The 57,671-nt window shown below is 47.2% G+C and carries 56 protein-coding genes (1 of these 56 running past the window's edge); 37 read left to right on the plus strand and 19 right to left on the minus strand.

Translation table 11 applies throughout. The annotated features are described in order from the left end of the window. Positions 1-649: 649 nt before the first annotated feature. From Y697_RS12305 to Y697_RS12315, 3 genes are read right to left on the minus strand one after another with little or no spacing between them, the layout of a single operon-like run. Entirely contained in the window at positions 650-2,056 is a 1,407-nt protein-coding gene (locus Y697_RS12305) for an FAD-binding oxidoreductase (RefSeq protein WP_121551988.1), read from the minus strand. Next, positions 2,053-3,051 (minus strand): electron transfer flavoprotein subunit alpha/FixB family protein, encoded by a 999-nt coding sequence (locus Y697_RS12310; RefSeq protein WP_121551990.1) that lies wholly within the window; start codon positions 3,049-3,051, stop codon positions 2,053-2,055. The genes Y697_RS12305 and Y697_RS12310 overlap by 4 nt, the downstream gene beginning before the upstream one ends. Continuing rightward, positions 3,044-3,841, minus strand: a complete 798-nt coding sequence (locus Y697_RS12315) for an electron transfer flavoprotein subunit beta/FixA family protein (protein ID WP_121551992.1) — start codon at positions 3,839-3,841, stop codon at positions 3,044-3,046. The genes Y697_RS12310 and Y697_RS12315 overlap by 8 nt, the downstream gene beginning before the upstream one ends. A 384-nt stretch (positions 3,842-4,225) precedes the next feature. Here Y697_RS12315 and Y697_RS12320 point away from each other — a divergent pair, with 384 nt between their 5' ends. The 14 genes from Y697_RS12320 to Y697_RS12385 all read left to right on the plus strand — a co-directional run bounded on the left by Y697_RS12320 (position 4,226) and on the right by Y697_RS12385 (position 17,885). Then, on the plus strand, positions 4,226-6,082 hold the full coding sequence (locus Y697_RS12320) for a diguanylate cyclase (protein ID WP_121551994.1): 1,857 nt from the start codon (positions 4,226-4,228) through the stop codon (positions 6,080-6,082). Positions 6,083-6,253: 171 nt separating this feature from the next. After that, positions 6,254-7,222 carry an ABC transporter substrate-binding protein gene (locus Y697_RS12325; RefSeq protein ID WP_121551996.1) on the plus strand — a complete coding sequence of 323 codons (969 nt, stop codon included), beginning with the start codon at positions 6,254-6,256 and terminating at the stop codon, positions 7,220-7,222. A 77-nt stretch (positions 7,223-7,299) separates the two neighbouring features. Beyond that, on the plus strand, positions 7,300-7,995 hold the full coding sequence (gene deoC / locus Y697_RS12330; RefSeq protein WP_121551998.1) for a deoxyribose-phosphate aldolase: 696 nt from the start codon (positions 7,300-7,302) through the stop codon (positions 7,993-7,995). A gap of 14 nt (positions 7,996-8,009) precedes the next feature. Continuing rightward, on the plus strand, positions 8,010-9,533 hold the full coding sequence (locus Y697_RS12335) for a sugar ABC transporter ATP-binding protein (protein WP_121551999.1): 1,524 nt from the start codon (positions 8,010-8,012) through the stop codon (positions 9,531-9,533). Between the two features lies 1 nt (position 9,534). After that, on the plus strand, positions 9,535-10,527 hold the full coding sequence (locus Y697_RS12340) for an ABC transporter permease (protein ID WP_121552001.1): 993 nt from the start codon (positions 9,535-9,537) through the stop codon (positions 10,525-10,527). Positions 10,528-10,533: 6 nt separating this feature from the next. Continuing rightward, on the plus strand, positions 10,534-10,938 hold the full coding sequence (locus Y697_RS12345; protein ID WP_121552003.1) for a VOC family protein: 405 nt from the start codon (positions 10,534-10,536) through the stop codon (positions 10,936-10,938). Between the two features lie 27 nt (positions 10,939-10,965). Beyond that, positions 10,966-11,898, plus strand: a complete 933-nt coding sequence (locus Y697_RS12350) for a ribokinase (RefSeq protein ID WP_121552005.1) — start codon at positions 10,966-10,968, stop codon at positions 11,896-11,898. After that, positions 11,895-13,424, plus strand: coding sequence for a xylulokinase (gene xylB / locus Y697_RS12355; RefSeq protein ID WP_121552007.1), 1,530 nt, complete (start codon positions 11,895-11,897; stop codon positions 13,422-13,424). Before Y697_RS12350 ends, xylB begins: the two co-directional genes overlap by 4 nt. A 44-nt stretch (positions 13,425-13,468) precedes the next feature. Next, positions 13,469-14,218 (plus strand): GntR family transcriptional regulator, encoded by a 750-nt coding sequence (locus Y697_RS12360; protein WP_121552009.1) that lies wholly within the window; start codon positions 13,469-13,471, stop codon positions 14,216-14,218. A gap of 14 nt (positions 14,219-14,232) precedes the next feature. After that, positions 14,233-14,634, plus strand: a complete 402-nt coding sequence (gene rbsD, locus Y697_RS12365) for a D-ribose pyranase (protein WP_121552011.1) — start codon at positions 14,233-14,235, stop codon at positions 14,632-14,634. Then, entirely contained in the window at positions 14,634-15,287 is a 654-nt protein-coding gene (locus Y697_RS12370; RefSeq protein WP_259462560.1) for an orotidine 5'-phosphate decarboxylase / HUMPS family protein, read from the plus strand. Before rbsD ends, Y697_RS12370 begins: the two co-directional genes overlap by 1 nt. Beyond that, positions 15,284-15,844, plus strand: a complete 561-nt coding sequence (hxlB, locus tag Y697_RS12375; protein WP_121552015.1) for a 6-phospho-3-hexuloisomerase — start codon at positions 15,284-15,286, stop codon at positions 15,842-15,844. The genes Y697_RS12370 and hxlB overlap by 4 nt, the downstream gene beginning before the upstream one ends. A gap of 14 nt (positions 15,845-15,858) precedes the next feature. Beyond that, positions 15,859-16,845 carry an aldo/keto reductase gene (locus tag Y697_RS12380; RefSeq protein ID WP_121552017.1) on the plus strand — a complete coding sequence of 329 codons (987 nt, stop codon included), beginning with the start codon at positions 15,859-15,861 and terminating at the stop codon, positions 16,843-16,845. An 11-nt stretch (positions 16,846-16,856) separates the two neighbouring features. Next, positions 16,857-17,885, plus strand: coding sequence for a zinc-binding dehydrogenase (locus Y697_RS12385; RefSeq protein WP_121552019.1), 1,029 nt, complete (start codon positions 16,857-16,859; stop codon positions 17,883-17,885). A 225-nt stretch (positions 17,886-18,110) separates the two neighbouring features. Here the strand turns inward: Y697_RS12385 and Y697_RS15030 are convergent, their stop codons facing one another. The 8 genes from Y697_RS15030 to Y697_RS12420 all read right to left on the minus strand — a co-directional run bounded on the left by Y697_RS15030 (position 18,111) and on the right by Y697_RS12420 (position 26,497). After that, complete coding sequence (locus tag Y697_RS15030) at positions 18,111-18,239, minus strand: hypothetical protein (protein ID WP_259462554.1); 129 nt, start codon at positions 18,237-18,239, stop codon at positions 18,111-18,113. A gap of 241 nt (positions 18,240-18,480) precedes the next feature. Then, positions 18,481-19,491 (minus strand): ABC transporter ATP-binding protein, encoded by a 1,011-nt coding sequence (locus tag Y697_RS12390; protein ID WP_121552020.1) that lies wholly within the window; start codon positions 19,489-19,491, stop codon positions 18,481-18,483. Beyond that, positions 19,488-20,465 (minus strand): ABC transporter ATP-binding protein, encoded by a 978-nt coding sequence (locus tag Y697_RS12395; protein WP_121552021.1) that lies wholly within the window; start codon positions 20,463-20,465, stop codon positions 19,488-19,490. The genes Y697_RS12390 and Y697_RS12395 overlap by 4 nt, the downstream gene beginning before the upstream one ends. Further along, positions 20,462-21,553, minus strand: coding sequence for an ABC transporter permease (locus Y697_RS12400; protein WP_121552023.1), 1,092 nt, complete (start codon positions 21,551-21,553; stop codon positions 20,462-20,464). Before Y697_RS12400 ends, Y697_RS12395 begins: the two co-directional genes overlap by 4 nt. Before the next feature lies 1 nt (position 21,554). Further along, on the minus strand, positions 21,555-22,523 hold the full coding sequence (locus tag Y697_RS12405; protein ID WP_121552024.1) for an ABC transporter permease: 969 nt from the start codon (positions 22,521-22,523) through the stop codon (positions 21,555-21,557). 56 nt (positions 22,524-22,579) lie between these two features. Beyond that, positions 22,580-24,325 (minus strand): ABC transporter substrate-binding protein, encoded by a 1,746-nt coding sequence (locus Y697_RS12410; RefSeq protein WP_121552026.1) that lies wholly within the window; start codon positions 24,323-24,325, stop codon positions 22,580-22,582. 40 nt (positions 24,326-24,365) lie between these two features. After that, positions 24,366-25,421: an anhydro-N-acetylmuramic acid kinase gene (locus Y697_RS12415; RefSeq protein WP_259462555.1), complete on the minus strand. Its 1,056-nt coding sequence runs from the start codon at positions 25,419-25,421 to the stop codon at positions 24,366-24,368. A gap of 56 nt (positions 25,422-25,477) precedes the next feature. Then, positions 25,478-26,497, minus strand: a complete 1,020-nt coding sequence (locus Y697_RS12420) for a serine hydrolase (RefSeq protein WP_121552030.1) — start codon at positions 26,495-26,497, stop codon at positions 25,478-25,480. A 1,386-nt stretch (positions 26,498-27,883) separates the two neighbouring features. On the opposite strand from Y697_RS12420, the gene nagZ reads away from it, so the two are divergent. Genes nagZ through Y697_RS12440 form a run of 4 tightly spaced genes read left to right on the plus strand, consistent with a single transcriptional unit; the run spans position 27,884 to position 31,917 of the window. Next, on the plus strand, positions 27,884-29,422 hold the full coding sequence (gene nagZ, locus Y697_RS12425; protein ID WP_121552032.1) for a beta-N-acetylhexosaminidase: 1,539 nt from the start codon (positions 27,884-27,886) through the stop codon (positions 29,420-29,422). A 1-nt stretch (position 29,423) separates the two neighbouring features. Beyond that, positions 29,424-30,332: an N-acetylmuramic acid 6-phosphate etherase gene (gene murQ, locus Y697_RS12430; protein WP_121552034.1), complete on the plus strand. Its 909-nt coding sequence runs from the start codon at positions 29,424-29,426 to the stop codon at positions 30,330-30,332. Continuing rightward, a complete protein-coding gene (locus Y697_RS12435) occupies positions 30,329-31,054 on the plus strand; it encodes a GntR family transcriptional regulator (RefSeq protein WP_121552036.1) in 726 nt (241 codons plus the stop codon). Before murQ ends, Y697_RS12435 begins: the two co-directional genes overlap by 4 nt. Beyond that, positions 31,051-31,917: a BadF/BadG/BcrA/BcrD ATPase family protein gene (locus Y697_RS12440; protein ID WP_121552038.1), complete on the plus strand. Its 867-nt coding sequence runs from the start codon at positions 31,051-31,053 to the stop codon at positions 31,915-31,917. The genes Y697_RS12435 and Y697_RS12440 overlap by 4 nt, the downstream gene beginning before the upstream one ends. On the opposite strand, the gene Y697_RS12445 is transcribed toward Y697_RS12440, so the two are convergent. The 4 genes from Y697_RS12445 to Y697_RS12460 form a co-directional block, all read right to left on the minus strand. Then, entirely contained in the window at positions 31,904-33,079 is a 1,176-nt protein-coding gene (locus Y697_RS12445; RefSeq protein WP_121552040.1) for an exo-beta-N-acetylmuramidase NamZ domain-containing protein, read from the minus strand. The genes Y697_RS12440 and Y697_RS12445 overlap by 14 nt on opposite strands. A gap of 10 nt (positions 33,080-33,089) precedes the next feature. Further along, on the minus strand, positions 33,090-33,917 hold the full coding sequence (locus Y697_RS12450) for a carbohydrate ABC transporter permease (RefSeq protein WP_121552041.1): 828 nt from the start codon (positions 33,915-33,917) through the stop codon (positions 33,090-33,092). Between the two features lie 3 nt (positions 33,918-33,920). After that, entirely contained in the window at positions 33,921-34,823 is a 903-nt protein-coding gene (locus tag Y697_RS12455) for a carbohydrate ABC transporter permease (protein ID WP_121552043.1), read from the minus strand. Between the two features lie 61 nt (positions 34,824-34,884). Next, complete coding sequence (locus tag Y697_RS12460) at positions 34,885-36,123, minus strand: ABC transporter substrate-binding protein (protein ID WP_121552045.1); 1,239 nt, start codon at positions 36,121-36,123, stop codon at positions 34,885-34,887. Positions 36,124-36,648: 525 nt separating this feature from the next. On the opposite strand from Y697_RS12460, the gene Y697_RS12465 reads away from it, so the two are divergent. From Y697_RS12465 to Y697_RS12515, 11 genes are all read left to right on the plus strand, one after another. Continuing rightward, positions 36,649-36,954, plus strand: a complete 306-nt coding sequence (locus Y697_RS12465; protein WP_121552047.1) for a cytoplasmic protein — start codon at positions 36,649-36,651, stop codon at positions 36,952-36,954. A 37-nt stretch (positions 36,955-36,991) separates the two neighbouring features. Next, on the plus strand, positions 36,992-38,026 hold the full coding sequence (pdxA, locus tag Y697_RS12470; RefSeq protein WP_121552049.1) for a 4-hydroxythreonine-4-phosphate dehydrogenase PdxA: 1,035 nt from the start codon (positions 36,992-36,994) through the stop codon (positions 38,024-38,026). A gap of 139 nt (positions 38,027-38,165) precedes the next feature. Next, positions 38,166-38,858, plus strand: coding sequence for a PAQR family membrane homeostasis protein TrhA (gene trhA, locus Y697_RS12475; RefSeq protein ID WP_121552051.1), 693 nt, complete (start codon positions 38,166-38,168; stop codon positions 38,856-38,858). Between the two features lie 322 nt (positions 38,859-39,180). Continuing rightward, on the plus strand, positions 39,181-39,555 hold the full coding sequence (locus Y697_RS12480; protein ID WP_121552053.1) for a DUF2089 domain-containing protein: 375 nt from the start codon (positions 39,181-39,183) through the stop codon (positions 39,553-39,555). Positions 39,556-39,565: 10 nt separating this feature from the next. Continuing rightward, positions 39,566-39,928 (plus strand): SHOCT-like domain-containing protein, encoded by a 363-nt coding sequence (locus Y697_RS12485; protein WP_121552054.1) that lies wholly within the window; start codon positions 39,566-39,568, stop codon positions 39,926-39,928. A 6-nt stretch (positions 39,929-39,934) separates the two neighbouring features. Continuing rightward, complete coding sequence (locus Y697_RS12490; protein WP_121552056.1) at positions 39,935-41,035, plus strand: DUF4097 family beta strand repeat-containing protein; 1,101 nt, start codon at positions 39,935-39,937, stop codon at positions 41,033-41,035. Positions 41,036-41,058: 23 nt separating this feature from the next. Continuing rightward, positions 41,059-42,024 (plus strand): hypothetical protein, encoded by a 966-nt coding sequence (locus Y697_RS12495; protein ID WP_121552057.1) that lies wholly within the window; start codon positions 41,059-41,061, stop codon positions 42,022-42,024. Between the two features lie 225 nt (positions 42,025-42,249). Further along, on the plus strand, positions 42,250-43,515 hold the full coding sequence (locus tag Y697_RS12500) for a nicotinate phosphoribosyltransferase (RefSeq protein ID WP_183083816.1): 1,266 nt from the start codon (positions 42,250-42,252) through the stop codon (positions 43,513-43,515). Between the two features lie 2 nt (positions 43,516-43,517). Then, a complete protein-coding gene (pdxS, locus tag Y697_RS12505) occupies positions 43,518-44,396 on the plus strand; it encodes a pyridoxal 5'-phosphate synthase lyase subunit PdxS (RefSeq protein ID WP_121552060.1) in 879 nt (292 codons plus the stop codon). Positions 44,397-44,399: 3 nt separating this feature from the next. Beyond that, the gene (gene pdxT / locus Y697_RS12510; RefSeq protein WP_121552062.1) at positions 44,400-45,002 is read left to right on the plus strand and encodes a pyridoxal 5'-phosphate synthase glutaminase subunit PdxT; all 603 of its coding nucleotides are present in this window, start codon (positions 44,400-44,402) and stop codon (positions 45,000-45,002) included. Then, positions 44,990-45,646, plus strand: a complete 657-nt coding sequence (locus tag Y697_RS12515; RefSeq protein ID WP_121552063.1) for a class II glutamine amidotransferase — start codon at positions 44,990-44,992, stop codon at positions 45,644-45,646. The genes pdxT and Y697_RS12515 overlap by 13 nt, the downstream gene beginning before the upstream one ends. Before the next feature lie 75 nt (positions 45,647-45,721). On the opposite strand, the gene Y697_RS12520 is transcribed toward Y697_RS12515, so the two are convergent. Then, positions 45,722-46,543: a hypothetical protein gene (locus Y697_RS12520; RefSeq protein WP_121552064.1), complete on the minus strand. Its 822-nt coding sequence runs from the start codon at positions 46,541-46,543 to the stop codon at positions 45,722-45,724. A gap of 52 nt (positions 46,544-46,595) precedes the next feature. Here Y697_RS12520 and Y697_RS12525 point away from each other — a divergent pair, with 52 nt between their 5' ends. The 4 genes from Y697_RS12525 (at position 46,596) to Y697_RS12540 (ending at position 50,190) form a co-directional block, all read left to right on the plus strand. Then, positions 46,596-47,429, plus strand: a complete 834-nt coding sequence (locus Y697_RS12525; RefSeq protein WP_259462556.1) for a nucleoside phosphorylase — start codon at positions 46,596-46,598, stop codon at positions 47,427-47,429. A 57-nt stretch (positions 47,430-47,486) separates the two neighbouring features. Then, complete coding sequence (locus tag Y697_RS12530; RefSeq protein ID WP_121552068.1) at positions 47,487-48,092, plus strand: N-acetyltransferase; 606 nt, start codon at positions 47,487-47,489, stop codon at positions 48,090-48,092. A 403-nt stretch (positions 48,093-48,495) separates the two neighbouring features. Continuing rightward, a complete protein-coding gene (locus tag Y697_RS12535; protein ID WP_121552070.1) occupies positions 48,496-49,551 on the plus strand; it encodes an SAM hydroxide adenosyltransferase in 1,056 nt (351 codons plus the stop codon). A 75-nt stretch (positions 49,552-49,626) separates the two neighbouring features. Continuing rightward, positions 49,627-50,190, plus strand: a complete 564-nt coding sequence (locus Y697_RS12540) for a phosphatase PAP2 family protein (RefSeq protein WP_121552072.1) — start codon at positions 49,627-49,629, stop codon at positions 50,188-50,190. Positions 50,191-50,216: 26 nt separating this feature from the next. Here Y697_RS12540 and Y697_RS12545 read toward each other — a convergent pair whose 3' ends face one another. Then, positions 50,217-51,005 carry a hypothetical protein gene (locus Y697_RS12545; protein ID WP_121552074.1) on the minus strand — a complete coding sequence of 263 codons (789 nt, stop codon included), beginning with the start codon at positions 51,003-51,005 and terminating at the stop codon, positions 50,217-50,219. A 512-nt stretch (positions 51,006-51,517) separates the two neighbouring features. On the opposite strand from Y697_RS12545, the gene Y697_RS12550 reads away from it, so the two are divergent. The 4 genes from Y697_RS12550 (at position 51,518) to Y697_RS14750 (ending at position 56,354) form a co-directional block, all read left to right on the plus strand. Further along, the gene (locus tag Y697_RS12550; protein ID WP_121552076.1) at positions 51,518-52,624 is read left to right on the plus strand and encodes a B12-binding domain-containing protein; all 1,107 of its coding nucleotides are present in this window, start codon (positions 51,518-51,520) and stop codon (positions 52,622-52,624) included. Continuing rightward, a complete protein-coding gene (locus Y697_RS12555; protein ID WP_121552078.1) occupies positions 52,617-53,552 on the plus strand; it encodes a GGDEF domain-containing protein in 936 nt (311 codons plus the stop codon). The genes Y697_RS12550 and Y697_RS12555 overlap by 8 nt, the downstream gene beginning before the upstream one ends. A gap of 1,637 nt (positions 53,553-55,189) precedes the next feature. Then, positions 55,190-55,375: a YegP family protein gene (locus tag Y697_RS12560; RefSeq protein WP_006489262.1), complete on the plus strand. Its 186-nt coding sequence runs from the start codon at positions 55,190-55,192 to the stop codon at positions 55,373-55,375. Positions 55,376-56,183: 808 nt separating this feature from the next. Further along, a complete protein-coding gene (locus tag Y697_RS14750; protein WP_006489261.1) occupies positions 56,184-56,354 on the plus strand; it encodes a hypothetical protein in 171 nt (56 codons plus the stop codon). An 85-nt stretch (positions 56,355-56,439) separates the two neighbouring features. Here the strand turns inward: Y697_RS14750 and Y697_RS15035 are convergent, their stop codons facing one another. Together Y697_RS15035 and Y697_RS12565 are read right to left on the minus strand one after the other, a co-directional pair. Further along, positions 56,440-56,574: a hypothetical protein gene (locus Y697_RS15035; protein WP_006489260.1), complete on the minus strand. Its 135-nt coding sequence runs from the start codon at positions 56,572-56,574 to the stop codon at positions 56,440-56,442. A gap of 24 nt (positions 56,575-56,598) precedes the next feature. Beyond that, positions 56,599-57,671: the 3' portion of an SIR2 family protein gene (locus tag Y697_RS12565; protein ID WP_121552080.1), read on the minus strand. Its footprint extends 1,009 nt past the window's final position; the window shows 1,073 of its 2,082 coding nt (coding positions 1,010-2,082); the start codon falls outside the window, past its right edge; its stop codon occupies positions 56,599-56,601.

Below are 57,671 nucleotides of genomic sequence, written 5' to 3' on the forward strand. Positions count from 1 at the left end.
CTCTCGGGAAGGCTCGTGCTCAAAGGTCTCTGTTTGCCGTCGCAGCGGAACTGGCCGTGGCGAAGCAAAGACTGGCCGCCGAAGGTGACTGGCCTGCGTTAGCAGACTGGCATTGAAGATCTTTCCCCGCGAAGCGGGCATTGCCTCCTGGCGTGTAAGCGCCAGCATCACTTCCCGGGCGTAAGTGCCAGCATCACTTCCCCGGATGTTCCTCCCGGGCATCACTTCCTCGCGCCAGCGAGCCTCACTTCCTGCCGGAGGCAGCATCACTTCTGATCTTGATGCCCCCAACCTCCGACCCCCAGCCACGGTCTTTCGGAAGATCAGATCCCGAAACAAGTTCGGGATGACAGCCTCAATAGCACTGGGGTCGTGATGGTTCAACCACTTGTATTCACGAAACCCCAGACTCGAGACCCGTTTTGTTGGGCTTTTTTACTTGCAACTCACAACTTGCAACTTGAAACTTACAACTGATCCCTTGCTCTTTTTCTTTGGTTTTTGCCTCCTGGTGCTTAAGCGCCAGCATCACTTCCCCGGATGCTCTTTCGGGCATCACTTCCTCGCGCCAGCGAGCCTCACTTCCTGCCGGAGGCAGCATCACTTCTGATCTTGATGCCACCAACCTCCGAGCCGCAACCCCGGTTTTTCAAAGATCCACGATCTTCCCCGGATTGAGTATGTTGTTCCGATCAAAGGCCATTTTTATGCCTCGAATTAGATCGAGTTGAGCTTTGTCTACTATTGATGCGAGGTATTTCTTCCTCTTTATACCTATACCGTGTTCTCCGCTTATGCAGCCCCCTAACTCTGTGGTTTCATCAAAGAGCTCTTTCTCGGCCAGCGGGAGATTTCTGTTCCACTCTTCCTGAGGAAGATCTCCCTTTATGAATGTGACATGGACATTTCCATCGCCGGCGTGGCCAAAGGCAATCATTTCGAGTCCGCGCTTCTTTGCGATCTCTTCAGACCTCTTTATTAGCTTAGGTATGTTCGCCATCGGAACGGAGACGTCTTCCATGCTGTGCACCGGGCTTATTGCGGCCAGTGCCTCCGCAATAGACTTTCTGGCCTTCCATAGTTTGTCTCTCGTATTCCGGTTGTCGGCCACAAAGGCTTCAAGCCCGCCCGCTTCGATGGCGGCTTCTCCGAGTTTGACGTAATCGTCGAATATCGAATCCTTGCTGTTGCCTTCGACTTCAATTATCAAGTGAGCGCCGGCATCGGAATAAGGGAATTCGATATTCAGGAAGCTGCAGGCCGCCCTTATCGATGAGCCGTCCATAAACTCCAGAGAAGTAGGGACAACACCTGAACCGCTCATCAGCCTGGGTACTGCTGCAATTGCCGTATCGATGTTCGGGTATGGTACGAGCAATGCCACGGAATACTTCGGCTTTGGCAGCAGCCTCAACGTTATTTTCGTGACAATTCCAAGCGTGCCTTCAGATCCGACCATTAGATGGACGAAGTCCAGGCCGCTGACATCCTTCAGTCTTTTTCCTCCGAAATATGTGATCTCGCCTGAGGGCAGGACTACCTCAAGGCCGTAAACATGGTAACCTGTCGGTCCATATTTCATGACTTTGTTTCCTCCGGCGTTTTCCGCAACGTTGCCACCGATCGAGGAGCTCTCGCTGCTGCAGGGATCACCTCCGTAAACGAGGTTATGTCTGTCTGCCAGTTTCTGAATTTCGCCGGTTATCACTCCCGGTTCGACGGTAATCATCATATTTGCTTCGTCGAACTCGAGGATTCTGTTCATCTTCTCGAAGCTCATGACGATTCCACGGTGTGAAGGCACCGCGCCTCCCGAAAGGCCCGTTCCCGCTCCTCTTGGGGTAACTGGAATCATATGCCTGTTTGCGAATCTCATGATCTCCGACACTTCCTGAGTACTTACAGGGAATGTGACAACCTCCGGTCTTACGGCTCTCAGTTCGGCCGTCTCGTCTCTAGAATATCTATCCAGTGACTCTTCATCATATTTGACTGGGATCTTGAGTAGTGCTTGCAGCTCTTCTATCAGGCCCGCGTTAAGACGTCCGTAATTCATCTCTTCACCTCCGACTCAAGGGACTCGGCAAGTTCAGTCAGAATCTCGACCGCGTCTCCAACAAGCCCAATGTCTGCGAAGTTGAAAATCGCGGCGTTCCTGTCTCTGTTTATTGCCACGATGAACTCCGCGGTTTGCATCCCCGCAATATGTTGAACGGCGCCGGAAATACCTGCAGCGATGTAGATCTTCGGTTTAACGGTATGGCCGCTCAATCCGACTTGAGCTTCGTGCCCGATCCACTTCGAATCAACGATCTTCCGTGAAGCGCCAACGGTTCCGTTGATGATTTTTGATAACCTGTAGACAGGTTCCATGTTTTCAACCTTTCGAAGTCCCATACCTCCTGCGATTATTACTTCGGCGTCCTGAACTCCCTTCTGGCCCTCTCCTATTGGATGGAACTCGATGAGTTTCGCTCCTGTTTGGATCAAATCTTGAGTCACGTCAAAGTTAACCAGTTCACCTTTGCTTTCATACTCTTCTTTTAAGGGTGAGAATGTCTTGGGTCTCACTGTGGCCATCTGAGGTCTGTGATTCGGGGTCTTTATAGTTGCCATTATGTTGCCGCCTATAGCAGGCCTCGTTTGCAGAAGGTTTCCCGTTCCCTCCTCTATATCGAGACCGGTGCAGTCTGCCGTCAGGCCTGTCTTCAAGAGAGCCGCCAGTCCCGGCATAAAGGTTCTGCCGGAAGTTGTGGCCGGTGCGAGAACGATTTCAGGTGATAACTTTCTTACTATAGCGGCCAGAGTCTTAGTGTATGGTTCGAAATTGAATCTCTTGAAGCTTCCATCAACTGCCAGGATGATTCGATCAGCTCCACCTGAGAAGAGAGAGCTGGACGAATCCTCTTCGACAGACTTGTCGGAGAGGATCACTACGGAAACCGTAAGAGGCCGCTTCATGGATAACTCCCTTGCCTTTCCAAGTAGTTCGAATGTACTTGAGTGGATTTCACTTCCTCTTTTTTCTGCGATTACCAGGAGATCATTCATGGTTCACCTCCAGATAGGGTACCAACCTCTTCTTTATCTCATCTATTCCATCTCTAATATTGCTCCCCTCATACATCTCCACCATCCTCGAGAGCTTCGGGGTTCCTATCCTTACTACCCTTGTGGGTGATCCTGTCAAGCCGATCTCCGATGGATCTATTCCAAGAGAATCGTTACTGATCCGCTCTACCGGGAAGTTTCTGGCGAGTTTCTTTCCGTTCAATGTCGGAAGTCTGGGTTCATTGACGTCCTTAGTCACCGAAACAAGTGAAGGCAGGGGAAGCTTCCACACTTCCTTTCCATCTTCCACTTCGCGTTCGATTGTTATGCCCGATCCATCTAGCTCAACTATTTTCGAAACATAAGTGGCGACGGGAATACCCAGCATCGAACCGGTTTCAGGTCCGACCTGGCCTGTTTCTCCGTCGGTAGCCTTCTCGCCGGCAAGGATCAGGTCGAAAGGACCTTCCTTCTCCGCAAATCTCGCGAGTGCCACGGCCGTTGCCCACGTATCCGCACCTGCAAACTTACGGTCTGTCAGCAGCACCGCCTTGTCGGCGCCCATTGCGATTGCTTCCCTTACGGCCTCTTCTGCCACAGGAGGTCCCATAGAAACAACCGCAACGGAATGATCACCGGTCTCTTTGATTCTCAATGCCGTTTCCAGCGCGTGCAAATCGAGAGGATTGATAACGGTACCAACTCCCTCTCTTATCATTGTTCCCGTTTCGGGATTGAGCTTCACCTCATCGGAATCCGGGACCTGTTTTAGAAGAACGAGTATTTTCAAGACAATTCCCCCTAGTCGTGTATTCTCTATTCAATCTTAATACACACGCCGATTACTTTCGCGGCCGTAGTCAAGACTCCGAACCTTGGTTCTATGAAAGAGTTGGTTTGAGCATGTTGTCAACTATTGAACGTGTGCTCTTAAAACTGATGAAAACTTAGTTGCTTGATTTAATTGTTAGCACAAAGTGAAAGAGCACATACGTAGACGACAAACACGGTTGAGTTTTTTTCAATAATATTGCTTTTGAGTTAATGAAGATTACTTGTTAGCCAGATTGGGAGCGATAAATAAGACCTACAGATGATTCTCACAAATTCCAGATTTTTAGGACTTCTATTATTCGTAATGATTGTGCTATTATATCTAAATCGGGGTGAATCGATGAAGACCAGGAAGGCTTTTTTGCCACTTTTTCTTGTTCTCTTGTGTACTTATGTTTATGCAGATAAGCTCACTTTCGGTGGGGATAACGCATATCCTCCGTATGAGTTTGTTGATAAAAACGGTGAGCACACGGGATTCAATGTGGACTTGATGAATGCCGTTTCTAGAGCCGCCGAGCTGGATATAGAAATCGAGCTCGGTGAATGGGATCTGGTGGTCGAAAGGTTCAAGTCGGGAGAACTTAACGGATTGATCGGCATGGCCGTCACTCCTGAACGGCAGAGGATATACGGTTTTTCGATTCCCCACAATACTCTGCACATGGCGATCTTTTACAGGAAAGATTCCGAAGAACCTGACGTAGATGATCTAGAAGGAAGGGAAATTATAGTTCAGCGAAACGGTGTCATGCACGACTATCTGCTTGAAAATTCCATCACAGAGAAAATTGTCACTGTTGATTCTCCACTTGAAGGACTCAAGCTTCTCTCATCCGGTAAGGGTGATTATGGTCTCTTCGAGAAGTACCAGTCTCTCTATTTTGCGAAAGAAAATGAGATCCATAATCTCGAGGTTTCCGGTGCCACAGTCTTTGAAAGAGACTATGCCTTCGCCACCGCAAGAGACGATTTTGTTCTTCTTAACAAGCTAAATAAAGGTCTTCTCCTTGTCAGAGAGAGCGGTGAGTACAAGGATATATTCGAGAAGTGGTTTGGCTCAGCAAACTGGTTTGAACAGAATAGGAAGGTTTTGCTCTGGTCTGTTGGAATATTAGTTGCCTTCATAGTTGTGCTGTTCGCTCTCTGGATTTGGAACCATACTTTGAAAGGGCGAGTAAAGGCAAGAACCGAGGAGCTCGAGAAGAAGGCAACTGAAAACGAGCGCCTTAGGGCGAAGATAAGAAGTCTCCACGATATTGCCTTCAAGATGGAGAACTGTATCGAGGAAGAGGAAGTTTATGATCTCATTGTTGAAGCAGCCACTGACATTCTCAGCTTTGACTATTACAGTCTTGACATTGTCGAGGGAGACAATCTTATTGTAAAGAGGAACTCGGAGAACATTGAAGTCAATACAAGGGTTCCAAAGTACGAGGGAATTGCTGGAAAGACTTTGAAGACGGGGAAAACAATAATAATCGATGACGTTTCGAAGGAAAATGATGCAAGACCTTCAAGCAGTAAGATCAAGGCTCTACTTAGCGTTCCTGTTGGAGATTACGGAGTTTTTCAAACGGTCACCATTGAATCCGGAAGCTTCAAACAAGAAGATGCCGAGCTTGCCGAATTGTTGATGCTTCATGCTCTTGGAGCCTTTGAGAAAATCAAAAAGACCAAAGAAATACGTTTCCTTGCTTTCCACGATTCACTGACCGGTCTTTACAACAGGACCTTCTTCGATGAGGAAGTATCTAGAGTCGACACTTCGAGAAATCTTCCTATTTCCGTCATTTTTGCAGATGTTAACGGGCTGAAGTCACTTAACGATTGCTTCGGCCATTTCTACGGCGACGACTATCTGAAGACGATATCTCGCACAATTAAGGAATCTTGCAGGCACGAGGACCTAGTTGTTCGTTGGGGTGGAGATGAGTTTGTTGTCCTTCTTCTGAGAACAGACACCGAAAAGGCAGAGGAAATCGTCTCAAGGATAGAGGAAAACCTGATCAAGGTGGAATGTTTCTCTGTCGAAGCTAGTGCCTCTTTTGGTGTCGCCACTAAGAGAGATCGGGCAACTGATTTTTATGACGTACTTAGAAATGCAGAACTTGCAATGTATTCGAAGAAAAGAGAACTGGACTGTAAGACTAAGTCCAGAGGACTAACCTTTCCAGAAACAATCAGCGATGAATGAGAGTGATTAAAGACGATTATGTCTTCTTTTTTGCTCTAAACTTCTTGCCGCTAAGATTTCCTCTGTTTTTCAAATTTGTTTCGAGTTCGTTCGCTTGCTATAATAATGGTGTTTGTACGTACATGTGTACATGCGTATGTACAGAACAACCTTATAAGGAGGGTTTTGCTAATGCGAAAAGTACTTATGCTACTTGTCATGGCTTCACTTCTTTTCGGAGCCACACTAGGATTTGCAGTTTACGAAATTGCCTTCATAGTCAAGGCAACGGATTCTGACTTCTGGCAGTACACGATAGTTGGCGCCGAGAACGCCGAACACGATCTACAGGGCCTTATTAATGTCACGGTTTACGGACCTCCGTCCGAATCAGACATCGACAAGCAGGTCGCTATTCTTGAGGACGTTGTCAACAAGAAGCCCGACGCAATCGTTATTTCTTCGACAAGCTCGGAAGCTCCTTCTCTGATTCTTGACGAAGCTTACAAGCAGGGTATCAAGATCGTTCTCATTGACAACTTCGTCTATGATACCGGATACAATTCATTCCTCGCTACCAACAACAGAGTAGGAGGCGCTCTTGCAGCCGACAAGCTTGTTGAGTATCTCAAGGCAGCCGGTAAGGATCTCAAGGGCAAGATCGGTCTCGTAAGTGCAATGGCTGGTGTTCAGGTTCTTACAGATAGAGACGATGGATTCAAGACAAGACTTGCCGAGATAGCTCCTGATCTAGAAGTCCTCCCCACGATCTATGTTGACAACGACATTTCTAGAGCAGCCAACGCAACGGAAGACCTCTTGATCGCTTACGACGATCTAGTTGGAATGTTTGCAGACAACAACCACACAGGTGACGGAGTTGCCAGAGTTATCGAACTTCAGGGTCTTCAGGATGAAGTAATCTCAGTTGCATACGACTCAGACCCGCAGGAAATAGATGCTCTCAGAAACGGCTCCTTGAAGGCTCTTATCGTTCAGGATCCTCACGGTATGGGTTACAAGGGTGTCATGTTTGCCTTCATGGCAATCAATGGCGAACCGCTTCCTGAGTACTATGATACGGGAGTGTACGTAATCGAGAAGGACATTCTTGATGACTCTATGTGGGTTCTCGACCCATTCTCAAGAAAGAAGTACTGATAAAGTAAGTTTCTAAGGATGATGGGCAGCGAAAGCTGCCCTTTTTCAGAAATTTTTGCCTATCCCGGGAGGTATTTATGAATAGAGACATTCCTTTTAACAGGCGTTTCGATAATACTTTGCTGAATCCCGAATCAAAGTGGGAGGATATTGAGAGCTTCGTTGACGAAACACTCGAGTACAATTTCAGAAATGTAGTTGTGCCTTGGTATGCGATCCCTACTTATGTCATTGAAAAGGTCAAGGGAACTGAAGTTGGAATTAACGTGGGTCCCGGAGGCTTTCCGCTCGGTATGGTTCCCACAGAGTTGAAAATGAGAGAAATCGAATACTACATGTCTCTCGGAGATGCGGTTACTGATTTCGACATTGTGATAAACGTATCTGCAGTCAAATCGGGGAACTGGGATCTGATGGAACGGGAGTTCGTAACTCTTTCCGAGCGTGTAAAGAAAGGAAACAGAGTCTGCAAATTCATAATCGAGACCAGCAGATTGACTGAAGAGGAAATAGTCAAAGTATGTGAATTGATAGTAGACGTTCCAACAATCGACTTCGTGAAGACCGGGACGGGTTTTGGTCCCAGAGCAACCTCTTATCGCGATGTTGAACTGATTAACTCCGTCGTTTCCGGGAAGAAAGAGATCAAAGTTTCCGGCGGCGTCAGAACTCTCGAGCAGGTCGAGAGATTCATGGAACTTGGAGCAACAGTCTTCGGTTCGAGTTCCAGCGTCTCCATATTCAAAGAATATGAAAAGAAATACGGTGGCTAAAGGAGAGCGATGACATGCCCGAGGAAAAGACCGTAATTGAGCTAGAAGGTATAAACAAAACCTTCCCTGCCGTTAGAGCTCTTGACAATGTCTCCCTCTCCGTCAAGAGTGGTGAGGTAAGAGGCCTTGTGGGAGAGAACGGAGCCGGGAAATCCACACTCATAAAGATAATTACAGGAGCTTATACAAAGGACTCAGGAACAATGATCTTTGAGGGAAATGAAATTACCAGAAATTCACCATTGATATCGAAAGCGTTGGGAATCTATGCCGTTTATCAGGATGTCATGGTCACTCCCGATCTTTCAGTGGCAGAAAACTTCTTTCTAGGGCAGCAACCTAAGATTGGCCCATTCATAAACTGGAAGAAGATGTACAAAGAATCAACGGAGTTTCTGGAAAACATCGGTCTGGATATAAACGTTCGCAAGAGCATTAAAGAGTTGAGTATAGCTGAAAGTGAAATGATTACAATATCCAAGGCACTCTGGCAGAAACCCAAACTCGTCATCTTTGATGAACCGACCGCCGTGCTTACAAGAAATGAAACGAAAATCCTCTTTCAGATAATAGATGAACTCAAGAATCAGGGAACGGCCGTAATCTATATCTCGCATAACCTTGAAGAAGTCTTTGACATATGTGATACTGTTACCGTTTTGAAGGACGGGGCCACGGTGGGAACTTACACAACGGGAGAGCTTGATAACGTTGAGAAGCTGATCCCTCTTATGGTTGGCAGATCGATTGAGGAGATGTATTCGAAGAAGGATACAGAACCAGGAAGAGAATTCCTAAGGGTTGAGAACCTTTCCGGAGAGAGATTCGAGAATATCAGTTTTCATGTCAGGGCAGGCGAAGTCGTGGGATTTTTTGGTCTGGTGGGCGCTGGAAGAACTGAGATTGCAAGGGCGCTTTTCGGTGCCGATTTTCTTAGAGAAGGAAAGATATCTGTTGAAGGCAAAAACGTTTCGATAAAGACACCGAAGGATGCGCTGATGAAGGGTATTGGCTATCTTCCGGAAGACAGGAGAAAACAGGGAATCTTCTTGCAGCAGGATATAGATTTCAACATAAACATAATTAACTTCGACAAGGTGATGACGGGTCCTGTCATCAACTACGGGAAGGCTCATTCACAGGCCAGAGACTATATCGACAAGCTTTCTATAAAGATCGGCAGCATCTTCCAGCCGGTTTCCGAGCTGAGTGGTGGAAACCAGCAGAAGGTAATCATCGCGAGATGGCTGTGCAAGAACACAGATGTTCTAATCTTCGATGAACCGACCGTCGGAATCGACGTTGGGACGAAATCAGAGATATACAGACTCTTCGGTGAGATTCTTTCCAGCAACAAGGGAATAATTCTAATCTCTTCCTACCTTCCCGAACTCATGGGAATGTCCGACCGTATATACGTTATCTCAAACGGTAGAATGGCGGGAGAGGTCCATAAGAAAGACTTTTCCGAGGAGTTTTTGCTGACACTGGCAATGAAGAACATTGTCTCAAGAGAAAAGGTGAAGGAGGCGGTCTGAAATGGCTGGAAGGAGAGAAAGGAAGACATTTACCGAAAAAAACCTTTTGATCATTCTGGTTGTGATGTGGGTCTTTCTGGCCATCGCAACTGGAGGAAACTTTTCCTCATGGGCTAACATAACCAATCTAATTAGGCAATCATCAATAAATGGTGTTGTTGCTATCGGTATGACCCTCATAATCATAACTGGCGGAATAGATCTTTCGGTTGGTTCTATAGTTGGTCTCAGCGGAATGGTATTTGCGATTTTCACCTCTACTAGGGGAGAATTCCAGTTTCCGACAATTGTAGGTATATTGCTGGCTCTAGGAATCAGTGCGCTGATAGGTCTGATCAACGCCGTTGCCGTACATGATGGAAAGGTCCCGGCTTTCATTGCAACGCTAGGTATGATGACACTCGTAAGAGGTGTCGTAATGTACATTTCCAGCGGAAGAATGGTGACCGCCGTCCCGCTGGAGTACAGGAGATTCGCGGTCCTGGAGTTTTTTGGAATACCGGCACTAGCCTGGACGTGGATCATTCTTGCCGCCTTCATGATACTCGTGCTCAAATACACGAAATTCGGAAGGAATCTGTACGCCATAGGTAGCAATGAGGAAGCGGCAAGGCTGTCAGGTATAAATATCCGGCGGAACATGTATTCTTTCTACATTGTGGCCGCTTTGTTCAGCGCTATAGCCGGTTTGATGCTCGGAACGAGAATGGCCGCAGGGGTCCCGACAGGAGGAGACGGTTACGAACTTGACGCCATAGCTTCGGTTGTCATCGGAGGAGCAAGTCTGAGCGGAGGAGTAGGAACCGTTCTCGGAACTGCCCTTGGCGCTCTTATAATCCAGACAATAAGAAATGGCGGTAATCTTCTAGGTGTAGATCCATTCATAATGCAGATCATCATCGGTGCAATAATAATCCTTGCAGTCTTCTTCGATCAGTTCATAAAGAGCAGGAAGAAGGGCGAAGGTTTGAAGAAGCTCTTCAAAAGGGCGTGATAAATCATGAAGATAAACAAGTTCTTTCATGTTGCAATAGAGGTTCCCAATCTCGATGAAGCGCTCGAGTTCTATTCAGGTCTTCTCGGTTTGAAGCTGATCAACAGAGAGAAATTGCCTGAAAAGAAACTCGAAGTAGCGTTCGTTGCCGGCGAAGGTTGCGAAATCGAACTTATGTGTTACGAAGATAGCAAAGAGAGGCAATTTGCTCCCGAATCACAGTCGCACTTTCAGCATCTCTCCTTTGCTGTAGATGACATTGAAAAGGCAATGGATTACCTGAAGAACAACGGCATTGAACTCGAGTCGCCCGATCCTATTCCGGTTTTTGACGGAAAGGTTTTCTACAACACATTCAAAGGCCCTGGCGGTGAATTGCTGGAGATCGCGGAAGAGAAGAGACCAAGATAGAACTATTAGATTGCTTGGAGGTATCAGATGAATAAAGTGACGGTATTCGGTAGCTATGTCATGGACCTCACTACCCTTTCTCCCCATATACCCGTTGTAGGAGAGACAGTCTTTTCCGGTCCCTTCAAGATGGGCCCCGGAGGAAAGGGATTTAACCAGGCTGTGGCTGCCAGAAAGGCCGGATCTGACGTCAAGTTCATGACCAAGATCGGCAAAGACCTTTTTGCTCCATTCGTGAAGGGGGCATTCGATAGATTTGGAATCACAAAGGAGTATCTTCTCGAGTCGGATACTGCCGGAACCGGTGTCGCTCTGATAATAGTAGATGAGAACAATGGAAACAACGCTATTGCAGTTGCACCGGAGGCATGCAATGAGTTGACTGTTGATGATGTAAAAAGGAACAGAGATATCTTCACTTCTTCCGATGTCTTTCTCACACAATTTGAAGCGAATCTCGATGCAACTTATGAGGCGATAAAACTCGCCAGGGACTCCGGGGCAAGAGTCTTGTTAAATCCCGCACCCGTAAAGGAATTTGATCATTCGATCCTAAAATATGTCGACGTTATTATGCCGAACGAGATAGAGGCCAGCCTCATGACAGGTATTCCCCTAGACGGCATCGATTCGATAGAGGCCATAGCATCTGAATTGAAGAAGTCGGTGGACACTGTGCTCATAACTCTCGGAGGTAAGGGGGTCTACTGTCCATCGGTAAATGGAGGGCTTGTTCCCGCCTGCAAGGTGAAGACTATCGATACAACCGGAGCTGGAGATGCATTTGCTGGCGTTTTTGCGGCATATCTCTCGAGGGGAGAGGGATTGGAAAGAGCCATCGACTACGCCCGTGCCGGAGCCGCCATTTCAACGACAAGATTCGGCACTTCTCCTTCAATGCCTGAAAGGGAAGAAATCGAAGCTCTGGTGAAGGAGATAACTGGGGGCGATAAGAAATGAAATACGTTATCGCATACGATCTGGGAACTACCGGGAACAAGGCGACACTCTATGGAGTAAACGGGAAGCTCCTCGCGAGTTCCTTCTCAGGTTACAAGACCTATCATCCCGGTCCGAATCAGGTAGAGCAGGATCCTCTGGAGTGGTGGGAGTCCGTCAAAAAGACGACCTCGGATCTCATTGCCAAGGCCGGTGTCAATCCCGAAGAGATAGTTGCTATAAGCTTCAGCGGACAGATGATGGGAGCCATCCCCGTGGACAAAGACGGAAAGCTTCTTAGAAGAGCCATCATATGGGCCGATCAGAGAAGCGTCGAACAGTCGGCAAGGCTCGAAGAAGTGGGCAATGATTTCGTCTACAGGCTTACCGGATCGAGGATAACGCCTACTTACTCCGGTCCGAAGATTGCCTGGATAAAGGACAACGAACCTGAAATATACAACAAGGCTTACAAGTTCCTGAATGCGAAGGATTACATCGTCTCCAGGTTTACCGGAGAGTTCGGAACGGACCATTCAGATGCATCAATGACGCTTCTCTTCGATATCGAAAATCTGAAATGGTCGGAAAAACTCGTTGAGGTTCTAGGGCTGGACATGGAGAAACTTCCCACCGTGACCTCCTCTACGAATGTCGTCTCGGAGATACTGCCGAAGGTGGCGGAGGAACTGGGACTGTCGAAGAAGACTCTAATAGTCCGCGGCGGCGGGGACGGCGCATGCGCCTGCCTCGGAGCAGGAGTTGTCAGTCCAGACGAGGCTTATTTATATCTCGGTTCGTCGAGCTGGGTGAGTACATGTTCCACGGAACCGATCTTCGACGAGAAGTCGAGGACATTTAACTTCGCATATCCCATTGAGGGTTTCTATTGCCCGACCGGAACAATGCAGGCCGGGGGAGCTTCGTATCACTGGGCTAAGGACGCTCTCTGCCAGCATGAAGAAGAGAAGGCAAAGGCGCTGGGGCTGAGCGCATTCACTATTATGGACGATCTTGTTGACCAGACAAGACCCGGTGCGGGAAACCTGGTCTTCCTGCCTTATCTGCTTGGGGAGAGAAGCCCGAGGTGGAACATCAATGCTAGAGGAGCCTTCATTGGACTGTCCTCGACACATAGAAAGGCCGACATGCTTAGAGCGGTACTCGAAGGTGTGGCCTTCAACCTGAAAATAGTCCTGGATATTCTCGAGACTAAGGGAAAATTCGACAAGATTCGCCTTATCGGCGGAGGAGCAAAGGGAAGGAACTGGAAACAGATTGTGGCCGATATATTCGGAAAGACGGTTACGGTACCCGAGTATCTCGAAGAGGCAACCTCAATGGGAGCGGCCATTATTGGTGCTGTTGGAGCTGGAGAGATGACGTTCAAGGAAGCGTCTACTTTTGTGAGGGATGTTCAGTTTATCGAGTACAACCCAGAGAATCACAGGTACTACGAAAGACTTTTCGAAGTTTTCGATAAGGCCTACAGTTCGCTCATAGAAACCTATGAAGACCTTGCTAAACTGAGACCGTATTCGAATTAGCCTGTTTGTCTCTCGAGTATCGTAAAGAAGGATGTGATTTCATCATGCTTTTTAATGCAGACAGAAGAATAGCCCTTGATAGAGCAAGTCCGGTTCCACTCTACTACCAGATATACAGGATAATTTCTGATTATATGAAGGAACCGGGCGCCGTTGGCAGAAAACTTCCAACGGAAGAAGCAATGATGAAAGTGTTCGATGTTAGCAGGGCGACCGTTAGGAGAGCTTTACAGGCCTTGGAAAGCAGCGGACAGATCTCCAGGTCCCGTGGAAGAGGGACTATCGTAACGAACAACGCTTCTCAGGAGCAGCTTACAACCATCCGAAGCTTCACTGAACAGATGAGGCTCGAGAGCCATGTGCCGATAACGAAGGTTGTTGAGGTAAAGAGAGTCAAGGCCGGTCCTGAGATGGCAAGAATTCTCCAGGTATCGGAAGAGGAAGAGCTGCTTCAGGTTACCAGACTGAGGGGAAATGAATCCTACTTTCCTCTTGCGCTATTTATATCCTTTCTCACGTCTAGATCAAACCTAACGGGAAAAGAAAACTTCGAGGGTTCTCTTTATGAACTGATGAGAAATAAAGGAACGGCCGTTGTTGAGGGAGATGCGATCATAGAAGGACGGCTCGCCGAGGGGAGAATAGCGAAGCTTCTGAGGATAGAAGAGGGAGCGCCGATCCTATATTACGAAAGAGTTGGTTGCACTGCCCTGGGTGAGCATGTGGAGCTGGTGCAGTGCTGGTACGAAGCGACCCACTATAAATTCCGGATACATTTGACTACAAAGATTTGAAGGGAGCGATAATTATGAAGAAAAGTGGAATTCTAAATAAAGAGATATGCAATCTTATAGGTTCGATGGGCCACACAGACTTATTGGTAATATCTGACTCAGGTCTGCCCATTGCTTCCGACAGATACAGGATAGATGTCAGTATTGTAGGCGGGAAGCCAGGTGTCTTCGACGTTCTCGATCCTGTTCTTGAAGAGTTGGAAGTCGAGAAGGTGATCTTCTCTGAAGAGATGAAAACCGTTAGTCCGAAGTGTCTTGAAGATACTTTGAAGCACCTGCCCGAAGGAATAGAAGTGGAATTCGTTCCCCATGTCAGATTCAAGGAACTCACCAACAAGCAATCAAAGGGAGTTATCAGAACCGGCGAGCAGATACCATACTCCAGTATCATTCTCGTTGGCGGGGTAACCTATTGATGATCCGTTTACAACTAGCAAACGATACTCACATAAAGGCCAGCTTTCTAAAGACCGCCAGAGAAGTTGCGGATTATATAGACATTCTCGAAGTCGGTACGCCTGCCGTTCTTGCGCACGGTGTGGCTCTGGTAAGAGAGATAAGGGAAATCCTGCCGGAACATGAGATTCTTGCAGATATGAAGATTGTTGATGGAGGTTATCTCGAAGCGGCGATGGCCTTTGAAAACGGGGCGGATATCGTAACGGTTCTCGGATTCGCTTCCTTCAAAACGATTTCGGAAGTCAGGAAAGCTGCCGATCAGTTTGGCGGAGAGCTAATGTTGGACACAATAGAGATTTCGGATCTCCAATCCTTTGCCGAAAAGGTCTCTCCTCTATCACCGGATTATATATGCATCCACACCTCGGCCGATCTGAGCGGTGTAGGTGAGAGCATGCACCTTCTTGAGTACGCGAAAAAGATAGAAATTGTACGGAGAGTTCTTCCAGACGCAAAGATCGCCGTTGCTGGCGGAATATCTCCCGACAATCTCTCCCATGTCTTCCCGCTGAAGCCCGATGTAGTGATCGCGGGACGATCGATCTGGGAGGCTGATAACCCTGCAAGAGTGGCCTCGGAGATAAAGAAGAGACTGGAGAAGGGCTCATGAAATTTGAAAGCACTCTTGATCTTGTTATTGACGAGATAAAATCAGTCCTTGCCGGAGTTACAGATGAATCAATCGAGGAACTTTCCGGGAGTATTCTAGAAGCAAAAAGAGTCTTTCTCTTTGCGATGGGCCGCTCTGGCCTGGCGATGAAGGCATTCGCGATGAGGCTCATGCATCTAGGCTTGAAAGTCCATGTTGTGGGTGAAGTGACCAGCCCCTCTTTGGGAGAGGGAGACCTCTTAATCGTCGGATCTGCTTCTGGGGAGACTCCTTCTGTGGTTCTTAACTCCAAGAAGGCACGAAAAGTTGGAGCCGGAATAGCTTCTATAACTGCGAGCAAGGAATCTACAGTAGCAGGACTCAGCGATATGGTTATTACAGTTCCCACGAAGACACCCAAAGTCCCCGATAGGGCTGGTGTCTCTTCGGTTCAACCGATGGGGAATCTATTCGAACAATCACTGTTGATTCTAACGGATATTATTGTAATGAATTTAATGGAGAGATTGAGCATAGATTCGGAAATGATGTTCAAGAACCACGCAAATCTCGAATAAGGGAGGCGAAGGAATTGAAGTACAAAAAAGTGGAGAAGATAGAAGAGAAACTGTCGGCGCTCGGTTACGGTTGCTGGGGAATCTCAGGCCCCTCTTTCTGGGATGGGACGACTGATGAAGACTCGATCAAGACGATCCAGAGGGCAATAGCCGGAGGAATAAACTTCTTTGATGTTGCGCCTGTGTACGGTCTGGGACATGCAGAGGAGGTCCTCGGAAAGGCAATGAAAGGCTCCAGGGATAAGATCTTTATTGCAACCAAGTGCGGTCTTCTCTGGGACGATCAGGGAAGAACGAGAAACTGTCTCAAACCGGAGAGCATAAGAAAAGAGATCGAAGACAGTCTCAGAAGACTCGGAACGGATCATGTAGATCTCTATCAGCTTCACTGGCCCGATCCGGAGGTCAAAATCGAAGAGACGATGGAGACAATGGTCGAGCTGAAGAATGAGGGAAAGATCAGATACATTGGGCTGTCAAACTTCTCTATTCCCGAGGCAAAAAGGGCAATGAAGGTTGGAGAGGTATGCAGCATGCAAGGTCTCTACAACATGCTCGAAAGGAACCCAAAGAGCTATCACAATATTCCGCTCGATTACAAAGTCGAAAAGGAAGTCCTTCCGTTCGTTTTGAAAAATAGAATGGCATTTCTGCCATACAGCCCGCTCTTTCAAGGTCTCTTGGCTGGAGCGATAAGCGATAATAAGAAGTTTACTGAACACGACGTGCGGGCAGCAAATCCGAAGCTAAATACACCTGAGTTCAACAAGTACTACGAAGTTGTCGTGGAACTGAATAAGTTGGCACATGAGGTAGGAAAGCCGCTGAGTCACATAGCCATTAACTGGCTTATCAGAAACGAAGCGGTGACTTCGGTAATTGCGGGCGCTCAGAAGGTCGAACAGCTTGAGCAGAATCTCGGCGCCGTCGAATGGGATATGGATGACGGACTGTACGAAAGGATAGAAGAGATAATCTCCAGTTCCAATCTAGAGCTCTAGGGGGTGTCTATGTGAAAGCCGCGTTTGTGAAATCACCATTCAAATTTGAGATCCGGGAGGTCGATCTTCCCCCTCTGAAACCGAATGACGTACTGGTGAAAATAAAGGCCTCTGGCATCTGCGGCACAGATCTTCACACCGCGAGAACTGAAGCCAAAGACTGGCAGTCTTTCGGCCACGAAATAGTGGGCATTGTGGAAAAGGTCGGTTCAAATGTCGAAAATGTCAAGGTCGGACAGAGTGTACTGGTGGAAAGCGGTTCTTTCTGCGGGACATGCGAGGATTGCAGAAACGGTCGAATGGATCTCTGCCATGACAGAGCACCCAACGTCTTCATACGAGCCGAGAGAGAAAATCTGACTATGGGCTTTGCCGAGAAGGTAATAATAGATAAACAAAATGCGGTGCCATTCGAAGGAGTCTCGTACGAAGAAGTCTCTCTCGTCGAGCCAATGGGAGTTGCGCTTGATCTAGCATACACAGTCGATCCCAAGCTGAACGACGACGTGCTGGTAGTTGGCCTAGGCCCTATCGGTCTCATGGCCGTTCAGATAGTCAAGGCCATGGGAGCGAGAAGAATCTTTGTCGCCAACCATTCCAGATCTAAGATAAGGATAGATGTCGCAAAGAGCTTCGGAGTGGAGGATGTCATACTCGTCGACAAGACCCCGATCAGCTCCTATAAATTCCCCAAGGGCGGAGTCGATAGAGCTCTCGTAACCGCACCGCCTTACGTGATCCCCGAAGTTCTTGACGTCATGAATTTTGGAGGAGTTGTCGGCTTCATCGGAATAGACTACGGTGAGGGACGCTTCATAAAGTTCGATGCGAACAAGTTCCACTTCAACAAACTTCAGCTAAGAGCCTCGCATGCAGTTCCGGCTCTGTACTTCCCGAGATGTGTAGATATGATAAAGAGCGGAGCAGTAAATGTGAAACCGCTGATCACCGATACCTTCAAACTGGAAGATATAGGTGAGATGATGGTCAAGGCCGAGAACGAGAAAGACAAAGTAATCAAAGCAGTAATGCTAGATTGAGAATTAATACATGAGCCCGCCGCAATGGCGGGCCTTTTCTTTGAGATCAACCTGACGAGAAAGGATAATCGTCATCGGTCAACAGTCCGCAGTCCTCCGAGAAGAGTTGCAAGACGCAAGGCGCCGAAGATCATCGGCGGACGCAAGGCCGGTAATTTCATCTCGGGACGCAGGGCTGGCAAAGACCACGCCAGGTCGCAATGCCCGCTTCGCGGGGAAAGATCCTCAGCACAGTGTTCTTCGCAGGCCAGTCGCCTTCGGTGGCCAGTCGCACTTTCTGCGGCCAGTTCCGACTTCGTCGGGCAAACAAAGACGATTGAGAAAGAGCGTAGTGGAGAGGTTCGCTGCGCTCACGAGAGAAGAGAGAAGAAACCAGTAAGATTGGCGACGCCCAATTCCGTCATTCCGACAAAGCTCCTGGTCGGAATCTCGATGCTATTGCTTCACGGCTCTCGTCGGCGAACGGAGAACCATTCAATGACCAACCAGTTTCTTTGCTCTTTCCAACGACCAACCTGCTACCCCCAACGCCGGTCTTACAACTCACAACTTGTAACTTGCATCTTGCAACTAATCCTTTGCTCTTTCCAACCCCCTATCCGCTACCCCCGACCACGCCTTTCGTTTCATGCAGCCAGCAGGCGGCTGTATGGCCCTCGGCCACCTCAAAGTTACCAGGCATTTCTTTGCTGCAGATGTCCATATTGTAGGGGCATCTAGGGTGAAATGGACATCCAGGTGGTGGATTTATCGGGCTAGGTGGCTCCCCTTCCAGTCTGATATTCTGAAGCTTTCGGTTCTCGGGATCCCAGTTTGGAATCGAAGCCATAAGTGCCTTTGTGTAAGGGTGCGCGGGGTTGTTGAAGAGCTCTCTCGCTTCGGCAGTCTCTACGACGTTTCCCAGATACATTACCATTATTCTGTCGCTCATATGGTGTACGACGTCTAGATTGTGCGAGATAAAGATGTAGGACATCTCGCTTTCGTCCCTCAGCTCTTGCAGCAGGTTTATGATCTGACTCTGAACTGAGACATCGAGAGCAGATGTAGGTTCATCGCAAATAATCAACCGTGGTCTAACAGATATCGAACGGGCAATCGCGATCCTCTGCCTTTGTCCCCCGGAAAATTCGTGAGGGTAACGCTGTGCGTATTCGGGATAAAGGCCGACTTTCATCAGAAGCTCTCCCACATAATCCTCTGCTTCGTTCTTAGATAAGAGGTTATGTGCCTCGATCGGTTCCCTTATGATATCCCTTACCGTCATTCTAGGGTCAAGAGAATCGAAGGGATTCTGAAAGATCATCTGAACATCTCTCCGGAACTTCGAGCGCACGTTTTTCCCAAGTCCTTTGGTTATGTCGTGTTCCTCTCCATTTTCGTCATGATAAACTATCTTCCCGCCGGTTGGCTCGTAGATCTTCACTATGGTCCTGCCCAGAGTGCTCTTGCCACAGCCCGACTCCCCGACTACTCCAATAGTCTCTCCCCTGTTTATCTCAAGGGTTACAGACTGCATTGCCCTTACATGACCAACTACCTGTAGAAAGACACCGGCCTTTATCGGGAAGAACTTCTTAAGTCCTTCGGTAGAAAGTATCTTCATTTTTCAGATCCTCCTTCGAAGAGCCAGCAGGCGGCGGTGTGGCCTTCACCAACATAGAATTCTGGCGGGTCTTTCTTTCGGCAGATCTCCATTGCGTGAGGACATCTAGGATTGAATCGGCAGCCCTCTGGAAACTCATATGCCCTGGGAACGTACCCTTCGATGTATGGAAGTTTCTTTCCCTTGAAGGATTTTGTCACTCTTGAGTTGAGAAGACCCTTGGTGTAAGGATGCGAGGGCGAGGAATACAGTTCCTTCACCCCGGACTTCTCGACGATCTTTCCGGCGTACATTACATGAACTCTATCGGCTAGTTCGGCAACTACCCCTAGATCATGTGTGATAAAGATTATCGAACTGCCGAATTCTCCCTGGAGCTCCCGCATAATGTTCAAAACCTGAGCCTGTATTGTGACATCCAGTGCGGTAGTTGGTTCGTCCGCGATAACTATCTCTGGATTTGTTATCAGGGCCATCGCAATCATGATTCTCTGAAGCATTCCGCCGCTCATTTCGTGGGGATACTCTCTGTATCTCTTCTCCGGTTCGGGGATATTTACCCTTCTGAGAATTGAAATGATCTCATCGTATGTTCTTGTCTGATCCCAGGTCATGTGAGCTCTGGCAACTTCCGTTAGCTGGAACCCTATCGTGTAAAGAGGATCGAATGCCGACATAGGTTCCTGAAAGATCATGCTGATTTCCCTGCCCCTTATGTCCCTGTACGCCTTGTTAGGCAGTCCGACGAGGTTCTTCCCCTTGTACAAGATTTCACCCTCGACCTTGGCCGGCGGCACTTTTATCAGACCGAGAACTGTCTGTACGGTAACGCTCTTACCACAGCCTGATTCTCCGACAAGCGCGAGAATCTCGCCCTCCTCGAGATTGAAGCTTATGTCGTCCACAGCCTTCACAAGACCGTCCGGGGTCCTGAAATATGTTTTGAGATTCTTTACCTCAAGTATTGCGCTCATACCTTCTCCACCGCCCTGTAAGGATCGACGGCGTCTCTCAAAGCGTCTCCCACAAAGTTGAAAGAGAGGACCGCAATAATTATGAAGATTCCGGGAACCATAAGCCAGGGATGGGCCTCCAGTTCGGACAGAGACTGAGCCTGTTTCAGAAGCAGGCCCCAGCTTGTCATAGGTTCCTTTATACCGAGCCCCAAGAAGCTTATCGCGCTCTCTCCGAGAATCATTCCCGGTATTGAAAGTGTAGAGACGACAATTAGATAGCTTATTGTGTTAGGAATCAAGTGACGCGTTATTATTTTCATGTTAGATACACCGGATACTCTGGCGGCCAGAATGAACTCCTTCTCCCTGAGGCTCAGGACCATTCCTCGGACAACACGCGCAACGCCCATCCAGCCAATTAGTGAAAGAACGATGACGATTCCGAAATAGACCCATGTACTGGGCCATTGAGGAGGTAGAATCGTGGCTAGGGCCAGCCAGAGCGGGATTCTCGGGAAGGATCTCAGAAGCTCTATGAAACGCTGTATTACTACATCTATAGTTCCGCCGTAGAATCCGGAAAGCGCTCCCACTATCGCCCCTATGAATACGCTTATCAGAGTGCCCACGAGGCCGACTGTCATTGAGACCTTCCCCCCGATAAGGACCCTGGAGAATAGATCCCTGCCAAATCTGTCGCCGCCAAAAAGAAGAACCATCGCTACGTCAGAGGATTCTTCAACACCGAAGAGATGGAGATCGGTCTTGAAAATCCCCCAGAATCTGTATTCCTCTCCCCTGACGAAGAACTTCACGGGAACTGGCCGGCTGGTGTCTTCGGAGAATTCCAGCCTGTAAGTCACGGGATTTCTAACCTTCTTCATCCCGTACACGAAGGGACCTCTCCAGTTGCCTTCTTCATCGAAAAATCGGATCTTCGACGGCGGCGCATAGACGAAATTCCTGTGGGAGGTCACATAGCTGTATGGTGCTATGAAGTCGGAAAATATGACAAGCAGATACATGATTGAAAGGGCTATCAAACCAATGACACCAAGTTTATGTTTGAAGAAATTCTTTGCAATCCGACTTTTCGTGGTCTGCATATCAGCTCATCCTTATCCTTGGGTCGAGAACGGCAAGCGCTATGTCGGCAAATAGATTCCCGATCTGGGTTATGATGGCGATGAACATAAGGAAGGTCATAACGAGATACTGGTCGTGGTTGAGAAGAGCGTTATAGAAGAACGGACCCATCGTCGGCAGATTCAGGACGATAGCGGCTATTATCGTGCCGCTGAATACGTTTGGAAGCTCCGTTCCGGCTATGCTGACCATCGGATTGAGGGCGTTCTTTATTGCGTGTCTTTTGACGGTCTTCTCATCGAGGCCGTGGGCTCTGAGCGATGTTACAAAGGGAGAAGAGATGACATCCAGCATGTTCCCGCGCATGACACGCATGAGTCCTGCAAGACCGCTCATGCCTACCACGATTAGAGGAATCCACAGGTGTTTCAGTAGATCCACGAGCTTCTCCAGACTGAAGGGAGCCCCAACAAACTGGGGCGAAAAGAGGCCGCCGACCGAGGTTGCTCCCATCTGCAGCATGAGATACATTAGAATCAGCGCCAGAAAGAAGTCCGGTATAGAAAGACCTATGAAGCCGATAACTGTCAGCGAATAGTCACCGAATGAATATGGATGCAGCGCCGAGTAGATTCCCATTGGAACGGCAAGGATCCACTGAAAAACGATGGCACCCAGCGCAACGAAGACCGTCCAGCCCATCCGTTCCCATATAAGCTCTCCCACAGGCCTTTGAAAGGCAAAGGAGTAGCCGAAGTCTCCTCTGGTTACTATCCCCTTGATCCAGTTCCAGTATCTTACGTAGGCCGGTTCATCGAGCCCGAGGTTCTTTCTGAGTAGCTCGATCTGCGCCGGTGATATCCTCGGGTTGTCTAGATACTGGCTTATGAAATCACCGGGCTGGAGCTCTGTGATTACGAAACAGATCACGGATATGAAAAACATCATTGGAATCATGATAAGCAATCTTCTAGCGATAAAAGACCACATAATCTTCCTCCGGAGAAGTAAAGCGGGAGGAGAATCTCCTCCCGCGGATGAAGTGCTTATTTCTTAAATACAGTCCAGGAAGAGTAAGAGAGAAGCCCCTCTTCGTTCTGTTCGACGTTTCCTAGCGACTTGTTCGCGGCGTAAAGATTCATTCCTTTGCACACGAAAATCACAGGAAGATACTCTGCGTAGATCTCCTGCCATTCGTCGTAATACGATTTTCTTTCGACCGGGTCCATAGCGACCTGGCCCTTTTCAAAGAGTTCGTACACTCTCTTCTCCCAGTCAAGCATGTTTTCCATGATAGGAAGATTGGTGTCGGGATCTCTCGTTGTTCTGTGCCAGTAGTAGAGCTGAGTTCCCGGCTGCCAGATCGCCTTTCTCAACTGGGGATCTGGCTGGTTCCCGAAAGCCCTTATTCCAACTTCGAAGCTGCCGGCGCCAAACATCTGGCCAGTTAGAGAGCTATCGAGTATCTGTAGATTAACCTTTATTCCGATACTCTGCAAGTCTTGAGAGTATATGTATCCGATATCCTGGTACTCCTGCGGAGAGCTCTGCAGGGTCAGGACGAATTCGAACTTCGTCCCGTCGGGATACTCTCTGAGGCCGTCACCGTCAACGTCTTTGAATCCAAGCTCGTCTAGAATTCTTGCGGCCTCTGCCAGGTTGAAGGGTCTGCGAATCTCTTCGATCTTTGGATTGTAGAAGGCCTTGTTCGAAGGTAGCACTGGAACTCCTCCAAAAACGGCCAGTCCATTGTAGACCTCATCGATGATCCTCTCTCTGTCGACGGCATATTCCATAGCCTGGCGGAACTCGGTGGTCCTGAAAACCTCTCTGAGTTTCGGATCCTCGACATCGAAATTGAAGGCAATGTGAATCGGACTTGGAGTAGGCTGAGTAGGCTCTGCAAGGAAGACTCTGAATGGACCGCCGGCAAGTTCCCTCTCCTTGAGGATTGGGAAGTCGTTTCCACTCACGGCCATGTAGTCGAGCTCTCCTGCCATGAACTTGGCAAGCCTCACCTGTGCATCGCTTACAACGAGGTACTCGATCTTGTCCACATAGGGAAGCTTGTTGCCATATTCGTCGACCTTCCAGTAGTTTGGATTCTTCGTCATGACGACCTTCTGGTCTATTATGTACTCCGAGAGCATGAAGGGTCCGTTTGCTGGAATCTCGTTCAGAGGAGTGTTTGTGAGCCATACATCGTTGACTGAATCGGGCCTCTCCTTGTCGATCTTGCTTTCAAGGGCATGAGACGGGTAGATGTAGGCGTGCGACAGAACTGTGAAGAAGGCAGCGTACGGCGCGGGCAAAATTGCCTTGACAGTGCTGTCATCGACCTTGACCCACTCAATTGGTTTTGCTTCGATTGTGAATCTGGCTACGGAGTTTCCTCTGGCTACGGGATTCATAACGAAGTGCTCAAATGTGAAGATTACGTCATCGGCGGTCAGAGGGACGCCGTCGGACCATTTCACGTCTCTCAGGTGGAAGGTGACCTCTTTGTTGTCTTCCGATACTTCCCACGACTCTGCAAGGGCGGGCCTGATTGCCGACGTAACCGGATGAGCCTCAACGAGTCCTGTGAGCATCTGTCCTGCAACGGAGTAAGCGTTGCTATCGAGAGTACCGTAGAAATTGAATGATTGGGGGGAACCGGTAAGTGCCAGGTACAACGTTCCTCCCGTGCTGGGGTTTGGATCGGGTGTCAGTAAGCTGTCTTCCACGAATGGAGCTGCCATTAACATGGCGGTGAAAAGAACTGCGAGAACTAACAGAAAGATTCGCCTCACGGTAAAAACCTCCTTTATGTTTTCTCTCCCGTCGGGGAGATCAAGGTAAAGCCAGTTTTCCTAGGACAACTCTCTTTCTCGCTCCCGTTACAGACGGAACGTTTGCCTCTACCCCGTTAAAGAATTCCTGAGCGAGAACTGCCATGCCCATCGCTTCCTTTGCCTGTAAGAAGGTTCTTTCAGGCACCTCTACATCAAGGCCGCTCAGCAGTTTAAGGTCCTCGATCATAACGGGGTTAAGGGCTCCTCCTCCCGTAACCACTATTCTTTTCCCCAAAGGTAAATATGAATTGATGCTTTGAACTAACTGGAATACGCTGAACCTAACGAGGGTTCTAACAAGGTTGTCCGGAGAGGAGACTGAGATCCCCTCCAGAAAGACATCGTTGTAAACCTCTCTTCCCGTCGATTTCGGGGGCCGCCTCTCGAAGTATTTTCGGTCTCTCTCCACGAGAACGTCGAGTACCGCGCCGTCGACAGTTCCCCGTGCGGCGATCTTGCCCCCTTCGTCAAACTCCATGTTGAAATACCTTTTTGCAACTAGATCTATCAGGCAGTTGGCGGGACCTGTGTCGAAGGCCTTAACATCCTCGAGTTTCTCGGCCACATACGTGACGTTCGCTATACCGCCTAGATTTACTGCGTAGATGCCGCTTTCAAAATAGATCCAGTCGAAATAAGGGATGATAGGCGCACCCTCCCCCCCGAAAACCATGTCCTTCTTCCTGAAATCAAAGACCACCGGAAGGCCAGTCTCAGAGGATACGATATCTGCTTCGCCAATCTGAAGAGTGGCATGAACCGCTGGATCGTGGTAAACCGTTTGTCCGTGGTATGCGATTGCGTCAACCTTGACTTCTGTCCTATCGAGAAAGGATCTGATTGCGGTTGCGTGTTTTTTCCCGATGAGGAAGTTCATTGAATTGACTCTGTCCACACCAGAAAGCGAAGGGTCGAAGGTTTTCACTATTTCATCATGGAAACTCGACTCGAACTGAACAGAAGAGTGCTCGAGAAGATTCACCTTCATTGACTTTCCACTTCCGAGACAACTAACAACTGCGAGCTCCAAACCATCGGCCGACGTTCCCGACATGACTCCGAGAATATTTCTGGATTGGCTGGAGAGAAGATTTCTTATTTCATTCCAGATCATCCGAGGCTCCCGAAGACGAGATTGTGCAGGCGTCTTCTGATCTGCTGAATCTGCGGTATCGTATCCCGCCTGCTGATATTGGTTCGGTTGGACAGCATAATAACGAATAGTCCCGTAAGTGGATCGACCCAGATCGATGTTCCGGTAAAGCCGGTGTGTCCAAAGGCCTCTTCTCCAAGCATGTCGCCGGCACTGGAGCCCCTTGCAGGTGCCATCCAGCCTAGATGTCGTTTGCTTTCCCCTATCGACACTGTTTCAGATATGAACGTTTCAAAGACCCTGGAAGGAACCAGTCTCGCATACATTAGACTGGAGACGAACTTTAAAAGATCTTCCGCCGATGAAAAAACGCCGGCATTTCCGCTCACTCCACCGAGATAATAAGCGAGTTCGTCATCCGGCAGGCCTCTTAGAACCTTTCCGTCTCTTTCACTTGTCGGTGCCACGTGATCAAGGTCCTTCGGCAGGTATGTAGTCGAATTCATCCCGAGCGGTTCAAAAATCTCCTTAGAACAGAACTCGTCGAATTTGATAGAGGTGACTTTCTCGACAACGGCCATGAGAGTTATGAAATTAAGACATGAGTAATTTATCTTTTCCATAGGCTCGGTCTCGGGTTCTAGATCTATGATGGATTTCAGCAATTCACGTCCCTTAAGCTCTCGCCATGCCTCAGAATATGGCTGCATACCTGAAGTGTGCGTGAGCAGATGAAAGACGGATATTCCCTTCTTCGATTCCGGAACATCGAAGAAATCTCCTAGCGTATCCCAGAGAGAAATCTTTCCACGCGAAACGAGAATCATTATTGCGCTTGTGGTTGCAACCACCTTGCTCATGCTCGCGATGTCGTACACCGTTTCAAGTGTCGTTGGAATGTTGTCATCTACCGCGATGAATCCGTAGGCCTTCTTGTAAAGAACCTCGGTATCCTTCCCGATCAAAACGACTGCTCCCGGGTAAACTGCCTTTTCAATACCGCACGAAACTATTTCATCAACTTTATTCCAGATCAAAGTGAACCTCCTTATGTATTACGTTGTCCGCCAAGGGTCAGCAGTTGCAAGTTATCAGTTACAAGTTGCTAGCATAAGAACCGCTGTACGCTTAAGAGCAAAAACCCGCTGAGCGCTGCAAAGAGCCGTCCTTGGTCCTTCGTCCCAAACCATGAACCCGTCCTTGCAAGTACATTAAGAGCGGTTCTCCGTCATCCGTTCCCCGTTCTCCGAGATAGTGAGTGAGAAAGATACCAGTGGTTCTTCGTTCTTGGCAAAGAATTCCGTCATGACTGAAAATGAGGTCCGTTCTTGATCTTAAATCCCCGCTTGAGCGGGGGGGACCGCTTGCGGTGGGGTGTGTGCTCTTTGAATAACGTTTAGAATAGATTGGCCTGTTCGCAACTGAACGACAAATTCACTCTTAACGTTATTTGGTCTGTGATCCATATGTATGCTCCTACCAGCAACCAGGAATGAACATCGAACAACCGCTCTAAAATGACTATTTGAGAGCATCAACTTTTCTCGCATACAAAGACCAACACCCTCCGCCACTACGTGGCCCTCCTCCCTCAAGGGAGGACTTAAGATCAGGATCATCAAGAGCCAAACACAGCATTCGCACGAGAACCAACATATTAATGGAATTTAACTCCCTGACTCATGGGTAATGATGAGCTCTTGAGGGAAATTGAAGAGCTCTTCAAGGCTTTTCAAGATCCCAGAACCTTACCTGCCCTCTTTGCTTTTCCCTTCTCTACTCCCTAAATAATGGTTTGACCAAGAACGGTTATTCCGAAAACGCCCAATTCAGTCATTCCGACAAAGTTCCTGGTCGGAATCTTAATGCTATTGCTTCACGTTTCTCATCGGCGAACGGAGAACCATTCAACGACCAACCAGTTTCTTTTGCTCTTACGAACCTCCAACCACCAACCTCCGACCCCGGCCTATTTTACAACTCACAACTTGGAACTTGCAGCCGATCTTTTGCTCTTCCAACCTCTGACCACTGACCTCTAACCTCGGTTTCTTTCGAAGCCCAGATCCTGAACAGGAGCATTTCAGGATGACAAAATAAGTTCGTTCTAATCAGATTACTTTAGTTTGCTCGCTCTTTTTCTTTGGTTTTTGCCTCCTGGTGCGCAAGCGCCAGCATCACTTTTGATCTTGATGCCACCAACCTGCTACCCCCGACCACGTTCTTTCAACAGTAATGCTAAACCATTTTCGCTCTGTAAACAAGTTTTTCCTGGCATACTTATAGGGAACTATAGTTGAATAAGATCAATGAGCAACGATATTGGAGTTTATGTATATTCATACTATACAAATAGATAATTGACAATACAAGTCTCCAGAATTTAGAATGGTAGTGTATTCATAATTGAGGAGCAGATATAGATGAATCTAGATGAGGCCGTAGGACGGCTCTTTCTGATTGGAATTCCAGGTCCTGAGATCGATAGCGAGACCGAAAAGACTCTTCGAGAAGTAAAGCCAGGTGCTGTTATTCTCTTCTCGAAAAACATCGTTGATTCAGCACAGATAAGAAACCTAGTCAATGAAATTGAAAGAGTTCTGGGATTCAAGCCCGCAATAGCTACAGATCAGGAAGGTGGAATAGTCAGCAGACTTAGGGAGGGCTTCTCCGTTTCTCCGGGTGCGATGGCGATAGCGGCCACTGGAGATGTTGAAAATTCATCAATTGCCGGGAGAATTATGGCTAGAGAGATGAATGCAGTCGGAATCAATTGGAACCTTGCTCCGGTTGTTGATATCAATTGTAATCCGAGAAACCCGGGTATCGGCGTTAGAAGTTTTGGCGATTCTCCTGATCAGGTAATAGCATATGCCAAAGCCTTTGTCGAGTCAATGAGAATCGGAGGAGTAATGAGCTGTCTGAAACATTTTCCTGGTAAGGGGAGGGCAGATGTTGATGCTCATCTAGATCTTCCTACTCTTGATGTATCGTTTTCCACGCTGGACTCTTTCGAGCTCAGGCCATTTAGGGAGATTTCGGCAGATTCAATTATGCCTTCTCACATATACTTTCCTCAGCTTCAGGCCTCCCGGGTTCCGGCATCGATGTCGAGAGAGATACTGACGGATCTTGCAAGGAACGTGCTGAATTATCAGGGGGTTCTTGTTGCAGATGATCTTGGTATGGGTGGAGTGAGCAATTATTTCTCACCTGAGGAGGCCGCCATCGAGGGCCTCAAGAACGGAATGGACTACCTTACTTACTGCCATGAACCGGAAATTCAGAGGAGAGTTAAGAGGTATTTGACGAGGAAGATCGAAAGATCCTCCGAGCTAGAAGCCCGATTGCAGGAGTCGCTTAAGAGGGTGGAGAGTTTCAGGATGAAGGCGGTAACATTTGAGAAAAACTCGCTTGATGAGATCTCTTCCTCTGAAAATCAGAGGGCGATGCAGGAGATCTCAGACAGATCAATAACAGCTATTCTCGATGATAAGTCTCTCCTCCCTCTGTCTCTCAGCAGTGTAAGTGCTATTTACTCTGTGAGACTCTCTAGATTAGTTCAGGTAGAGGACGGTCCTCAAAGAGGTATTCCCAAAGTTGCAAAGGAGATTGCTCAGATGGTCGATTGCCCGGTGATAGATTATGCAGCTGGAATGACAGTTGAAGAAGCAAATGAGTTGGTTTCAAGTGCCCCGAGAAAGGGTATAAGAGTAGTCTTCACGGAGAATGCTCACCTCCATGATGGGCAAAGAGAATTCCTCATGAGGCTTTCGCAGAGAACAGGAAGAACATTGGTGATAGCTTTGAGAAATCCATATGATGCTTTCATAAAAGGTGTGAACAACTGCGTTCTAAGTTATGGTTACGAAGGAGTCTCGCAGAGGAGTATCCTTAAAGCCATTAAGGGAAGGATAGCTGCCGAAGGAAAACTGCCGGTTAGCATACCGCAGGAGGTCTGAGATGAAGTTTGATAAGCTGGAAACAGAGGGAGCCAATCCCAGGACAAAGAATTTAGATGAACTATCAACTTACGAGATGCTTAGAATAATGAATGAAGAGGATGCAACAGTTCCTTTATCAGTGAGAGAAGTCCTTGAAGAAGTGGCTAATGCTGTTGAGCACTGTGTGAACTCCATTGAATCAGGTGGAAGAATAGTATATGCCGGTGCGGGCACTAGTGGTCGACTAGGAGTGCTGGATGCGGCAGAAGTCGTTCCCACTTTCGGCGTTTCGAAAGACCTGTTCGTAACTATGATAGCCGGGGGCCAGGAAGCTCTCGCAAACGCCGTCGAGCAAGCCGAGGACAGTATCGAGTTAGGTGAGGAAGAGGCAAAAAAGGCAGGGATAACTGAGAAGGACGCGGTAGTAGGTATCTCGGCATCGGGACGGACGCCTTATGTTGAAGGAATACTGAAGTACGCTAGAAAGCAGGGAGCCAAAACGATCATAATTTGTAATGTTGGAAAACCTTATCTCGCAGAGTTTGCCGATGTGACAATAGCGATAAGAACCGGTGCTGAAGTAGTAACTGGTAGCACGAGATTGAAAGCCGGTACGGCTCAGAAGCTGGTTCTTAATATGATAAGTACTATCACTATGGTAAAGGTTGGCAGAGTCTTTGGGAACTATATGATAGGGGTGAAGATCCTCAATCGAAAGTTGGTCGATAGAGCAACTAGAATAGTCTCTGAGATTAGCGATCTCTCTTATGAAGAGTCAGAGAAGATATTGGAGGCCTCCGGCCGGGAAGTTCCACTCGCCATTCTTATGGCATTAACTGGACTTGATAAGAAAGAATGCGAGGAATCTTTGAAGCGTAATAGGGGTCATGTGCGCTCGGCTCTCAAAGAACTCGGAGGAGTGCGTTGAGAGAAACCGGCACACCGGTTTACTACCGGATTTATAAGGAGCTGAAGCGTCGAATAAGTAAGGGAGTCTATTCGAAGAAGATTCCAACCGAAAAGGAACTCTGCAATGAATTCAGCGTCAGTAGGCTTACTCTAAGAAGGGCACTTGATGAGCTCAAGAGAGAGGCTGTAATTGAGTCATCGAAGGGTCGTGGAACATTCGTTGTTGAACGGAAACACGAGGAGAGCATCAGCGCGCTAACCGGTTTCACTGAGGAGGCAGCTAGAGAAAAGCTTAAAGCCAGCTCAATAGTGTTGAGTGTTGGCCTTGTTGTTCCTCCTGATGAAATTGCTAAGAACTTTGGTGTTCCGGCAAATGGTATGGTGGTGTTTCTCCATAGAGTCAGATATCTGAATGACGAACCATACGGAATTGAGATGGCTTATTTGAATCCTCTGGTAGATATCAGGATCCTCAACATAGTCAGCAGAGATATGAGTGTAGAGTCTCTGTATGCTATTCTAAAGAATGAATTGTCACTAGTCCTTGATCACGCTCAGGAAAACATTGAAGTATGCAGACTTTCCAAAGAAGAGGCATTTCATCTTAGTGTAGAAGAGGGAAGTTACGGTATAGCTCGTGAAAGACAGACATTTACAAATAATAACCTTTGTGTTGAAGTAGTCAGATCCGTATATAGAGGTGATCGTTACAGACTGAAGGTTGTGAGGAGAGTAGAATGAGCAAGAAGATACTTGCGATGGACGGCGGCGGTACCACTCTTAGAGTAACTGCCATTTCAAGTGAAGGGAAGAAAAGGAAGAGTTATGCCACGGGAGTAAATATTACTGCAGTTAGTTCCAGTAATCTTATATCGATCTTCTCACTAGTACGAGACGATATTTGGGTTCCGGACGTCATACTTGCGGCTTTTTCCGGTGCTGGAGATAGAATCCGCGAAGGAAAGTTGAGACAGGCGTTGGAATCTGTTTTCAGAGACTCGGAAATTGAGGTAATTATGGATATTGAAGGTCTTTATAGAGCTGCGGTCGGCGAAGAAAGAGGTGTTGTTGTTGTCTCAGGTACTGGTTCAACGGTCTATGGTCATGACTGTGCAGGTGTAGCGGTGAAGTCCGGTGGCTGGGGACACATTTTTGATGATGAGGGAAGCGCCTACTGGATCTCGAAAGAGTTGATCACCGCTTCTCTAAAGTACAGGGATGAACTGATTCCTCACGATCCCGTTTTCGATCAACTTGTCGATTTCTTTGAAACGGATAACATAGAAGAACTCGTCAATCTCACGCTTCTGCCCGACATGAAGACAAAGATTGCTTCTTTTAGTAAAGTTGCACTGGAAGATCCGTCCGAATTGGTTAAGATTGTAGCGGATAAAGGGATCGGAATACTTGCCAAGAGAACCCTCAGAGTTCTTGAAAGAACCGGAGAGGTTGACACAATACACACCTTTGGCGGTTCTTTTGCCTCCGCCTATTACTATGAAAGATTCTCGGAGATGATAAACAATCACAGAACCTCGTTTTTCACTGGGAATGTTGATGAGATACTGGCCGAGCAGATGTTCGAGAAGCTCAATAGATCCTGAACTCTTTCACTAGATTCTCGAACTCTCTTTGCTCATCTTTCCACAGTCTGGAAAGTTCGGCGGCCGTGGCTCCTTCAAGGAGTCTTTCTCTATACTGCTCATCGCCCATTATCAGGTCGAAATGGTGCCTGCCGTCCCACATCTTGTTCAGGGGGATACTGGTCCCGTGATAATGCACATCCCAGTCAAATTCCTCCGGCCACAATCTTATTAGAGTGGCGATTATGTCTAAAGCAAGTTCCAAGGGTTTAATGGCGTTTCTATCTGTAACATAGAACTCAAGACCATTACAAGACTGGTCGTGCAGCTTGAATGCCCCTGGAATGAAACTCCTCTCTCTGAAGGTAACACCTGGATGATCATGCTTTTTCAGTTCCTTGTAAAGCGATGTTGAGTCAATCCATGGCGCTCCTATGTATTTGAAGGGATGAACTGTTCCGCGCCCCATGGATAGGTTCGTGCCCTCGAAGAGGCAGAAACCCGAGTAGAGTATTGCATGCTCAAGAGAGGGTATATTCGGGGAAGGTGTGCTCCACAGGTGACCGGTTTCATCATAGTACATATACTTCTCGTAATTCTCCATTGGCACCACTGTGAGAACTGCACCGATATCGAAGACCTTGTTGAAGTACTTTGCCACCTCACCAACGGTCATTCCATACCTTAGGGCAAGACCGTACCCTCCGACAATGCTGTCTAGCCTCTTCTTAATTGTAGGACCCACGATCTTGCTTGAAAGAGGATCCGGCCTGTCGAGGACAACTACCTCTATTCCCCTTTTCGCACATTCCTCCATTGAATAGACAAGAGAATAGAGATACGTATAAAATCGGAGTCCAACATCTTGAATATCGTAAATGAAGGCATCGATTCCGGAAAGCATTTCCTCCGTCGGTCGTATCACATCTCCGAAGAGTGAATAGATCGGTATACCATATTTTGGGTCCACCGCGTTGTCGACGCTAACTCCATCGGCCGCGGCTCCCGAGATACCATGCTCGGGTCCGAACAGCTTCACGATGTTGAACCCCCGGTTCAGCATAAGGTCAACGTTGATTTTCAGATCCCCGTTTACACCGCTTGAGTTCGTCAGCAACCCGATCCGTTTCTTTTTTAGTTTGTCGCTATCTAATAGACAGTCGATTCCAAGCTTCACTTTCATACCCAGCACCTCACTTTATTGCTCCCTGTGTCATGCCCGTTATGAACTGCCTGGAGAACAACAGGAAGAGTATTATCGTTGGAGCGACGGCAAGCGTAAGTCCCGAGAACAACAGATGCCACTGGTTAACATACTCCCCGAAGAAGATTGAAACGGCAAGAGTTATGGTCGCCTTCGATCTGTCCGTGATGAAAATAAGCGGGAAGAAGAAGTCGTTCCATACGTTGACGAAGCTCACGATAGATACTATGGAGAGGGCTGGTTTGACCAGAGGAAGAATGATTCTCCAGTAAATCTGCATCGGAGAGGCGCCGTCAATTCTAGCCGCTTCTGAAAGTTCGTTAGGGACTCCGTCAATGAAGTTCTTCAGAAGAAAGACGGAGAAAGGTATGTTGATTGAAGTGTAGATAATTATCAGTCCCAGTAGTGAGTTCGTCAGATCGAAATTCCTCATGAGTATAAATATAGGGATAATCGCGAGTCTTGCTGGAAATGCGAGACCGAGCATCGAATAAATGAATAGGAACCTTCTTCCCTTGAAAGTATATTTAGAAATCGCAAAGGCGAACATTGATGAGACGATTACAATACCAATGACGGAAGTACCGGCAACAATCAGACTGTTCTTGTAACCCGTCCCTATTCCAGCCTGCTGCCATGCCTTCGAATAGTTTTCAAACAGGACTTTCGACGGGAATGAAAACGGCTGCATATAGATCTCTCTCATTGATTTGAGCGAGTTCATGATCATAATGAAAAAGGGAACTAGAATGATCAAACAGTAAACGGCCAGAAGGAAGTAGACAACGATTTTTCCGAAAAGACTAAGCTTCAACATATTTCAAACACCCCTCTGCCTTTTCTCAACAATATACACATACAGTATTGATACGGGCATGACTATGGCAAAAATAAAGACTGTTACCGAAGCTCCCAGCCCCATGTCAACGGCCCCACTTCCAAGCCCCCCGAAGGCCGTCCTGTAGAAAAGCGTCCCGAGAACGTCCGTAGATCTGTAAGGACCGGCTTGAACACCTTCCAGAGCGTACACCATGTCGAATATATTGAAACTCCAGATGAAAAGGAGAATTGCTAGCGTCCTGAATGTGGAGAATGCCAGCGGAAAGATGATTCTCCAGGTTATCTTCCAGTTGTTAGCTCCATCGATATAGGCGGCTTCTATCAGTTCGGGCGAAATATCCAGTATCGCCGCCAGAATTACAAGTACATAGAATCCAAGATTTCTCCAGACATTTACTAGTATGATTGTTGTGAGGGCCGTACTGGCATTACCGAGCCATGGTTGGGCCAGCTTACCAAGTCCTATTAGTCTGAGAAACTGGTTTACGAGGCCAGCCTGAGGATTTAGGAAGAGAACCCACATGAAGCCGACAAGAACAAGGGGTATCATATTCGGGATATATGTGACTACCCTGAATGCTCCAGCCCCCTTTATCTTGCTTGCAAGCATCAAAGCGATTAAAAAGCCCAGTCCAAGTTCTAGAATCGTGAGCAGAATAAAGAAGTAGACATTGTGGAAGAAGGCGTTGAACAGCTCCTTGGAAAAGCTTCCGGAGAAGAGAGTCTGGAAGTTCTTAAGTCCAACGAAGGTTCTAGCCCCCACGCCTGACCAACTGAAGAAGCTCAGAATCAAGCTGTCAAACAGCGGGTAGATTATAAATACTGAATACAGGATTAGAGCAGGTAAGATGAAGACGAGAAGGTATCTGAGTTTTATTTGCATCTTCGTTCTCCTCTATAAACTCCTCCCCGCCTACCGGCGGGGAAGAGGTGGAATAATGCAATTACTTATTCATCAAAGGTGGATACCACTGAGATATTGCATCCTGAGCCATCTGTGAGAGTCCTTCGGGGGTAAGCTGACCTGCGTAAAGAGCTTGCATTCCCGGGCTTAGGACGTCGTCATACAGAGAAGGCTTCTGTGTCGTGAAGACAGATCCTACCCAGTAGACCCATGGAGAAGCATTGTTGTTGTAGACATCTAGAACTTCTTCCAGCAGAGGATCCGGTGGAATCGATGCTCCGACAACGGCAGGGATATTGTAGGTGATTCCTGCGAATATCGTACCGAATTCAGGTGTCGCGCAGAACTTGATTATCTCTTTGGAATCTTCGAGATTCTTGACGTTAGATGAAAGCGCTATGGCTCCGTCGAGATAAGTGTAGGCATATGGTGTCTGGTCCTCGGTAAGTGGTGGAACCATGAAGTATCCGACATTCAGATCGGGATTCAGATCTTTCCATGTCTGATAACCCCAGGCGCCGTAGAATACCATCGCTGCCTGGCCGAAGGCAAATGCCGCGTCCTGGTCGACGGTCGTGTTTCCCATGAAACCATCCTGATAATAAACCTTCAGGTCGTTGAGCCTTTTGTTCAGATCAGTGAACTTTGGATCAAGGAAGTTCGTTTCGCCGTCTGTTAGCGCCTTTATCCAGTCGGGTCCAAGAACACTGACACCACAGGAAGCGTGCTGCATCGTGAGTGCCCAAGCTTCCTTTCCATAAAGGAAGAAAGGCGTGATTCCCTTGTTCTTGACAACTTCGGCGTTGGCGACTAATTCATCCCATGTTGCAGGTTCCTCTAGTCCGAATTCTTCGTAGTAGTCTTTGTTGTAGAATATTCCAACTACCTGAACTGCGAAGGGAACTCCGTAGACCTTGTCTTCCCAGGTGACTGAATTCAGTGAGGCCTGCGGGAAGTTCGACATATCCGTGAACTCATCTATCGGAAGATAGAGCCCGTTCTCGATAAGAACTTGAGTTCTTCCTCCGGGAAGTCTTCTGGAGTAAACGATATCCGGACCTTCACCGGTCTGGAGAGCAAGGGCGACCTTTGAATCGTATTCCGTCGGCGCAAATGCCGTGTATTCGATCGTGATGTCGAGACCTTTGCTCTTCAAGGCCGCTTCGACTTCTTTCCAAACCTGAGCGTCCTGAGTTCGCCAGCTCCAGATGGTAACTTTGCCGGCAAATGCACTTACTGCAATGATCGCGACCAAAGCCAGTAACAAGAATTTCTTCATACTTTCCCCTCCTACAAAATGAAGTTGAGAACATACTTACGGTATACCATAAAAGACATATGACAGATCAAAGAAAACCCTATAAAGAACACTCTTGCCATTCACATAAAACGAGGAATAAAAAGAACCGATGGACTATATTGTTAGTATGATTATACAATATGTACTTATCCAAAATAAAACTCCGAAAACCATTGCGCAGACAAGATCTGTAGAGCTCATTGCCGTAATCTAGCACTATACTGGCCATAATGCAAGACAGAAGAGATCATTCCTGGGAAATACAGTCTCCTGCACAAAAAATCCTTTCATAAAGACAATGTCAGAGAATTTATGACGCAAGATCATCTATGAACGCCGAGCTAGATTGAGACTCTATTTTTGAGGGCAAGGTTTAGTTGGAAGATTGATTTCATGAAAACAGCCTAATCATATAGAATGGTATTACGAGTAGCAAAACACGACATTTTATTATCCCGTCTACCGGAGTTTTGCGATTATGGCATTGTCTCTTGGAGGTGGAAGATGGAAAGAGTTACAGTAACCACTGAGGCCAGTATGGAAGGCACTATAGACAACTTCCTGTTGATGAGGCACAGAGATGTCGAGTCCCTCAAAGAAGCACTTGTCACAGATGATTTCGAAAGAATGATGAATATTGCGAAAGACTTGAATAATGAGGGAAGATGTTGCGGGTTTGACTTTGTATCTTCGATAGGAACGAAACTCTACGCCGCTGCCTCTGAGAAGAATAAGTTGGCCTCCGAGATCTGCGTTGATTTTTTCAGCTGGTATATGGCCAGAATCAGGACGGAAGTATTCGGAGAGTGAAACGGCTTCGGACGAATAGACATCTGGGAGGTAGTGTTTGATTCTGAAACCTATGGAGCAGCCGGTTCTACCGGAAAGAACATCAGAAAAACCGGCAATAGTCATCACCGTCGGTGATCCTGCGGGGATTGGGCCGGAAATAGTGTCGAAGGCCATCGCCAATGCGGAGATCTTCAAGATCTGCAGACCGATTGTGATAGCGGAACTCGGGATTCTTCAAAGAGAAATAGAAAGAAACCATCTCGGCATAAAGATAGAGGCAGTTTCCGAGATAACCGATCAGATGAAATTCCTCCCGGGCACTCTCGCTTTGATCAACATTGGAATTCCGGATAGACTTCCAGAATATGGAAAAGTCAATAGAGACTGCGGAAGGGCGGCTTTTGAATATCTAAGGAAGGCAGTTGAGCTGGCGGAGGAGGGAAGGATATCGGCAATTACAACCGCCCCAGTAAACAAGCTTTCTATCAAAGCTGCGGGAATACCTTACGCTGGTCACACCGAGATTCTAGGCGCCCTGACGGAAACAATAGACCCCCTGACGATGTTCGAAATCGCGGGAGAGATGAGAGTCTTTTTCCTATCCAGACACCTATCGCTCATAGATGCCTGCAGAATGGTGAAGAAAGACAGGGTCTACAATTACATATTGAGATGCGAAGCGATTCTGAACCAGCTGGGCATACAGCGGCTCAAGCCGATTGGTGTAGCTGCTCTTAATCCCCATGCGGGCGAAGGAGGTCTTTTTGGAAGCGAAGAGATCGAAGAGATTATCCCGGCAGTAGAGCTTGCAAGAAAGAAGGGTATAGATGTTGTAGGCCCCATAGGTGCCGATTCGATCTTCAACATGTCTAGAAAGGGTGCCTTCTCCGCCATCATCTCTATGTATCATGATCAGGGACACATTGCAACTAAGACCCTCGATTTCGAGAGGACTGTCTCGGTAACCCTGGGAATGCCTGTTCTTAGGACTTCCGTGGATCACGGAACGGCCTTTGACATAGCCGGAAAGGGAATCGCCGATCCCACAAACCTGATTGAGGCAGTTAAAACCGCGGCGCGCTACTCATAGATCTTCAAATGTTCCTCATCGCCCTTCTTGATATGGAGATTTGAGTTGTAGAATGCGGTCATTTGAGAAGACTAAACTGCGATAAAGTAGATTATGGGCTATAATTGAACTACAAATATTTCTTCAGAAAGGATTCTTCATGAGTACAATTGAGGGCCGAAGAGTCGATCTGCTGGTATCTAGTGAAAACTCCAACGAAGGATTCAACGCTATAAGCCATATATTGGCCGCCATTCTCGGCCTTGCCGGGCTGGTCCTGCTAGTTGTTTTTTCTGCCATTCAACAGAAGTGGCTTCATCTGGTAAGTTTTTCGATATACGGGACGACCGTCGTCGTTTCAATGACCTTGAGCGGTCTTCTTCACTTCTTCCTGTGGTTCAGAAAGTACTATAAGGTCTTCGCGATCCTCGACCACAGCGCGATATACTTGCTCATCGCCGGCACCTACACCCCTTTTTGTCTCGTCGTAGTAGGAGGCTGGGTTGGCTGGACGGTCTTTGGGATAATCTGGGGACTCGCCATCTTCAATATCATTCTAAAGTCAATTTTCTTCTCCACCATGCCGCTGTGGATGTCGATGGCAGGCTATCTATCGATGGGGTGGCTTTCGCTTGCCATGGTCTACAGCGTCTACATACGTGTGGGGTTTTCGGCAATCCTCCTCCTGCTTCTCGGTGGCTCCTTCTATACAGTGGGCGCAGTGATCTTCATACGGGAGAAACCGAATCCCTTCCCAGGCAAGTTTGGTAACCATGAGATCTGGCATATCATGGTCATGCTCGGAAATCTCACCTTCCTCTTGATGATGTTCCTATATGTCCTGCCCTACTGATTTGTCTAAATGAACGATCTGATTCGGTCAAAACTTAACCACACAGGATAACGCGTGATAGAATTCTCAGTTCTTAACAAAAATCAAATAAACTGGCCGCAGAATCTTCTCTTCATTGTTCTTCCCCCTCTTTATACAAAGCTTTTGCCGTACCGTCGCCGAGTCTTCGAAATTCATATCTTGAATTAATTGAAATGGAGTGCAATAAATTGAAGTGTACTTAAATATATTTAAGGTATAGTTTGACTTTTCAAGTTAAAAGTTGTATAATGAACATAGTTGAAAACTATTTACGTTCAACTTATGTTTTGGAGGTGGACCGATGAAATACTCAATAAGCAACTGTCCCGTCTGTGGGGGGAAAATGACAATCACAGAATACAAGTGTGATAGTTGTGGAACAACTATTAGGGGAAGATTTGAGCTTGACGATATCATGAAACTCTCTGCCGAGCAACTTGACTACCTCAAGACTTTCATTAAGAATCGAGGTAACCTTTCTGAGGTTCAGAAGGAGCTGGATATTTCCTATCCTACAGCCAGAAATAGACTCGAGGATATTGTGAGAGCAATGGGCTACCAAGTTGTCGACAAAGACAGAGAAGAGGCTTCCAGAATTCTTGAGAAACTGGAATCTGGTGAACTGCAGCCCGACGAAGCTCTTGAGATGCTAAGAAGAGTTAGAAAAAAGAAGTAGGTGGTTTTATATGGATAGAGAAGAAGTCTTGAAGATCTTGAAGTTAATAGCCGACGGCAAGATCTCTCCTGAGCAGGGAAGGGATCTTCTTGAAGAGTTTATCGAATCATATTCAGAAGAAAGATCTGGAAGGAAGTTTATCATAGAGGTTGTGGATAACTTTACCGGAAAAGTGGAAGCGAATATAAAGTTGCCCGTTAGGTTGGCAAGGTTTGTAGGAAACTTCGTTAAAGAAAAGGACGCGAATTTTAGAATAGGTGGAAGAGTGATTGATTACAATCTAAAGGAAGTGCTTGACGAGGTAATCAAGACCAGAGAGTCGGTTGAAATTGAAACCGAGGACAAGAGAGTAACGATAAAGGTAGAGGAATGAGGGGGTATGGTCGTGGAAAAGAAGTTTGAATTCGAAAGCGCTGGCATTGAGATCTTGAAGGTTACCTCGGCAAGCGCAGATCTTCAGATCGACCTTGTTGAAGATGGAAACGTGGTTGCATTTGTTGAAGTGGATTCGAATGATTACGTTCCCGAAGCCGAAAGGTCAGGAAAGAAGCTTACGATAAAATTTCAGAAGGGTTCTAACATCAATATTCCTTTCATAAAGAATTTATTTGACGGTGGGGCCGATTTGAAGAGCATAAGGCTTCTTGTCCCGAAGAACATTCAAGAACTCGATGCAAACAACGCTTCCGGTGATGTCAATATCTCAGATTTCGATCTGAGGAGTCTGAAGATAAACAACGTTAGCGGTGACGTGAAGATTGAAAACTGTTCGATGAATGAGTTTAGCTTGAGCACGGTAAGTGGAGATCTGACTTTCGTTGCATCGAATTACCGCAGAGGCAAATTCGGATCAGTGTCGGGTGATCTCAGCATAAAGGGGCTTCCTCCGATGGAAAGAGAAACGATAGTCTCTTCAGTTAGCGGAGACGCCATTATCTCCTATTCGGGAGAGCCTAAATTTGATGCTACAATCTCCTCTGTGAGCGGGGACATCTCATCTGATGTTGGTCTTGTGAAGGTAGATAAGAAACACTATAGATCGGGAAACGGTGAATCGCAGGAGTATTTGAAAATGAACAGTGTTTCGGGAGATCTCATCATTAGTACGAAGTACACGGGGACTCCGGCGAAGGAAGTCAAGGTTGAATCTAGAACAGTCTCTTCGGAAGAGAAGAAGGGACATAGATCGGCCGTTGTCGAGGAAAACCTTCAGGATCAGGAGACGAGTAAGATTCTTCTTCTCTTCAAAGAAGGCAAACTGACAAAGGAATATGCCTTTGAGATGCTCGGCATTCTCGGATACTCGGAGCAGGAGATTGAAGAGATGCTTGAAGTGGACGAAGAGCTTCGGAAGCTCAAGGACTCGGTAGATGTAGTAATCAAAGACGAAGATGCCAAAAACGAGGAGTCTCCCGAAGCTCCAGAAGAGCCAGATGCACCCGAACAACCGAATGCTCCCGAAGAACCGAAATCAATCTGATTGGAAAAGAAGGTGATAATGAAATGAAATTCGGAGCGCTATTTGCGATTTTTCTGGGGATATTGATCATTCTGTCGGTTACTCACATAATTCCTAGCTTTGCTTTCGCGATAGAGATTTTCTTTGCCATTGTATTCCTCTATCAGGGATTTAAGATATTCAGAAGATTCAAGGCGGAGTATATGGGCAGTCTCATCTTCGGGGCGATTCTTGTCACCGATCTTTTAATTGGTTTTAATATTATCAAGGGCTTCAGAGGATGGGGCTTCTGGGAACTCGTGGTAGCCATGATAGGATCATATATCGTTGGTTGGGGCATAGTAACTCTTTTCAGAAAAAGCTTTAAGCTAGGAAAGACACAAAGTTCTACTAGGCAGGTCCTGAACATATCGAGACCAAAGGAGTTTGATGAGCTCGAAATAGAACTCGAGGCAAACCTAACAAAGGTACTATTGATGGACAACACTTCAAACGGCATCGACGCCAATGTAAGTTTTGACAAACTGAGTTTCAATGGAGATCTGAAATATGATATGGATAAGGCTAGAGCTGTTTTGAAGGCGAAATGCAAGGCAAAATCGGGTGTTTCGAGTGTTCTTTCCAAGTCAAGAATGAACCTTGAGATCAACGCTGAGTCCATTCTTAGGGTAGAGGCTACACTAGATGGAGCTGATACAGTTCTTGATTTTTCGAATCTCAATCTGGATAGGGCTACAGTCAAGACCTCATTGTCCAGGCTGTCAATAATTCCTTCTGAACGGCGTGACTCGATAATAGATATCGATTGCGAAGTTACTTCCCTGAACATCAGGGCCCCAAAAAATGTTGGACTCAGTATTGTTCACGAAGGGGAGTTGAACTGGAGTAACTTCAACAATCTCATGGAGAGAGAAAAGGGTTATGTCTCCAATAACATCGACAAAACTGCAACCACCTGCCAGATTAACGTAAAGTCAGATATGTCTAAGATCTCAATCGACTGGATATAGAAGCTTCATTTTATCTGCCGGCCCTGTGGCCGGTTTTTTTTGGACCGGTCCGTTTGGCAAAGATCAGCCGGGTTCAAGAGTCGAAAGTCGTTTATTATTATATAATCAGGATACCGGATAGGTTTTTCCCGGAATTTTTTGCTCGCGAATCAGGGCAGAGGCAGGGGGCGCTCCTTGGACAAGTGCAGAATCGACCCAAGGGTTTTCAAAGTACCGATTGACAAGATGAGAGCCGGCTACTATTCTGACAAATACTTTACGAGACTTGTCGAAGTCCTCAAAAAGGCAGATAAGAAGTCAAGGGTGCTATACCAGCTCTTCCCGAGAAGAGACGCGACAATAGTGGGAATTGACGAAGCGCTCGCCATTCTTCGTTTTGGGACCGGTTATTACTCGAATGAAGAAGAGGCGAAGAGGCTCTTCGAAGAGGTACTGGAGATTGAGAAGGAGGTCAACCACGCAGCCTGGGAAATGGACCCTCGGGCTTTGGTGGAACTCACAGCTCGAAAATGGGATCTGAAGATGAAGTTGAATGATCTCTGGATTGACAAATGGCCCGAACTCGAAGTTTGCGCGCTGTACGACGGCGATGAAGCAAAGGACATGGAACCGGTAATGACTATAGAAGGCGACCCCAGATACTTCTCCTATCTAGAAACCATATTGCTGGGTGTTATAGCGAGAGCCTCTTCAACGGCGACTGCCGTCAAGTCCGTCGTGAAGGCGGCCAGAGGCAAGGAGATACTCTTCTTCAGCGCGCGATTCGACCATTTCTGGACTCAGGCAACGGACGGATACGCGGCGCTCAAGGCCGGTGCCTTTGGTGTATCTACAGATGCGAACGCCGACTACTGGGGAGTTGAGAGCATGGGGACGATACCTCACGCGCTTATCGCAGTGTATAACGGAGATACGGCCGAGGCCGCAATGGCTTTCGATCGTTACATAGAGGGCGGAGTCAATCGAATAATCTTGGTCGATTGGGACAACGACGTAATCGGAACGACGATCGATTGCGTTGCCCGCACGTATAAGGCCGAGACCGGTGAGGACTTCATACCTGGCAAAACCGATCCTTCGGTTGTCATAGGTCCGGGAAAGGGAAAGATATGGGGCGTGAGATTCGATACTTCTGGCAGCCTGAGAGACGTTTCTGTCGTCCCGAAAGACTCTTCCTCGCTGGGAGTCTGTCCCGAACTGGTCTGGAGAGCTAGAAGGGAATTCGACAGGTGCGGAATGAAGGATTTGAAGATAGTCGTCTCGGGCGGTTTCACGGCGGAGAAGATAGATCTCTTCGAAAAGCTTGATGTCCCCGCGGATGTTTACGGGGTCGGTTCATCTCTGTTGAAAAACAAGCTGGACTTCACGGCAGATATCGTGGAGGTTGAAGGAAGACCCTGCGCAAAAGTCGGAAGAGGAAAGAAAGAGGCTCCAAGATTGGAAAAAGTAGCGAGTAACTATTGGAACAACGATAAAGAGGAGAGGTGTTGAAAATGGAAGCAAAGGGAACCTGGACAGTAAAAAAAGGGTTCGCTGAAATGTTCAAGAACGGCGTAATCATGGACGTTACGAATCCCGAGCAGGCAAAGATAGCTCAGGATGCCGGAGCCACTGCAGTAATGGCTCTTGAAAGAGTACCGGCGGACATTCGAAAAGAGGGCGGAGTAGCCCGAATGGCAAAGATTGGTCTCATCAAGGAGATCATGGAAACTGTAACGATCCCTGTAATGGCCAAAGCTAGAATCGGCCACATCGCCGAAGCGAAGATCCTCGAGGCTATTGGCGTTGACTTCATCGACGAATCGGAGGTTCTTACCCCTGCAGATGACAAATATCACATAGACAAGAGAATCTTTACCGTCCCCTTCGTTTGTGGAGCGAGAAATCTCGGAGAAGCAGTCAGAAGAATCGCCGAGGGAGCCGCGATGATCAGAACAAAGGGAGAGGCCGGCACAGGAAATATCATCGAGGCAGTCAAGCACATGAGAACCGTCAATGAAGAAGTGAGAAAGGTCCAGATGATGAACGATGCCGAACTCGTCCACTACGGAAAGGAAATCGGTGCGCCTGTCGAAATCCTCAGTCAGGTAAGAGAGCTCGGAAGGCTTCCCGTTGTCAATTTCGCCGCAGGCGGAGTGGCTACACCGGCCGATGCGGCTCTCATGATGATGCTCGGCTGCGACGGAGTCTTCGTCGGTTCGGGAATCTTCAAGTCAAAGGATCCCGCAAGAATGGCCAAAGCGATAGTCGAAGCAGTTTTGCATTATGACAATCCCGAAGCGCTGGCAGAGATCTCCGAGAACGTAGGAGATGCAATGGACGGCCTCGAGATCGAGACTCTTGAAGTTAGAATGGAAGAAAGAGGCTGGTAAGGGTTGAAGATCGGTGTTCTCGGAATTCAAGGCGCTATACAGGAACATCTATCGATTCTCAGGAAGGCAGGAGTGGAACCGTCCTGGGTGAAGGATCGGAAGGAGCTCGATTCAGTCATGGCGTTGGTAATGCCGGGCGGAGAGTCGACCACTATGATCAAACTCTTGAAGAGGTTTGAAATGTGGGAGACCCTCAGGGATAGGATAGAAGATGGAATGCCGGTCCTGGCAACCTGCGCGGGCATGATTCTCCTGTCGAAGACGATCGAAAACGTCGTTAATCAGGACTCTTTGGGCGTTCTAGACATTAGCGTCAAGAGAAACGGTTACGGCAGGCAGATCAACAGCTTCGAGGTCGATCTACAGATCGACGAGATTGGACCCGAACCATTCAGGGCAGTATTCATAAGAGCTCCGAAGATCGAATCGATCTGTGACGAAGTAAGAGTCCTCACAAGCTACGAAGAATTGCCGGTTCTCGTTCGCCAGGGCAACGTGCTGGCAGCCTCCTTCCATCCTGAACTTACCGGAGATTTGAGGATTCACCGGTACTTTCTAAAGATGGCCGAAGCGGCTGGACAGAGGATTGAAAAATGTGCAGAATGATCGCCTTCAAGGCAGATAAGAACATAGATGCTAACTGGATCTTGGACATTCTAAAGGGCATCTCCATGAAAGGCATTTCCAGTCCTCACAGCGACGGTTGGGGCTATGCCGTGTGCGGCGAAGGAAGAGAGACCTACAACAGTTCCGGTGCGATCTTTGATAGCGACAAGAGGCTTCCTCAGAACAGGGTAGGCATTATTCATTCTCGAAAAGCCTCAAAGGGATACGTTGTCAATCTCGAACACGTTCATCCCTTCTACGCCACGGTCAAGGGGAGGAACTACGCCTTCTGCCACAACGGAACGATATACGACTTCGCTAGCGATGAAGGAACAACAGATACGCAGAGATATCTCGAGCTTCTTGTAAGCAATCTTGAGATATATGAAACGAAGAGAGCTCTGGAAATCACCGCGGACTTTGTGGCAGAACATTATCGCTACACGTCGATCAACGCGCTTCTCACGGACTATGAAAGCGTGTGGGCAATAAGGCAGAACGCAGAGAGAGATGACACGGAGCACGCCCTGTTTCTTTACGAAAGGGATGGGGTAAGAATAGTCTCCAGTGAACCTGTCGAGAAATTCGGCGGACTTCTCGGAAACTCTATCGAAATAAAAAACGGCGAATCGATAGTTCTTTAGTAAGTCCTAATATAATAGCGGATTACAAGAAAAAAACCGGCCATTGTGGCCGGTTCTTATATACTTGTAGCTTTTCTACTTCAGCTGGAAGCCTATGCTGAAGTTGATGGTCGCAAGTTTGTTGTCGGTGAAGCCGTCGGGGCTGTCGGAGTTTTCGGAAGTGCCCTTAGCGGTTCCACCTATGAAACGTACATTGAAATAGGTTTCGAGATAATCCGTTAGAAGCAGGCCAGCTCTTATAGAGGCGTCCAGCACCGATCCCTCGAAGTCGAAGTCTGCTCCGTTAATGAAACTGCTGGAGGCGTAGAAGCCGTCGATGTCGGCAGCGAGGTAAGCCTTTTCATTCAGCCAGTATGCGCCCTTCACTTTGATAATCGGAACGGGACCGACATTTTTGTTGTCGACGAACTTCGTTCCGTCGAGAGACTCGAAGTAGATATCTGCATTTCTCAACTGAAGAGAAAGACCGAGGGCAAGATAGCTGTTGCCCTTTCTCAAGACGTCGTAAGTGTAACTGACCCTGTAAAAGGGGAAACCGTAGTTCAAGAGGATTCCGCTTCCGGCGGGGAAGGTGACTCCATCGACTATCAGATCGTTTTTAAGCTGAACCTTCGACTGAACGGTGAGCGGCTGATACAGAAAGTAGACCGTATGTTTGCCGATGCTCAGCCCAGCGGTGTACCTTTGATATGGAAAGAGAACGTCCTGACCGCCATCTTTCACGTAGTTAAGAACGGTTCCCGTCTGACCGAACTGAATGGTGTGGAAGATCACTCCTGTAAATCCGATCTCATAATCAAGCTCGAGTTTGAACCTGTTTTCGGGTTTGTTCAACATGCCTGCCGATGAAGCAACTGCGATAAGAAGTACTACTATCAGTACGAACCTTGTCTTCACGATCCCACCTCCGTTTATACTGATTACAATTATATAGCTTCCAGTTACAAAAGTGTCAGGTCATTTGGGGATTATCGATCTCTTTTTCGCTGCTAGAATAGTCGCAAAGGGGGCAGATATGGAGAAGCGTTTACCTATTCTGGAACATGATTATGAAAGACCGGCCGTCATAGAACCGACGAAAGTCATCTCTTCGATCCCCGAAATGCCGGAAAGAGCGGTAATTCTCTTCTATCAGGGCGTGATAGAGACTCTCTTGAGCAAGGGTCTTCTGAAGAAGATCATTGACAGGAGAAGCGAGGTAGGATTCTTCCCAGTCTATGAGATCGAATACAGAGAGGTCAAAGTCGCTATCTTGAATCCCGGACTTGGAGCTCCGTCGGCGGCGGGCTTCTATGAGGAGCTCATCGCCCTTGGAGTTAGAAAAACAATAGCCTGCGGCTCATGCGGAGTATTGAAGAGAGAGATCCCTAGGGGAGAAATCATAGTCGTTGAATCTGCCATCAGAGACGAGGGAACATCGTACCATTACCTTGAGCCTTCCCGCGAAATCGCTGTAGATACAGAGGTGTTGAAAAAGGTGGAGGCCTCACTGGAAGCTTTATCGATTCCATATCTCAAGGGAAAGACGTGGACAACAGACGCTTTCTACAGGGAGACGAAGAAGATAGTCAAGGAGAGAATCGACGAGGGCTGTATTACCGTCGAAATGGAGGCTTCGGCCCTTATGGCCGTCTCGAAGTTCAGAAATGTCCTCTTTGGACAGCTGCTTTCCTCGGGAGACGACGTTAGCGGCGAAGAGTGGGACAGAAGATTTCATCCCGAGGCCGCCAGTCATAAGGAGCGTGTCTTCTGGGCGGCGATAGAGTGCTGCCTGAGATTATAGATCTATTGCCATTCAAGCCCTTTGATGTGCATGTCAGAAAACTGAAAGGGTGATAGTATGTTAGAACCGATCAGGATTTCTGCAAGAGAACACTCAAGTGCGATAGAAATCTTGGCAGAAGCATTTGCCGATGATCCGATGGTCAAATACGTAGTTAGTGAAAAGAGAAGGGAAGTCACAAGGAAGATCTACGCAGTCATGTTTAAGGCCTATTCTACCAGAGGGAATGCCTATTTCGATTCGCCCGATATGAAAGGAATGATTCTTTGGATTGATTCTGAAGAAGAGCCCGGCCTTGGAGCATGGATCAGGAGCGGAGCCTTGAAAATGCTCAAATTTCCAGCAAGATCACTTAATCGTCTTATGAAGGTCGGCAGGGGAGTCTCGAAGGTCCACAAAGATTGCATAAAAGGTCACCACCTTCACCTAATCTTCATTGCCGTTTCTCCCGCTTCGCAGGGCAAGGGTATTGGAAGGCAGCTTTTGAGCCTTCTTACGCGTCAAGCAGATTCAAGAGCTCTCCCCTGTTATCTGGAGACTCAAAACCCTTTAAACCTAGGCTTCTACAAATCCTTTGGCTTTTCCATTGTGAGGGAAGTTGAAATATCGTCCAAACTCACGACCTGGAGCATGATTAGAAATGCTATGTGGAATAATGAATGAGATGGATCGCTGCACTTGCGACAGTCTTTTTTCATAAGCAAATAGAGAGAAAATGCTAGAGAAACTCAGAACTAAGACGTGTAGTACTCGAGATTTTCGGGTAAACAAAGTCACTCTTTCATTAATCAATTTTGCAGGCAGACTGAAAGACGGTTATTGTTAACAGTATCCTTTCTTTTGGTTCTGTGCGACACACTTCTTCGTTCGTTTCTCTATGGCTCTATGTGTGGTATAAACGGTATATTAGAAGATGATTGTCATAAGTATTGTGGCCACGCAGTTGTAAGATGATTATCAAGTGGATTTGGCAAAGAGAATTCGTCTTTTCGAGATTAAAAGTGGCCGGTGATATAATTGTGGTGCAAATACCTTAACGTCTAAAAAGGATAGGTGGAGGTGTTGTATGCTTAAAAGAGGGTTTTTACTGGGTGTATTTGTGATTCTGTCGGCTTTGATGCTCGCAGGAATAGTTGGCGCGGTAGCCGAAATTGATAAGTACGGTAACGTTCATACGAATATCCCCATGGAAGCAGTTGTTTACGCCGCTATTGAATCAGGAGACTTGGTCTACGTAACGATGGGTACAACCACAATCATGGTCCCATTCGTAACAACATATGGTGATGTCGACAGAGGACAGCCTCTTGCAAGATACTCCGACATGCATGTTCTTCTCGCTATCAACTATGGTAATTTCGCTCAGACTTACGGACTTGAGGTCGGAAGTCCAGTTTACATGGGTCTGGTCGAGAAAGGGGCTTACAAGGATGAGCTGGAGATAAGACATCTTGTGAGAAGCGACGTAAGGGAAGATTACGCAAGTGATGCGGTATTCGCGAACTTCAGAGAGATTACCCTCGGAGATATAGCTCCGGGTAAGCTTTACAGATGCTCCCATCCTTCGATAGACGATCCCAGGGCTCCCTACGCGTCGGCTCTTATCGAGCAGGCCGGTATCAAGACTGTTATCAATCTCTCCGATTCAGATGAAGAGCTCGCACTAAATCTTGAATACTCGGAGTACTACAAGTCCATCGGCGAGGCCGGTAACCTCATTAATTTGAACATGGGTGTCGATCCTCTCGCAGACGACTTTGCGAAGAAGCTCGGAGAGGGCCTTAGATTCATGATAGTTCACGAGCCGCCGTACCTGATTCACTGTGTCGAAGGCAAGGATAGAGCCGGGATCGCATCTGCTCTGCTTGGCGCAATTATGAACGCAAAGACCGACGAGATTTATGCCGATTATGTCAAGTCTTACGAGAACTACTACAATGTATTACCAGGAACCGCAGCTTACGATGCAGTGAGAAAGATCGTCGCAGATCTCTTTGTATTAATGAACAATGGTAATCCAGTCAGCGATGTCAATGTGAAAAGCGTTGCACTTAACTATCTGACAAAGAGGGCAGGTCTAACTTACACAGAGATCGCCGCTATTCAGGATATTCTAAGATAATCAAGTATTGAATGCTATTATCGAGAGGCGGTCTAGAACCGCCTCTTTTGTTAGAGATTATGGTGGTGTTCTGGAATGTGGGATGCGCTTAATCAGATTGAGCTTTCGATTATGGATTCGCTTAATGCAGTTATGTCTGGCCAGTTTATAGATCTTTTCCTCTCTTTCATGCTGTTTCTCGAGAGAGGGGCCTTAGTGTGGATCCTTCTTACGGTCTTTCTCCTCTTCGATAAGAGATTCCGCAGGGTCGGCTATATGACTTCGCTCGGACTCGGCATAACTCTGTTCATTGTCTTCGTTATCCTAAAGCCCGTTTTCGGGAGGCTACGGCCGCTAGAGTTTATCGAGGGATATACTATCATCTTTCCAATTCCCCAGACTTACTCCTTCCCCTCTTCTCCGGTTGCCGTCGCTTTTGCCTACACTGCAGTCTTATGGAACAGCGTCAAGATGCTCAGGGTTCCGCTTGTTCTACTTTCTTTTCTAATAGCTCTGGCAGAGGTTTACGTCTATTTCAGCTATTTCTCGGACGTTATTGCCGGTGCCCTTATCGGCATCGCATGCGGAATCGCCACCGTCTGGCTCTTCGACAAGTACACTATTATCAAGCCTGAGAGAAACGACAAATCCGGCAGCTAAGAGTAAATACGTTTCTAGTAGGTGATTTACCAGTCGACCGCTGCCCTGAAGAGGTCGGTGTTGCCTGGGACGATTCCCATTAGTGTTCCGTGAAAAGCGTAAGCGCTGGAAATCGCCACGACTTTCCCTCCCCCGATGTTGGATGTTGCCACAATCGGTATGGGTGCGGGAATCTGCGGTTCATAGGTCACTTCATCACCACTAGGTACATAGGTAGTGAAGATTGCAGATGATTCGGCAAAGATTGCGACTGTCGCATTCCCTTCCACAGTTAGCTTGGTAGCCATCATCATGGCGATCTTCGCAGAGAGGGAAGATGCAAGCGGGTGGGTCGTAAAGTTATCGGATGTTATCATTATCTTGTTTCCGCCGATGTTATTGACGGTATCCGTTACAAGCCCCCACAAAAAACCTATGCCAGTATTAAGGCCTTCGGAAAGAGCATCCAGAAAGAAGGTACTTGCCGGTGGAACTTCAACGAGCATATCCATCATTATGATCTTGCCTTTTTTAGTTAGCTGTGTTTCCAGTTTGTCGATGTCCGAAATAGAGTAACTTGTACCAGGCATTGAAAGAATCACGATTGCGTAGTTCTGCGGTTCAAACCCTACCACAGAGGAGTATTTGTAGTCGTAACCTTTGGCCGCGAGAATAGCGATTATGCCATCGAAAAACTCACTCTCCTCCTCTCCAAATCTGTTTGCATGGGAATCATCTATAAGGGCTATCTTTAGAAGAGGCTTTTCTCCCCATATGCATCCCGAAAGAATAAAGATCAGAGCTACTATTACGAGCAGTACGAAGAAACGTTTCATTCTCTCACCTCCCATCGAGATCATACGACTGAAGTCGAAAGTTACATTATACGCGTTGAAGTATAGAGAATTAAGCTGGAGAGACGGCAGCTAATTTCTGGTCGAAGAGATTTCGGAATCGAGTCGAATAAAGTCTGGTTGAGAGAAAAATATCTATCTGGAAGTACATTGTGTTTTTATATTTTATATGTAAATCAATTGGACACGCAAACGAATTCTTTCGGGGAATGTCCGACATCTTCAAAATCATTTTGAAGGCTGTGTATCAACACGAACCGTAAGATCAGGCTGTCGAAAGTTGCCGAAAGATTTCGTCTCGTGCGCTTTCAGGAGCGCCAGAAGGGCCAAACTGTTATTAGTAGGAACTTGACGGGTATTTTGGCTTTTTTCTCTATCGAATCAGCAAGGTTGTGATGAAGAGCTCAAGGAATCCTGTGAACAAGGTCCCGGTAGTTTATAATGTGTATACGGTAAGACCGTTAATCTGATTGAATCACCTGGGGAGTGTTTGTATGCAGAGAGTATCGGATGATTTTGGAAGAAACCTGAGTGTTTCAGCCTCGGCAGCTTTGGAGTACGAGTCTCAGGGAGAGAAGATGTTGAAGAGGGTCAATGAGCTTATGGCGGCGAGAGAGGATATTTCTGAGCTTCTCGGCATGAATCCGCTATACATTATGTATGACAACAACTCGAATCATCTTCGATTCATCTCAAATGTGATTAAGCTGAACGACTACGATCTCCTGGCGAAGACTCTACCCTGGGTCTATAAGACGTACACCTCGAGAAACTTCTCGGTCGATTTCTTTCCTGAAGTCTTGAAAGCCTGGATGAATGCAATAAATGAATTTCTAAGTCTGGAAGACGCCGCTCAAGTTGTCGAGGTATATAGGGCCATGCTGGATTCTCATAATGCGGCTGTTCAGCATGCTCAAGAAGGTCTTATCCAGATGAAGGTTGACGAGGACTGGAAGCCCGTCGAGAGGAAGACTGTCCTTGCGTTACTCACAGGCGATTACAAAGAGCTCAAAGAGATTGCTAACCGTTCAATCAACAGTGAAGAGTCGCTTGCCGATTTCTATCTGAAGGTAGTTCAACCGGCAATGTATGAGATAGGCTACCTGTGGCAGATCGGTGAGATATCCGTTGCCGAGGAGCATCTTGCGACTTCTCTCATGAACAGACTTATGGCAAGCACCTACAGCATGATCGAGACCGTGCCTTCGCACCCCAGAAGAAAGGCAGTAGTACTCAGTTCGCAGAACGAGTACCATGAGCTTGGAGCAAGGATAATAGCCGATCTTCTTGAGTTGAGTGGCTGGAACGTCAGCTATCTCGGTGCCAACACGCCGGTATCCGAAGTCCTTAAGCATCTGAAGAAAAATCTGCCTATGTTGCTTGCCGTTTCCGTTACAATGTCCTTCAACCTGGATCTCACGAAAAAGCTTATTCAATCCGTCAGATATGATAGTGATTTCGAGGAAATGAAGATCATGGTTGGAGGTCTTGTAATCAACGAATCGGAGGACCTCTGGAAGAGGCTGGGAGCAGACGGAACTGCCGAATCGGCCGTTGAAGCTATCGAGCTTGCCAAAAAATGGTGGGAAGAACGTGAATGAGCTGAGAAAGGCTATCCTTTCTAGGAGAGATGATTTCTTTTCCGTTCTCGAGAGTCTATCTGGAGCTATTCTAATTCTCTTTGACAACGAAGGCAACATCCTCGATCACAGCCCTTCTCTGATTTCTCTAGTCGAGAGAAGTGATACTCTCGTAGGCGAGAACATATGCGATCTTGTGGTGGACAATTCCCAAGCTCTATTGAAGAGACATGGAGAGAAGCCTGTGAGAATCGGTCTTAACGATTCAAGATCGAACATTCATCTAGTGAGCGGATTTGTCATGCTGGTCGACGAGTCAAGGAGGCTGTTTCTGGGCGTGAAGATCGGCCTTTCGGCCGGAGACATTATGGAGAGCATGTCGAAAGTTACGGATGAGCTCGCATCGCTAACGAGAGAGTTAGGGCGGAAGAACAAAGAGCTTCAGGCTGCAAATAAAGAGATAGAAAGACTGATGAACTGCGATCCATTGACTGGATTGTCGAACAGGCGCGAGTTCATGAGCAGGCTCGATAAAGAGATAGAAAGCCTATGCTCGACCTGCAAACCTCTTTCAATAATTATGGCAGACATAGACGACTTCAAGAAAGTCAACGACACTAGAGGCCACCCTGAGGGTGACAGAGTTCTGCAGCAGTTTGCCGATATCCTAAACGAGATAATCTCACCAAGGCGGACTACTGTGAGATACGGCGGTGAGGAATTTATCGTAATGCTTCCCGAAACAACTTCGAAAGAGGCTACCGAGATTGCCGAACAGGTCAGAAAGAACTTCGAGGAAGAGACTGAGAAAAAGCTCGGATTTACAGTCACGGCCAGCTTCGGGGTCGCCACATTTAAACCTTCAGACACGAAATCAAGCATACTGAAGCGAGTTGACGATGCTCTTTACAGTGCAAAATCCGGTGGAAAGAACAGAGTCGTGCATTGAAATAGGTCACATCTGCTGACGAAGGCGAGTTTCCATTGAAAGAAGACGAAATGCTGACTCCGTCGGGAAGTGATGCTGCCTTTGGCAGAAAGCCTTCTCAGGTCCACCGTCAACGGTTCTCCGTCCTCCGAGTAGACCAAGAGCATAAGTGATACCGCTTTCAGCGGGAAGCATTCAGAAGCCAGTCAAAAGGCGAGAATCATCGCCGCCAGTGAAGGCTTCGCTTGCCGAGGCCAGTTCCGCTTCGCGGGGAAAGAGCAGCTGCAGATTGAAAGACACATTGCCACCTGTCGTGGACTCTTTAGCAAAGCGGTTTCAAAGAGTACACACCCCACCGCAAGCGATCCCCCCGCTCGAGCGGGGATTTAGGAGCCGGACTTCAAGATGATCAGCTTAACGCGGACGAAAACCAGGTTGTCAGTCAACGGTCCTCCGTGCTTCGAAGAACACAGTCGCAATTTGCCTGTTTCAAGCTGCAAGCATAAGAACCACTGTGAGCTTAAAAGTGGAGAACCCGCTGATCGCTGTGAAGACAACGCTGTCCGTCAATGGTTTTCCGAGAAGAGCCTGTCCTTCGATAAGATCAAAAAAACTAAAGAGGTCAGAGGTATGAGGGTAGACGTATGAAGATCAAGATCAAACATCCCATACCAACATCATGAACTATTATCAGCATCTTGTGTTCCGTAGCTCTTTTCGAACCCGCAACCCCGATCGTTTCAAAGCAAGATCCCGAAACAAGTTCGGGATGACTCTGAACAGGAGACCCCAAACAGGAGCCCTGAACAAGATCATTTCAGGACAGGCTCAGTGGGATGATAACTAACGGTTATTGCGAAAACGCCCAATTCCGTCATTCCGACAAAGCTCCTGGTCGGAATCTTAATGCTATTGATTCAAGGCTCCTCTTGGCGAACGGAGAACCGCTCAACGTTCAACCAGTTTCTCTTGCTCTTACGAACCCCCGACCTCCGACCCCCAACCACGGTTTCCCAAAAACCCAGATCCCGAAACAAGTTAAAGATGACCGAGTGATGTTCTTGCGAAACCCGTGTCGCGATAACGAAGCGAGAAGACCTCAAAAGGTCACTACCGGGATGAGTGTGCAAACTATGGTGAGTAGCTTGGACTGAAGCAACAAAGCTTAAGAAATGAGTTTGTCCTTGTTCTGTTAATAATGTCTGATTAGAGCAATTCAGGCGGGTTTAGAAATGATAAGAATGGTTTATTCTGAAATAATCCAGAATTGTGGTTTTTTGTTTTCTTTATGGCAAGTAGTAAAATGAAGACGTTCTTTTACTGCCTAATCCTTTGCTTTTCCTCATGAGGAAGAGACTCAGAGTTAGATTTCTGAACTTATGAATTTGTGAGATTTCACTTCACTTGAAATCTTTCGACGAGAGAACTTAATACCTTATAGAACCAGGAGGTGAAAGAATCTCTGTCAAATAAGACTAAGTAAAACCATTATCTGAAAGCTAAGTAGATTAGTTTTGCAAGTTGCAATCTAAGCTCTTGAACTCCCGCCTTGGAGCGAAGAGTGTTTGGATTTGCCTGTATGAGTTGATTTCTAGGAATCATTGGAAAGCCAACAATAAGAAAAAGAATTCATTAATAAGCAGAACGGAGGTATGCAAATGGCAATGGAAAACGCAAAATTTGAGGTTTATGTGGATACGAAGGGCGAGTATAGATTTAGACTAAAAGCACCAAACGGCGAGATAATCGCTGCCAGTGAGGGCTATACGAGTAAGCAGGCTTGTTTGAATGGTATCGACGCGGTCAAGAAGTATGCTCCTCATGCGGACGTGGAAGAGGTCTAGTTTGAGGATTAGATAGCTCTTTGAATTTCCAAGGCGGGAGGACTTTCCTGGAAGAATTTCGTACTTCGAGAGGTGTTTGCTACTTTGAATGGGAGTCTTAAGTTTTTCGAGGGACGACTAATAAGAAGCGACTGTCGGTATAAGTCTCTGAAGATTAGCAAACTCGTTCACATAAACGTGTGTCAGATAAGGCACACTTAGCTTAGAAAGAGTCTGGAACACACAGAAAGTTATCTCCGTTTAATTTTCAAAAGGTACGCGGTTGAAAACGCATTTCAAAACAAACACTCCCCACCGCTCAAGCGGGGAGTTAATATCAAGAGCAGAGAGATGAGTGAAGCGGTGTTTGTTTGATAATAATTGCTGATTCTGGAACTAAGGAAGAAGATGATGTGGGCAATGATGAGCCGTCAAAGCTGGCATTTAAGAGCGAAGATCGCGATTCTCGATTCTTGGGGTGTGAATGTTTCGCTTTCTCGTAGGCGAAGCGAATGTCAAAAAATGATCTTTGTCGTCTTATCTCGATTTTATCGGTTAATGTATCTTAAACTTTAAGCGGCTGACGGAGGACGCCCTTTCAAAGGTAAAGCGGTTCTTACATGTGAAATCGCAGTCCCGGAGGTCTGTTTGATCTCATAACCGAAATCGATCAATGCAACTGAATAACCGACCTATTATAACTAGATTGAAACCAAGGCGAGATTTTTTCTACAGAAGTGGTCTTTCTTGCTTGAAGTTGTGATAAAATCACGATAGTAGACGGAGTCAAGATTGTACCAGATACCTGTAAACAGGAGGGGTGATCATTATGTCAAGAATGGTATTGATGCTCGCCGGTGTGGTAGTCCTGGTTATGGCTCTTCTAGCCTCATTCAACATCGGAACCGTTGTAGAGCCCGTCTGGCACGTTATATTCAAATGGATCGGCGGTGCTATTATGGTCCTTGTCGCCTATATGGACAAGGGTAAGAAGACTTAGTCGAACTCTAAATATTTAGAGGCCCGGAGGATTCTCCGGGCTGTTTATTTGTGATATCTCGTTATGATTCCTTTCGTTTGAAGCTTCACTTTCTTATTTCAAGTTCTTTCAGTATCTCTAGCGCTTCTTGAAGCTCTACATTTGGCACATCATACTGGTCGCCACGGCGGTCTTCCTCTTCAACAAAGAACTCCGGTATTACATTGTGCCTGCGAATCAAATTCCGTTCCGAGACTGTGAGGCGCTACGACCGTTCTTTTTCTTCAAGTGCTTCGATTAATCCTCTGATTTCGGGGGAGTCGACTCCTGACTTTTCGATTGCCGAAAGGATCGCTCCGAAAGCAGGATTTGATCTCTGAACGCTACTAAGATCAGATATTCTGCAAAGCCTCTCTAGTTCTCTTTCAATAGTCTCAACGACTTTCATTCTAAGTGATCTGGAGACTTTTCGAAGCGAGTTAGAGATGATCTTCGCGGTTTCTGCTTTCAGAACGGGATTTATCAGCCATCCATTGTCCAGGACGGTCATGATGCGGCAGTCGTCCGAGTATAAAGGATCTTCGGATACAGCATACAGCAGCATACGCCAGAGGATAGGAGCCCTGGATCGCCTCCACCATTCGTAATAGAAGTCCCTGTCTTTGTTGTCGGTTTTTATCAAGTGAAGGATCGTATCACGTACGAGATCTATATAGATATGAAGCCATTCCGGGTTTGACTCCGGCTCGCTCTCTTCGATGGTCTTTCTCGCGCTGCAGATGCTGTCGTACTCTCTTAAGGAGCTATTAGTTACCGACATGTCTGTGACGGCCTTCATTAGTTGCGAAGTCAGAATCGAAAGGATGTCTTCGTGTAGAGTGTCAAGGTTCGGTTCAATGATTTCAGACCAGAATCTCTTCAAGCAATCGGCTTCTACAAGAGGTTCAAGATCGTATTGCCTGTGAAAGAGGGAAAGCTTCGCTGGTTTTCCAGTCTGCGAAAGAGAGAAGAAGTTCTGAATGGCCTTCGCTACTATCCAAGGGTTTGCGGAGACATCGACCTTCTTCAGGGCTTTCAGCATTGCGAGACCCGGTGTTTCTCCTTTGTGCCAGTTGTTGAGGATCAGATTCAACCATTCTGCCTGACAGGTATCTGGAATCTCCAGATCACTGTCTGCCATATGTTCCACGATTGAAGAGACCAGATATGGGTTCAAGGATGATCTTCTGGAGACCAAAAAAGTCAAGTGTTCCTGGCGACTGCTTCCGAAAGCGGTTTTTACGAACCAGCGGGTGAGAGACTTCTCGATCTCTGTGAGAGTCCCTTCCTCTCGGAAGA

It is taken from the genome of Mesotoga sp. BH458_6_3_2_1 (assembly GCF_003664995.1).
Classification (GTDB): domain Bacteria; phylum Thermotogota; class Thermotogae; order Petrotogales; family Kosmotogaceae; genus Mesotoga.

Bases quoted from the DNA above. Each gene is read 5' to 3' on its own strand.
- Y697_RS12305 (WP_121551988.1), bottom strand. From the start codon at position 2,056: ATGAATTACGGACGTCTTAACGCGGGCCTGATAGAAGAGCTGCAAGCA.
- Y697_RS12310 (WP_121551990.1), bottom strand. From the start codon at position 3,051: ATGAATGATCTCCTGGTAATCGCAGAAAAAAGAGGAAGTGAAATCCAC.
- Y697_RS12320 (WP_121551994.1), top strand. From the start codon at position 4,226: ATGAAGACCAGGAAGGCTTTTTTGCCACTTTTTCTTGTTCTCTTGTGT.
- Y697_RS12325 (WP_121551996.1), top strand. From the start codon at position 6,254: ATGCGAAAAGTACTTATGCTACTTGTCATGGCTTCACTTCTTTTCGGA.
- deoC (WP_121551998.1), top strand. From the start codon at position 7,300: ATGAATAGAGACATTCCTTTTAACAGGCGTTTCGATAATACTTTGCTG.
- Y697_RS12335 (WP_121551999.1), top strand. From the start codon at position 8,010: ATGCCCGAGGAAAAGACCGTAATTGAGCTAGAAGGTATAAACAAAACC.
- Y697_RS12340 (WP_121552001.1), top strand. From the start codon at position 9,535: ATGGCTGGAAGGAGAGAAAGGAAGACATTTACCGAAAAAAACCTTTTG.
- Y697_RS12345 (WP_121552003.1), top strand. From the start codon at position 10,534: ATGAAGATAAACAAGTTCTTTCATGTTGCAATAGAGGTTCCCAATCTC.
- Y697_RS12350 (WP_121552005.1), top strand. From the start codon at position 10,966: ATGAATAAAGTGACGGTATTCGGTAGCTATGTCATGGACCTCACTACC.
- xylB (WP_121552007.1), top strand. From the start codon at position 11,895: ATGAAATACGTTATCGCATACGATCTGGGAACTACCGGGAACAAGGCG.
- Y697_RS12360 (WP_121552009.1), top strand. From the start codon at position 13,469: ATGCTTTTTAATGCAGACAGAAGAATAGCCCTTGATAGAGCAAGTCCG.
- rbsD (WP_121552011.1), top strand. From the start codon at position 14,233: ATGAAGAAAAGTGGAATTCTAAATAAAGAGATATGCAATCTTATAGGT.
- Y697_RS12370 (WP_259462560.1), top strand. From the start codon at position 14,634: ATGATCCGTTTACAACTAGCAAACGATACTCACATAAAGGCCAGCTTT.
- hxlB (WP_121552015.1), top strand. From the start codon at position 15,284: ATGAAATTTGAAAGCACTCTTGATCTTGTTATTGACGAGATAAAATCA.
- Y697_RS12390 (WP_121552020.1), bottom strand. From the start codon at position 19,491: ATGAAGATACTTTCTACCGAAGGACTTAAGAAGTTCTTCCCGATAAAG.
- Y697_RS12395 (WP_121552021.1), bottom strand. From the start codon at position 20,465: ATGAGCGCAATACTTGAGGTAAAGAATCTCAAAACATATTTCAGGACC.
- Y697_RS12400 (WP_121552023.1), bottom strand. From the start codon at position 21,553: ATGCAGACCACGAAAAGTCGGATTGCAAAGAATTTCTTCAAACATAAA.
- Y697_RS12405 (WP_121552024.1), bottom strand. From the start codon at position 22,523: ATGTGGTCTTTTATCGCTAGAAGATTGCTTATCATGATTCCAATGATG.
- Y697_RS12415 (WP_259462555.1), bottom strand. From the start codon at position 25,421: ATGTCGGGAACGTCGGCCGATGGTTTGGAGCTCGCAGTTGTTAGTTGT.
- nagZ (WP_121552032.1), top strand. From the start codon at position 27,884: ATGAATCTAGATGAGGCCGTAGGACGGCTCTTTCTGATTGGAATTCCA.
- murQ (WP_121552034.1), top strand. From the start codon at position 29,424: ATGAAGTTTGATAAGCTGGAAACAGAGGGAGCCAATCCCAGGACAAAG.
- Y697_RS12440 (WP_121552038.1), top strand. From the start codon at position 31,051: ATGAGCAAGAAGATACTTGCGATGGACGGCGGCGGTACCACTCTTAGA.
- Y697_RS12445 (WP_121552040.1), bottom strand. From the start codon at position 33,079: ATGAAAGTGAAGCTTGGAATCGACTGTCTATTAGATAGCGACAAACTA.
- Y697_RS12450 (WP_121552041.1), bottom strand. From the start codon at position 33,917: ATGTTGAAGCTTAGTCTTTTCGGAAAAATCGTTGTCTACTTCCTTCTG.
- Y697_RS12455 (WP_121552043.1), bottom strand. From the start codon at position 34,823: ATGCAAATAAAACTCAGATACCTTCTCGTCTTCATCTTACCTGCTCTA.
- Y697_RS12460 (WP_121552045.1), bottom strand. From the start codon at position 36,123: ATGAAGAAATTCTTGTTACTGGCTTTGGTCGCGATCATTGCAGTAAGT.
- Y697_RS12465 (WP_121552047.1), top strand. From the start codon at position 36,649: ATGGAAAGAGTTACAGTAACCACTGAGGCCAGTATGGAAGGCACTATA.
- trhA (WP_121552051.1), top strand. From the start codon at position 38,166: ATGAGTACAATTGAGGGCCGAAGAGTCGATCTGCTGGTATCTAGTGAA.
- Y697_RS12480 (WP_121552053.1), top strand. From the start codon at position 39,181: ATGAAATACTCAATAAGCAACTGTCCCGTCTGTGGGGGGAAAATGACA.
- Y697_RS12485 (WP_121552054.1), top strand. From the start codon at position 39,566: ATGGATAGAGAAGAAGTCTTGAAGATCTTGAAGTTAATAGCCGACGGC.
- Y697_RS12490 (WP_121552056.1), top strand. From the start codon at position 39,935: ATGGTCGTGGAAAAGAAGTTTGAATTCGAAAGCGCTGGCATTGAGATC.
- Y697_RS12495 (WP_121552057.1), top strand. From the start codon at position 41,059: ATGAAATTCGGAGCGCTATTTGCGATTTTTCTGGGGATATTGATCATT.
- Y697_RS12500 (WP_183083816.1), top strand. From the start codon at position 42,250: ATGAGAGCCGGCTACTATTCTGACAAATACTTTACGAGACTTGTCGAA.
- pdxS (WP_121552060.1), top strand. From the start codon at position 43,518: ATGGAAGCAAAGGGAACCTGGACAGTAAAAAAAGGGTTCGCTGAAATG.
- Y697_RS12515 (WP_121552063.1), top strand. From the start codon at position 44,990: ATGTGCAGAATGATCGCCTTCAAGGCAGATAAGAACATAGATGCTAAC.
- Y697_RS12530 (WP_121552068.1), top strand. From the start codon at position 47,487: ATGTTAGAACCGATCAGGATTTCTGCAAGAGAACACTCAAGTGCGATA.
- Y697_RS12535 (WP_121552070.1), top strand. From the start codon at position 48,496: ATGCTTAAAAGAGGGTTTTTACTGGGTGTATTTGTGATTCTGTCGGCT.
- Y697_RS12540 (WP_121552072.1), top strand. From the start codon at position 49,627: ATGTGGGATGCGCTTAATCAGATTGAGCTTTCGATTATGGATTCGCTT.
- Y697_RS12545 (WP_121552074.1), bottom strand. From the start codon at position 51,005: ATGAAACGTTTCTTCGTACTGCTCGTAATAGTAGCTCTGATCTTTATT.
- Y697_RS12550 (WP_121552076.1), top strand. From the start codon at position 51,518: ATGCAGAGAGTATCGGATGATTTTGGAAGAAACCTGAGTGTTTCAGCC.
- Y697_RS12560 (WP_006489262.1), top strand. From the start codon at position 55,190: ATGGCAATGGAAAACGCAAAATTTGAGGTTTATGTGGATACGAAGGGC.
- Y697_RS14750 (WP_006489261.1), top strand. From the start codon at position 56,184: ATGTCAAGAATGGTATTGATGCTCGCCGGTGTGGTAGTCCTGGTTATG.